The sequence below is a fragment of the Pseudomonas sp. BLCC-B112 genome (assembly GCF_028550695.1).
Lineage (GTDB): Bacteria > Pseudomonadota > Gammaproteobacteria > Pseudomonadales > Pseudomonadaceae > Aquipseudomonas > Aquipseudomonas danubii.
The window spans coordinates 1-40951 of sequence record NZ_JAQQGK010000020.1 but is presented as its reverse complement, the minus strand read 5'-3'; the positions used below and the strand labels follow the sequence as shown (position 1 = coordinate 40951).

Sequence of the window (40951 nt, the reverse complement as noted above, 5' to 3'; positions counted from 1 at the left end):
CCCTTCAGGCGGGTGGGCAGCATATTGTCATCAGCTCGGGCGGGATCTTCAGCAGCGTGCCGATTGTGGTTGGGGGGGCGCCGTTGGCGGGTATCGCACCGCTGCAAGCACTGCAAGCCTTGGCAGGAACACCCCAAGCAATTATCGATAACCCGCTGTCCATCGTGCGCGCGAGCAAGCAACAAGCCGTGGATTTTTGCCCATTATGCGAAGCCTGTAGCGACGGGCTCTGCGCCAGAGGAGAGATGGCGTGAATACGCCCGAGCAATGGTTGCAAGAGCAGGCCCGGTTGGGCCGTTGCCTCTATCTGATGCTGGACTCCGATGGTCAGATGCCAGAGCGCAATGCCCTGGTAGCTGAATGGGGCGACGACCGCTGCCGCGCGGTTTATCTCGGTACCCCAGCGCATTCACTGGCCAGCGCTGGGCCCTACCTGTTTCACATTCAGCGGATAGACCATCCAATACTGATGGCCCTGCTCAAGGCGCCTGAAACTGATTGGGGCTGGCTGGCCAGTGGTTCGGGCACGGACCTGGAGACCCTGACCCAGCATTGGCGCGACCGACTGGTCACGGGCGAGCCGTCGAATCAAGTCCTTTACCGTTTTCATGACAATCGCGTGCTGGGGCGAGCCCTGACGTGTCTACCGCCCGAACATTTCCCCGGTTACCTTGGGCCTATCGCCAGCCTGTGCTACTGGCAGGTCGAGCAATGGCAGGTCAGCGACAACCCCGATCCTGGGGTTCACCCGCTGCCATCCGAGCCTGCGTGGCTCAACTTGGCCACTCCACAGGCTATCTACAACGCCGTGCAGTTCGACAACATCCGGCGCTATTTCATGCGTGAGTACACGGAGCCTTTGGTGGCGCTGGCCGAGCAGCAGAACATCGACGTCTGGTTGCGTACTCAGCTCGATTTGGCCCGCACCTGGGATTGGCGCGAGCCCGAAGCAATCTATTTTCTGCTGACTCAGAGCTTGTACGCGGCGGATTATGCGCCGCCTGAATCCTGGCGCCCCAAGCCCAGTGAAACCCCGGCGCAGCATTTCGCACGCCTCTACCAGGAAGCGTTGTATTGGCAGGGAGAACAGCCATTATGAAAACGCCCCTCCAACGGCTGTTACTTGGAGCTTGTCTGGCTTTGGCCAGCGGTTGCTCAGCCATGGGCTCCTCAGACAGTTTTACCTTGAGTGCCGACTTGCCCGCCGACTTTGCCTATGTCGCGACTGTGACCTATGTCCCTGCCTGGGGCCAGAATTGCACCTTGGGTAAAGGGGACAATATGACCCCGCAGTTCAACCGTGAGTGGCGCACTCAATACAAACCCGATGCGCAGATCGCCATACGCCGAATCAGCAAAGGCTGTGAATTGCTGCTGTATCGCATCGAGTTGGATATCAACGCGACTTACGGCAAGGATTGGGGGGACATCGGTGGTGATTCTGCGGCAATCGCAGTGCGTGAAAACTTGAGCAGTGCTGATAAAGGCACCTTCAACGCTGCCGGTGAAAGTGAAGTCCTGGGTCAGTGCCAGTGGTTGTTTCGGACGATTGGCCCTAAGCGCTACATCACGAAAATCCTCACCTGCAAAAGCACCGATACCCAAGGCAACGTGACCCGAGGGCAGCCCTTCGCGGCTTACACCCTGGACCAACTGCCGGGTAAAACCGTGCGTTTGAAGATCAAGTTGGCGGCTGAGGAAAGACCAGCAATTGGTGACACCTGGGTCAAGGTGCCGGGTGGTTGGAAGCGCTGCATGGGCGATAACTTTGAAGACCAATATGCCTTTTGCTACGGCAATTACACCGATTTCAGCACCTTCAGAATGCCCGATGGCCGTATTTGCAGCATTTACCCTGGCTGCAGTGAAAACAAGGAAGTGAGCCCATGACGTATCAGAAAACCTTGTATTGGCAAGGAGGTGCTCGGCAATGAATGCTCTCATTCACCGCCTGTTCCTCAGTGGCTATCTGATTTTGACAAGCGGCTGCTCAGCCACGGGCCAGTCAGACAGCTTTACCTTGAGTGCCGACTTGCCCGCAGACTTCACTTACGAAGCCACAGCTGCTTACGTTCCGGCTCCAGGCGAAACATGCAGTGTACCGGGTGGTAAAAACACCCGGATTGGCATCAACAGAAAATGGAAGAAAACCTACACGCGCGATTCCGAAATTCGGTTGCACAGAACCGTGAGCGGCTGCCCATTGGTGTTGCAGTACGTTGAGTTTTATATCAATGGGACTTATGGCAAGGATTGGGGGGATTTTGCCCGCGACTTTGGAAAGATCCTGGTGCGTGAATACTTGAGCAGTGCTGATAAAGGCACCTTCAACACTGCCGGTGAAAGTGAAATCCAGGGTCAGTGCCAGTGGTTGTTTCGGACGATGGGTGGTTTGCGTCGCATTGTAAAAATCCTCACCTGCAAAAGCACCGATGCCCAAGGCAACGTGACCCGAGGGCAGCCCTTCGCGGCTTACACCCTGGACCAACTGCCGGGTAAAACCGTGCGTTTGAAGATCAAGTTGGCGGCTGAGGAAAGACCAGCAATTGGTGACACCTGGGTCAAGGTGCCGGGTGGTTGGAAGCGCTGCATGGGCGATAACTTTGAAGACCAATATGCCTTTTGCTACGGCAATTACACCGATTTCAGCACCTTCAGAATGCCCGATGGCCGTATTTGCAGCATTTACCCTGGCTGCAGTGAAAACAAGGAAGTGAGCCCATGAGCTTCAAGTCTTTAACGCCCGGTGACGGCCCCTCAATGGAGGGGCGTATGTACACCTGCCCGTTGCGCGGCCAGGCGACCAGTTTTCAGTTGGTGGATGAATTCGGTGACGGTCAGCCTTATGCGGGACTGGCCTATGAGGTGACCGATTACGAAGATGTCACCTACACCGGCAGATTGGATGCAAACGGCGTGGGCAGTGTAGAGAATCACTACTGTGGGCCGGTGTTGCTTAAGCTGAATCAGGCGTATCAGGGGGCACAGAGGATCTATACGTTTTTACGCGAGAGGCCGCACTACCCCCTCCCCATCACCGAGCTACAAGTCCGTGCCGAGAGCACCCGGTTTTTCAACAAGGATGGGGCTCGTACTCGCAGCAACCCGGCACAAGCCAAGGCTGGCAGTTTTTATCAGGTCGAAGTGCGTGAGCTGGTGGAGCATGACGCGCACCTGCCACCTATGGTCGAGCGACACTTTCCCCCCAATCGGCATGTGTACTCGCTGTTTCGACAGCCGCCCCAGGCCACGGGTTTCCTCGATGGCGGGGCCGCGCAGGGCGACAGGTCGACCGACAATGCAATGGCTGACCTGGGGTTTGCCCCGCCGGCGCCCAAGGTGCAGGGCATCGCCTTGCTGCCCAACCGCCACCATGTGCTGGAGGTCCGCCCGCTGCGGGCCTTGCGGCCGATGCTGTCGACCGGCGCGCAGTTTTGCGCGCTCAACCTCTACCAACTGGCGCTGCTGGCGACCTTGAGTTACAGCGGGTTTGGTCAGGAGCCGCGCTTTCACCCGGTGGATAGCCCGCGAGTGAGTTTTCCGGGGCAACCCAGCAGCGGTAACTGGTTTGGCGCCGTGCTGCCGACCTTTGCCGAGTTGTGGCAGGTCGATGCCGACCAGCGCGGCGGCAAAGCCTATTACCCGCTGTATGAAGAGGTGCCTTACTCCAGGCGCCTGGAAATTGTCCCGTTCGACCCGCAGTTGTACCCCGAGGTCAATCATCCGAGCCTGGGCGACGCCCAGGAAAACCCGGCCAACATCCATTTCTTTGATGATGCCAATAAGCCTGAGGGGACGGACACCCAAGCCTACATCACCCATCACGAAGAGCTGATTCTGATCGCTGTGCGCGGCACGGCGGAAAAGGCCGATGCGTTGCGTGATATGGACGCCGAGCAAGTGCCTTTCGAGGAGGGCGAAGGCAAGGTGCATAACGGCTTTTATGGCGCGGCCAAGGCGCTTCGTGAGTTTGTTGTCCGCTATCTGGACAAGTTCTACAGCGGGCAAAAAATTGTGATCACCGGGCACAGCCTGGGCGGGGCCGTGGCGCTGATCCTCTCCGAGATGCTGCGGCGGAGTAAGCGCTACGAAGCGAATATTCTGCTCTACACCTATGGCAGCCCAAGGGTCGGCGATACCCGCTTTGTCAGCGGCGCCGAAGCCCTGGTGCACCACCGCTTCGTCAATCATAACGATCCGGTACCAAGTGTCCCCGCCACCTGGATGAGCACTTCCAAGCCCAAGGTGCTGGCGGCGCGTGGGGCGGTGACGGTATTCAATGCTCCGGTGGGCTTGACGTTGTTCATTACCGGGTTGATCAATTTTACCGGCGAGCCCTACGCCCACCACGGCACGTTGCGCCACTTCCTGCCGGTGGATTTTGGCGCAGGGCGCAAGTCAGCGATTCTCTGGGCGCCGGGTTGTTGCACCATTCTCGATCAGGGCTGTGCCAGGGTCTTGCAGGAAATCGATGGCCTGCCGGTGCGTGGCTCGCTCCTGCGGCAACTGCTGGATAACGCCGATCACAAGATGGTCGTCAGCTATATCCCTCACTGCTGGGCCACCCTGCGCCGTTGGCAGGAGTCACAGGTGTTCCAACGCCCCTTGGTGACCGAGCGGGAGCTCAGTCGGGTCGACGGGGCATTGGCCAGTATCACCCAGCAATTGCGTGATCTGGACCGCAGCCTGTGGGGACGGCCCGATGCCTACCTGCGTTCTCAACAAAGCGTGCTCGCTGTCGACCGGCTGCGCACTGAAATCAATGCACTGAGCATGACTCGCCAACGCCTGCGTGAGTTGAGCGTTACCAGGATCGACGAAAGTGATTTGTACGGTGCTTTCGCCGGTCAAACGCAATTGCTGGCCGAAGGCCTGCCGCGTTGGCTGGATCACCCGGAAAACACCGTGCAGGAGCAATTGGCGATGATGGCGCCGCCAATCGACGACTCTGAACAAGCGATAGCCGAGTTGCTGGGCGGCCATGTAGCGGGAGCACCCTACGATCTGGATATCGCTTCACTCATTTGAAGCCCATTGCAGCTCGTCGCAGGGCCTTGCCTAGCAAGGGTGGCGGGAAGCGGGTTCGCTAGCTTCCCCCGGGCCTATTTCTGCTCTTCGCCCTGCACCTGACCATCCCAGCCCCCCCCCAGCGCGGCGATCAATTGCACGCTGGCAATCAGCCGGCTCTGCAGCAGGCTGAGGACGCTGCGTTCGTTGCTCAGGGCAGTGGCCTGGCTGGTGACCACGTCCAGGTAGGCGATCAATCCGGCCTTGTACTGGTTCTCGGTCAGGCGCAGGGCCTCACGCGCCGAATCCAGGGCCTGCTGGCGCACCTGGGCTTCGTCTTCCAGAACCTTGAGCTGGATCATGTAGTTCTCCACCTCGCGGAAACCGTCGAGCACAGTCTGCCGGTACTTGGCCACGGTCTGGTCGTAGGCGGCTTCAGTGCGATCCACTTCCGCCGAGCGCTGGCCACCATCGAACAGGGTCATGGCCAGTTTTGGCCCCACTGACCAGAACCGGTTCGGCACGCTGATCCAGTCGGCGTAGGTACTGCTGCTGTAGCCTCCGGCCAGGCTCAGGGTCAGGTCCGGGTAATAGGCGGCCTTGGCCACGCCGATATTGGCGTTGGCCGCGATCACCGAACGCTCCGCCGAGGCGATGTCCGGACGCCGCTCCAGCAACTGCGAGGGCAGCGCCAGGGGCACCTGGGGCAGCGCCGGAATCTGCGAGGTTTCTGCCAGGTTGAACTGCGCCGGCGGCACGCCGATCAACACCGCGATGGCGTTCTCGAACTGCGCCCGCTGCCAGATCAGGTCGATCAGGTCGGCCTGGGTGCTTTTGAGCTGGGTCTGGGCCTGGGCCACCGCATCCTTGCCGGACACCCCGGCCTGATACTGGTTCTGGGTCATGGTCAGGGAGCGCTGGTAAGCCGCCACCGTGGCTTCCAACAAGCGCTTCTGCTCATCGATCACCCGCAGTTGCAGGTAGTTCTGCACCAGCTCCGACTGCTGGCTCAGGCGCATGGCCGCCAGATCGGCGAAGCTCGCCTCGGCACTGGCTTGATTGGCTTCCAGGCCGCGGCGCAGCTTGCCCCAGATGTCCGCCTCCCAGCTCACCCCCAATTGGGTGTTGTAGGTGTCACGAATGCCGCTGCTGGAACTGCTCAGCCCCGAGTTGCTGCTGCCGGTGCCCTGGCTGGCGCGGGTCTTGCCGGCGCTCAAGTCGACACTGGGAAAGAACGCCCCCCGGGAGCTGCGCACCAGGGCCTGGGCCTGACGGTATTGCGCTTCCGATTGGGCGACGCTCTGGTTGGAGTTGTTGAGCTTCTCGATCAGGCCATTGAGCTGGGTGTCGCCGTACAGCTCCCACCAGGCGCCACGGGCCAGGGCATCGCTGGGGTTGGCCTGACGCCAGCCCTGGGCCTCCTTGTACTGCACCGGTTCGGCCACCTGGGGCCGCTGATAGTCGGGACCGATGGCGCAGGCACTGAGCAGCGCCACGCACAGGCCCAGGCTCAAGGCCCGCGAACCCCGGGCCATGGCCAGGCGCTGGGCGGACAGCGGAGAAACAGGACGGGACGATTGGTCGGTCATAGCGGCGTTTCCAGAGCAGCATCGGTACGGACCCCACGCCAGTGGTTGAACTTGTGGCGCAGGCGATCGAGGTAGAGGTAGACCACCGGGGTGGTGTAAAGGGTCAGGATCTGGCTGAAGACCAGGCCGCCAATGATGGTCAGGCCCAGGGGCTGGCGCATTTCCGAGCCTTCGGCGTTGCCCAGCAACAAGGGCAAGGCACCCAGGATCGCCGCCAGGGTGGTCATCAGGATCGGCCGCAGGCGTTGCAGGCAGGCACTGCGGATCGATTGCAGCGGGTCCAGGCCCTGGTGGCGCTCCAGTTGCAGCGCCAGGTCGATCATCAGGATCGCGTTCTTCTTCACCACCCCGATCAGCAGGAACAGCCCCAGCAGCGAGATCAGGCTGAACTCGCCGCCCAGCACGTAGATCGAGAGCAAGGCGCCGACCCCGGCCGACGGCAGGGTGGAGAGGATGGTCAGCGGGTGAATGTAGCTTTCATAGAGCACCCCAAGCACCAGGTACACCGCCAGCAATGCCCCGAGAATCATGAACGGCTGGCTCTTCTGGGTGGCGGCGAAGGCGTCGGCGGTGCCGGCCATCTTGACGATCACGTCCTCGGGCATGCCCAGCTTGGCAATCGCCCGCTCGATAGCCGCGGTGCCCTGCTCCACCGTCACGCCTTCGGCCATGTCGAAGGAAATGCTCTCTGAGGCGAACTGCCCTTCGTGGCTGACCCGGTCGTCTTCCAGGCTGTTTTCATAGTGGGCGATGGTCGACAAGGGAATCCGCGCGCCCTCGCTGGTGATCACCTGCACCTGATTCAGGGTAATCGGGTCCCGGGCGTATTTCGGGTTGACCTCCATCACCACCTGATACTGGTTGAGGCTGTCGTAGATGGTGGAGATCTGCCGCTGGCTGTAGGCGTTGTTGAGCACGGCGGTGACCATGTCCATGTCCACCCCCAGGCGCTTGGCCTGGTCACGGTCGACGATCAGAGTCACTTGCTGGGCGCCGTGGCCTTCGCGGGCGTCGATGGCGGTCAGCTCAGGCAAGGCGCGCAGCGCGGTCACCACTTTCGGGTACCACTGGCGCAGCTCGCCCAGATCGCCGCTTTGCAGGATGTAGGAATACTGCGAGGTGGTCTGCTCGCGGCCGCCGCCGAACTGCAGGTCCTGATCGGCCATCAGCATCAGTTGCGCGCCGGGCACCTTGGGCATTTCCTTGCGCAAACGCTCGATGACCTTCTGCGCCGAGATGTCGCGCTCCTTGATCGGCTTGAGGCGCACCAGCATGAAGGCGTTGTTGGTGCCGTTGCTGCCGCCGATAAAGCCGGCCACGCTTTCCACCGCGGCGTCCTTGAGCACCGCGCGGCGGAAGATCTCCATCTTCGGCTGCATCACGCTGAAGGACAGGCCGTCGTCGCCGCGCACGAAGCCGATCAACTGGCCGGTGTCCTGCTGCGGCATGAAGGTCTTGGGCACCACCACGTACAGGGCCACGTTGACGCCAATGGTGACCAGCAGGCTGAGCAGGGTCAGGCGCTTGTGCCGCAGCACCCAGTCCAGGCTGGTGGCGTACTTGCCCACCATCCACTCGTTGCTGCGCCGGCTCCAGCGTTGCAAGGCGTTTTCCTGGCCCGGGGTGTGGGGCTTGAGCCAACGGGCGCAGAGCATCGGGGTCAGGGTCAGGGACACCACCAGGGACACCACGATGGCCGCTGCCAGGGTGATGGAGAACTCACGAAACAGGCTCTCGATGATCCCGCCCATGAACAGGATCGACAGGAACACCGCCACCAGCGACACGTTCATCGACAGCAGGGTGAAGCCCACCTCCTTGGCCCCCAGGTACGCCGCCTTCATCGGCGCGATACCTTCGTCGATGTGCCGGGAAATGTTCTCCAGGACCACGATGGCGTCGTCCACCACCAGCCCGGTGGCGAGGATCAGCGCCATCAGCGACAGGTTGTTCAGGGAGAACCCATACAGGTACATGATGGCGAACGTGCCCACCAGGGACACCGGCACCGCCAGGGTCGGGATCACCGACGCGCGGAAATTGCCAAGGAACAGGAACACCACCAGGATCACCAGGGCCACGGCGATCAACAGGGTCATCTCCGCCTCGTGCAGGGTGGCCTTGATCACCGGCGAACGATCCATGGCCAGGTTGAGCTTGACGCTGGCCGGCAGCACCGCCTGCAACGCCGGCAACTGGGCCTTGATCTCGTTCACCGTCTCGATGATGTTGGCCCCGGCCTGACGGTTGATCACCAGCAGCACCGCCGCATCGTCGTTGAAGAAACCGCTGTTATAGCGGTCTTCCACGCCGTCGCTGACCTTGGCCACGTCTTTCAGACGCAGGGCCGCACCGTCCTTGTAGTGGATGATCAGCGGCTCGTAGTCGCGGGCCTTTTCCAGCTGATCGTTGGCCTGGATCTGCCACAGCCGCTGCTCGTCCTCCACCGACCCCTTGGGCCGACGCTGGTTGGCGTTGGCAATGGCGTTGCGCACGTCGTCCAGGGCCACGCCGTACTGGTTGAGCAACTGCGGCTCCAGCTCGATGCGCACCGCCGGCAAGGAGCTGCCGCCGATCTGCACTTCGCCCACGCCCTGCACCTGGGACAAGCTCTGGGACAGGATGGTCGAGGCCAGGTCGTAGAGCTGGCCCTTCTCCAGCACATCGGAGGTCAGCGACAGCACCATGATCGGCGCCTGGGACGGGTTGACCTTCTTGTAGGTGGGCATGCTGCGCATGCCGCTGGGCAGCAGGTTGCGCGAGGCGTTGATGGCCGCCTGCACTTCCCGCGCCGCGCCGTTGATGTCGCGGTCCAGGTCGAACTGCAGGATCACCCGGGTCGAGCCCTGGCTGGAGCGGCTGCTCATGGTGTTGACCCCGGCAATCGCGCCGAACGAGCGCTCAAGCGGCGTGGCCACGGTGGACGCCATGACCTCGGGGCTGGCCCCGGGCAGGCTGGCCTGGACCACGATCACCGGGAAATCCATCTGCGGCAGCGGCGACACCGGCAGCAGGCCGAAGCTGACCCCGCCCAGCAGCATGATCGCCAACGACAGCAGCATGGTCGCCACCGGGCGTTTGATGAAAGGTCCGGACAGGTTCATGGCTGAACGCCCCGGGCTGGAGGCTGGCTACGCCCCTTCATGCCTCCACCTCTTGGGCGTCTTCACCTTTGCCGAAGCGCCGACCCAGGCGGTCGAAGTACAGGTAGATCACCGGCGTGGTGAACAGGGTCAGCACCTGGCTCACCAGCAGGCCGCCGACCATCACCAGGCCCAGGGGCTGGCGCAGCTCGGCACCCGAACCTGTGGCCAGCATCAGCGGCACGGCGCCGAACAGCGCCGCCAGGGTGGTCATCAGGATCGGCCGGAACCGCAGCAGCGCCGCCTGGTAGATCGCCTGTTCCGGGGCCATGCCCTGGTGGCGTTCGGCGTCGAGGGCGAAGTCGATCATCATGATCGCGTTCTTCTTGACGATGCCGATCAGCAGGATGATGCCGATGATCGCGATCATGCCCAGGTCATTGCCGCTGAGGATCAGCGCCAGCAAGGCCCCCACCGCCGCCGAAGGCAGGGTGGAGAGAATGGTGATCGGGTGGATGTAGCTCTCGTAGAGCACCCCCAGGACGATGTACATGGTCACCACCGCCGCCAGGATCAGCAGCAAGGTGCTCGACAGCGAAGCCTGGAAGGCCTCGGCGGCGCCCTGGAAGCGGGTCTGCACCCCCACTGGCATCCCAATGTCCTGCTGCACCTGTTCGATGACGTTAACCGCCTCCCCCAGGGCCACACCGGGCGCCAGGTTGAAGGACATCATCACCGCCGGGAACTGGCCGATATGGGCGATGGCCAGTTGCGCCTGGCGCTCCTCGACATGGGCCAGGCTCGACAGCCGCACTTGCCCGCCGTCGGTGGTCTTGACGTGGATCTGCTCCAGGGCCTGGGGGCCGATGCGCTCGCCAGCCTGGGCCTGGAGCACCACCCGGTACTGGCTGGCCTGGGTGTAGATGGTGGAAATCTGCCGCTGGCCGAAAGCGTCGTACAGGGCGTCGGTGATGTTGGCCACCGAAACCCCGACCCGGGACGCCGCATCGCGGTCGATCACCAGGTACACCTGCAGGCCCTTGTCCTGCAGGTCGCTGGCCACGTCGGTGAGTTCCGGGCGCTGGGCCAGGGCTTCGCTCAGGCGCCCGCTCCACAGGGCCAGCAGCTCGGCGTCCGGCGAAGACAGGCTGAACTGGTACTGGGTACGACTGACCCGGTCCTCGATGGTCAGATCCTGCACCGGCTGCATGAACAGGCGGATGCCCAGCAGTTTGTCCACCTCAGGCTGAATCCGTGCAATCACCTGGGCCGCGCTCAGGTCACGCTGGTTGTGGGGCTTGAGGTTGATCAGCAGACGGCCACTGTTGAGGGTCGCGTTGTCGCCGTCGACGCCGATGTAGGACGACAGGCTTTCCACGGCCGGGTCCTGCAGGATGATCTTCGCCAGGTCTTGCTGGCGTTGGCTCATGGCGGCGAAGGACACCGACTGCGGCGCCTCGGAAATGCCCTGGATGACCCCGGTGTCCTGCACCGGGAAGAAGCCCTTGGGCACCACCAGGTACAGGAACACGGTCAGGCCCAGGGTGCCGACGGCCACCATCAGGGTCAGGAACTGGTGCTTGAGCACCCATTGCAACTTGCGCCCGTAGCTTTCGATCAACCAGTCGATCCAGGCGCCGCTGGCGCGGTAGAAGCGCCCCTGCTCTTCAGGCTTGGGCTCACGCTTGAGCAACCGCGCGCACATCATCGGCGTCAGGGTCAGGGACACCACCAGGGAAATCAGGATCGCCACCGCCAGGGTGATGGCGAATTCGCGGAACAGCCGGCCCACCACATCCGCCATGAACAGCAGCGGGATCAACACCGCGATCAGCGACAGGGTCAGGGAGATCAGGGTGAAGCCGATCTGCTTGGCGCCCTTGAGCGCCGCCTGCATCGGGCTGTCGCCCTCCTCGATAAAGCGCGAGATGTTCTCCAGCATGACGATGGCATCGTCCACCACGAAACCGGTGGCGATGGTCAGGGCCATCAGGGTCAGGTTGTTCACCGAAAAACCGGCCAGGTACATCACGCCGAAGGTGCCGATCAGCGACAGCGGCACGGCAATCGAAGGAATGAGGGTGGCGCTGGCCCGACGCAGAAAGAGGAAGGTCACCATCACCACCAGGGCAATGGCGATGAACAGCTCGTGCTGCACATCCTTGACCGAGGCGCGGATGGTCTGGGTGCGGTCGGTGAGCACCGTGACGTCCAGGCCCGCCGGCAGGTTGTCGGTGATGCTCGGCAGCAGCGCCTTGATCCGGTCCACCACCTCGATCACGTTGGCCCCGGGCTGGCGCTGGATATTGAGCAGCACGGCCTGGTTTTCGTTGGCCCAGGCCGCCAGCCGCTCGTTCTCGGCGCCGTCGACGATCTCGGCGACATCCTTCAGGCGCAGCGGTGCGCCATTTTTGTAGGCCAGGATCAGCTCGGCGTAATCCTTGGGCGAGGTCAGCTGGTCGTTGGCATCGAGCATCGAGACCCGGGTCGGGCCGTCGAAGTTGCCCTTGGGCTGATTGACGTTGGACGCGGCAATCAGGGTGCGCACGTCCGCCAGGTTCAGGCCGTTGGCCGCCAAAGCCTCGGGGTTGACCTTGATCCGCACCGCCTGGCGCTGGCCCCCGGCGATGCTGACCATGCCGACGCCGCTGATCTGGGCGATCTTCTGTGCCATGCGGGTGTCGACCAAGTCATTGAGCTTGGGCAGCAGCATGGTCTTGGAGGTGATGGCCAGGGTCAGCACCGGGGTGTCCGCCGGGTTGACCTTGTTGTACACCGGCGGCGCCGGCAGGTCCTTGGGCAGCAAGTTGGTGGCAGCGTTGATGGCTGCCTGCACCTGTTGCTCGGCCACGTCCATATTGATGTCGAGGCTGAAACGCAGGGTCAGCACCGAGGCGCCACCGGAGCTGGTGGAGGCCATTTGGGTCAGGCCGGGCATCTGCCCGAACTGGCGCTCCAGGGGCGCGGTGACCGCGCTGGTCATCACGTCCGGGCTGGCCCCGGGGTACAGGGTCATGACCCGGATAGTCGGGTAGTCCACCTGGGGCAAGGCCGAGACCGGCAACAGGCGATAGGCGATCAGGCCGGCCAGGACAATGGCCAGCATGCTCAGGGTGGTGGCTACCGGACGCAGGATGAACAGTCGCGAGAAATTCATGCGCCGACCTTTTGCGCCTTGCCATCAGCCGGCTTGCCATCCGCGGCCGGTGCAGCGGCGGGCTTGCCCTGCAGGTGTTCGGTGGGGCTGGTGGGCACTTCACTGCTGTCGTTGACCACTTCCACCTCGCTGCCGTCCTTGAGGCGGTCGGTGCCTTCCATCACCACCCGGTCACCGGCCTTGAGGCCGTCCTTGATCACCGTCAGGTCGCCGTTGCTGTCGCTCACCTGCAGTTGGCGGATCTTCACCTTGTTATCACCATCCAGGGCGTAGACGAAGGTGCCGTTGGTGCCGAACTGGATCGCGGCCGAAGGTGCCAGCACCACATTCTTCAGGGTGTCGGCCAGCAGCCGCACATTGACGAACTGATTGGGAAACAGGCCCTGGTCGCGGTTATCGAAGCGCGCCTTGAACTTCAGGGTGCCGGTGGTGGTGTCGATCTGGTTGTCCAGGCTCTGCAGCATGCCGCTGGCCTGCAATTTCACATCGCCCCGGTCCCAGGCTTCCACCGGCAGCTTGGCGCCGCTGTGGTAGCGCTTGAGCACGGTGTCCAGGCTGTTCTCCGGCAGGGTGAAGGCCACGCTGATGGGCTGGGTCTGGGTGATGATCACCAGTGCCGAGGTGTCGTTGGCCGACACCAGGTTGCCCACGTCCAGCTGACGCAGGCCCACACGTCCGGCGATGGGCGCACGGATATTGGTGAATTCGAGGTTGAGCTTGGCGTCGTTGACCGCCGCCTGATTGGTCTTGACCGTACCCTGGTACTGGCCCACCAGCGCCGCAGCGGTGTCCAGGGTCTGTTTGGCGATGCTGTCCTGGGCGTACAGGCCGCGATAACGCTCAAGGTCGACCTGGGCGTTCTTCAGCTGGGCCTGGTTCTGCAGCAAGGTGCCTTCGGCCTGGAGCAAGGCGTTCTGGTACGGGCGCGGATCGATCTGCGCCAGCAAGTCGCCGGCCTTAACCATCTGCCCTTCCTCGAAGTTGACCTTGACCAGCTCCCCCGCTACCCGGCTACGCACATTGATGGTGTTGAGTGCCGTCACCGTGCCCAGGGCCTTGTAGTACAGCGGGAAGTCACCCTGAGTCACCGGCGCCACCCGCACCGGGATCGGCCCGCTGGCACCGCCGAAGCCAGGGCGCAGGCTGCCGCTGCGTCCGGTATGCCCGGCCGCGGCCTTCGCCTGAGCACCCTCTTTGGGGGCGCTGCCGGCGGGCCAGAATTTCCAGCACAGGCCGATCACCAGCAGCAGGACAAACAGGCCGAACAGCCAGCGACGAGAGTTGCGGGGAGCAGAGGATTGCATGGAGTGATCAACCATTGGGCGCGTGGGAGTCTTCTTTGGGGAAGGCTGAAAGATAAGCACTAGAGCGGTTTTAGCAAAGCGCCTTTACCGGCAATTTACCTTTGACTGACGTTTCAAGGTGCGGCGCTAAGCCACTGAAGCACAAATAAAAACGGCCTGGACAGAGCCAGGCCGTGAATAATTGTAAAACCTGTTACTTGAGCACGGCCAGGGCCGCGTCGTAGTTCGGCTCTTCGGCGATTTCCTTGACCAGCTCGCTGTGCAGCACGGTGTCGTTTTCATCCAGCACCACCACGGCGCGGGCGGTCAGGCCGGCCAGCGGGCCGTCGGCGATGGCTACGCCGTAGTTTTCGATGAACTCGCGACCGCGCAGGGTCGACAGGTTCTGCACGTTTTCCAGGCCTTCGGCGCCGCAGAAACGGGCCTGGGCGAACGGCAGGTCAGCGGAGATGCACAGCACCACGGTGTTGGCCAGCTCGTTGGCCTGGGCGTTGAACTTGCGTACCGAGGTGGCGCAGGTCGGGGTGTCGACGCTTGGGAAGATGTTCAGCACCTTGCGCTTGCCGGCGAGGCTGCTCAGGGAAACATCGGCCAGACCGGCGCCTACCAGGGAGAACGCAGGGGCTTTGGAACCCACTTGCGGCAGTTGGCCGTTGACCTGAACCGGGTTGCCTTTGAGAGTGACTTGAGCCATGAACGGAGTCCTTTATTGAACAGTGATGATGGAACAGCAATGAGAAATTCTTGAGAGGCCGAAGTTAAGCATGAAACGGCGCGGGCACCTATTGCCGGGCGGATAAATTGTCCAACAAACCGCTTCAGCAACGCCCCGGCGAGCCGCGCAATGATCGCCGATCGTGGATCGGTAATCGGTAATCGGTAATCGTAAGAGCTGGCTTGCCAGCGAAGACGTCCGCAAGAGCACCGCAAGGCTCAAGGGCCCTTTCGCCGGCAAGCCGGCTCCTACAGGTGCGCCAGCAGCAGGTCCGCGACCGGGCCGCCGGAGGCCGGGTTCTGCCCGGTGATCACCCGCTGATCCTGTACGGCAAATGGTGCCCAGGGCGCGGCGGCCTTCTGGTACAGGGCACCGCGCTTGACCAGTTCGGTTTCCGTCAGGTACGGCACGTATTGGTCCAGCTCGGCCAGCTTTTCCTCCTCATTGGAGAACCCGGTGACCTGCTTGCCGGCAATCAGCAACGAACCGTCCCCCAGCTTGATGTTCAGCAAGCCCACCGCACCATGGCAGACCGAACTGACATAACCACCCTGCTCGTAGATGTCACGGCTCAGGGCCTGCAACTCGGGGTTGTCGGGGAAATCCCAAACCACGCCATGCCCGCCGGCGTAATAGATAGCCAGGTAATCCTTGGAGCGGACCTGCTCCGGCTTCAGGGTCGCGCCCAGGCGGCTCATGAAAGCGCTGTCCTGGTACCACTGCCAGTCGGTGTCGTCCGCCATGGCCAGGCTGTGGGGATCGATGGGCACATAGCCGCCCTTGGGGCTGACGTAATCCACCTCGAACCCTGCCGCCTCGACCTTTTTCACAAAGTGCACCGCCTCCCCCAGCCACAGGCCGGTGGCACGGTTCAAGGTCGGGTACTTGGCCACGCTGGTCAGGACCACTAGAATTTTCTTGCTCACGGCATGCTCCTTGGCTATCCACACAGAGAATCACGAAGACGGCTCGACGCTCAGCAAGCGCACCATGTTGCGGTGCCGGGCATCGAAAATCCGCGCCATGTAGGCATTGACCACCAACCGTTCCAAAGGTGCACCGCCGATGGCCCGATAGGTCACCCGGTCGGTGTACAGGGTCCCCCCTTCGGCGGCCTCCACCCGATGCTCATGGCGAAAGGCTCGCAACGGCCCCTTGAGCATTTCATCGACAAAATGCCGCTCGCCCACCTCACGTATAACCACCGTCCATGTCGCCGGAATGACACCCCACATCCAGTGCCTGAAGCTGAACTGGCGCCCGGCGCTGATCCGCAGATCGTTCAGATCGATGCCCCCCAAGGGCGTGACGGGCTCGGGAAAGATCTTCGGAAAGTTGGCCCCCCTCAAGACAGAAATCCAGGACCTGAGCCGGGCTGCAACCTGCCAGAAAAGTCGTGCGTTCAACTACGGGCATACCTGAAAGCTCCTTCCTCAACCAGAATACATATCACATACAGGATTAGGATAATCCTATAACTAGTTGTTTTTATTGGCTTTATTATTCTACAAACAACATTAACTTAACCTTATAGATAATAAGGCAATAGTCATAAATCACTTGAGGTTGTCCATTCCCTCCGAGCAGCCCCATACAACTCGGAGCACAGCTTCCGCGCATGGCAAATCAGCGCAGACCCGATCCCTGCCGCCCCCTACGGCCAACGCTGAGCCGTCCTGGCCTTCCTGCTTTTCAATAGACGGATTCGAGTCGGGGACTTTTATCCGGGAAACCGGTAGGGTGCGCAATTTCCTCCATCCATTACTGGATGTTGCTGCCGGTTGCACGGAGTTTTACCGCCCAATGAGTTGCTGGACCCTACTCGGCCTGCCCGCCACCGCAGATACCCGGACCATCAAGCGCCACTACGCCAGGCTGCTCAAGCAGACCCGTCCGGATGAAGACCCGCAAGGTTTCCAACGCTTGCGCGACGCCTATGAAGAGGCACTGGCCCATAAGGATTGGGAGCAACAGAACGAGCCCCTGGAGACGCTCGAGACCTGGGCAGACAACGCGCCGGCAACCTTGGCGCTGTCACCGGTGCAGCGGGTGGCCATGTTGCTCAAGGAGCTGCCTGTCGATCAGCTCGACCAGCGCTATCAGCAGGCCCAGGAGCAGGCGTGTGCCTATGAGTTCGAACTGGCCCTGCTGCGCTATTGCGTCGAACACCCGGCGCAAGCCGACGCGGTGTTGCGCTGGGGGTTCGAGCGTCTGCGCTGGATGAGTGCCTGGCAACGCCTGGATCTGCCGGAGTATCTGGTGCAGGAGTTGCAGCAGCAGCTCTATCAGCGAGTACAAGAGCCACTGGCCGCAGCCCTGGAGGCCAAGGATGAAGCGGCGTTCCTGAAGGCCTACGCCCAGCGTTCAGCCCACGCCTGGCTGCTGCACCTGCAACACCGACAATGGTTCAACCAATGGCTGGCACAGACACTGGCCAACAGTCCTTATTGGTCGGTGGCGGTGTTCCAGGCGGTCTGTGCCGGCCAAGGCTGGCACACCAATAGTGCAGACAACTGCCCGGAACAGCTCTGGCCGCGGCTGTTGAAACGCCATCAGGCACCGCTGTACCTGGCCCACCAGCAACAACTGGCGAGCGAACCGCCGAGCACCCCGGAACACCGTGCGGCACGCTTGTTACTCGCGCCCCTGAGCTTCAGTCAGCGCCGCGCCTGGGCCCGACACCTGGGCAACCTGGACTGGCAGGCCTGCCACAAGCTGGCCGCAAGCCTGGCGGCAGACTACCCGCAAGTCGCCGCCGGCATGCCCGCCAGCAACCCCTACTTCTGGCGGGACTGGGAACACGCGATCAACAGCTGGCCGATGCTCCTGGGCGTGGTCCTGGCCTGCCTGACCGGCGCCGTGAGCCAGTACAGCGGGCAAGACGCCAGCCCCTGGGAGATTGTCGGCGTCACGCTGGTCTGGGCTCTGTGCTTCTGCGCCGCAGGCGAAGGGCTGCAGCGACTTTGGCGCCCCCTGAGCCAACGCCTGTTCCAGTGGGACGAGCGCCTCAGCCAACACCTGCCTCGGCACCAGACGCCCTATCACGACGTGCAGCTGATCCGCGACCTGCTGCCCGCGGCGCTGCTGGGCGCACTGCTGGGCGTGGTGGTCCACCCAGTAGCCACTATCACTTATCTCGGGGTACTGCTGCTGGTGGCCCTGGCCCGTCAGCGCCAGATCGACCCGCTGAACGCCTGGCAACGCATCAACCCCTGGCCGCGTCGCCTGCTGCTGGGCACAGGACTGGTGCTGCTGGTGGCCGTCATCGCCACCCTCAAGTGGTTCGACGAGCGCTACACCGCCGGGCGTTATCAAGGCCTGCAGCCCTGGACCGAACGGCTGTGCGCGCGCATGCCGGCCGATACCCCCGAGTGCGCAGCACCGGCCACCCAGGAGCAGTGGTACCCCAAGGAGGAGCGGCCATGAGCCAACGCCCCTTGTTGCTTTTCGGTTGCACGCTGATTTTCGGCTTGTTTGCGCTCCTGGCTGCCGGAGCCCCGATCGCCCGCTTCGAACTGTGGCTGGCCAGCCTGGACAGCCCCGCCAGCGCCCAGGCCGCGGCCAGGGCGCCGCTGATCGACTGCGTCAACCAATACGATGTGCCTTGGCGCCTGGGCTACTACACCTACGGCACTCAAGCGGCCTGGCGCGCGGCGTTCACCGACCTGCTGAACAATGCCAAGGACTTCGCAGACGGCGCGAAGACCGACATGGATACCCTGCCCGCCCGTGACTGCGAACCGCGCATGCTCTATCGGCTGCGCCACCTGCAACCCGACGCCCCGCTGATCGGCCTGGCCGAGCGCTACATCGACGCACTGCACCAGGCCAACCTGGCCCGTCGCGCTCATTCCAGCGCCGTACCCGGTGCTTACATGCCGGCCGAGGAAGACGCGGCCACTGTTGCCCTGCTCAAGCCCAAGTTCGACCACTACCTGCAAGCCTCCGCCGACCTGCGCGCTGCCCTGGCGAGCGCAGACATCGGCGCCCGACGCGAGCAACAGCGGCTGCTTGAGCAACGCCTGGGGCAGGACATCCACTGGCACCTGCTGGACTACATGATCCAGGCGCGACTCACGGAGGAGCAGATCAGCCAGGGCATGCGCGAGAAAACCCTGACCCCGGCGCAACTGGCACAGGCCAGCCAGGACCTGCAACGGACCTGGGATGCCGGGCAGCCCTTGCGCAACCGACCACAGAGCAGCCGCACGCAACCGGCCTATTACCTGTGGAGCCAGATCACGCGGCCGGCGCAGCGCTATCAGCAAGCCTTGCTCGCCCTGCAGCAGGACTGGCAGAAACAGGCTGAGCCACAGCATCTGAGCGAGGACTATCACGCCATCATGCGGGCCTACGACTCGCTGCTCAGCTACTACAACAAGCAGGCCCAGATGGACTATTGAAGCGGCAGCGGCGCTGTTGGCCGCCGCCGGACAGCCAGGCCCTAACGCCCCTTGAACTTGGCGAAAGACTGGTGGAAGTCCGCCGCCCAACCGTCGATGACGTTCTTCACGTCATCGGCCTTCATCACTTGCGTGTCGTTTTCCAGGGGCTTGCCAGTGCCCTTGCGCACCACCTGGGCAATGACCTTGCCGCTGCTGCCATCGAGAAACACTGCCTCGGTGCCCAGCGTGGTTTGCTGGTCGCGAATTCCGCTGGCGGTGCTGACCGCCGCGGCCACCAGGGCCACAGGAATGATTTCATAAGGCTTAAGGCCTTCGGTTTTACTGCTGACCGCCGTGATTGCCGCCCGCACCACTAGCACCCCCAGCCCGGGGCCTTGAGCCAGGGGCAGGCTGCGCGCCGCCTCACGCCTGAGGGCCTGGTCGTAGTACTGATTGATGCCGTCGAGGGTGCTCTGGGGAATCTTCGCCGTGGCTTGTGGCTGCGGATAGAACTGGGTGGGTTCGATGTAGATCGCCCGGTACCGGTCGGTATCCAGCTTGGGATCGATCCAGCGCATCACCTCCACCCCGGAGGACGACTTGGCCTCCTTGAGTCGGCTGTAATCCTGGAGAAACCCGGAGTATTCGTCGGGCTGGGTCACGTTGCTGGAGCAGCCGACCATGGCCAAAGAGGCAAGGCACGCCGTGCCGATCATCAATGCAAGTTTCATGGGTAACTCCTGTAGGTGAAACAGCCAGAAACTGGCCAGGGGAGTTACAGGTATAGCCAAAAGTTTGTCGCTGGGCAGGGTGTTTTTTAAGATGGAAAGGCCCCAGGGGCCCCGACAAAAGCCATCTTCGGGGCCCCTTCGCCGGCAAGCCGGCTCCTACGGAAAAGGTGCCGGCGGTTACCGGCGGCGGAACAGCGGCCGGGGTTCGATCACTGAACGGCCATAGAGCACGCTCATGCCCACCAGTCCCTTGAGAGCGTCCAGGGCGCATTTGTCTTCGCGCACGGCAAAGCTGTCGAAGCCGCACTGGCGCATATGGCTCAGTTGATCGCGCAGCACGTCGCCAATGGCCCGCAACTCGCCCATCCAGCCCAGGCGGGTACGCAGCAGGTAGGCCTGGCTGTAGCCCCGGCCATCACGAAAGCTCGGGAAGTCCACGGCAATCAGCGGGATCAGCTTGAGCCAGGGCTTGAGGCTTTCCACTTCGTCATCCGGGCCGATCCATACGCCGTCCCGGGCCGGGTGATGCTCGATGCGACGCATCAGCCACAGAGCCAGGGGCAGGATCAGCGGCCCGTCGGGCAGCGTATCGTCAACCCCGCGCACCAGGCTCCAGGCATCGTCCTCGACCAATTGGGCTTCGCCCTCGCACAGCCGCAGCAGATTGTTCATGCCAGCGCCTCCAGGGCCTTGGGATAGACCCGCTCCTTGAACGGCTCCAGGCCGATGCGCTGCAGGGTCTCGACGAAGGGTTCGTCGCTTTCGCGGTAGCGCACGAAGGTGGCGATGATGCGCTCGATCACTTCGGGGATTTCCTCGGCGCTGAAGGACGGCCCGATCACCTTGCCCAGGGCGCTGTCACGGCCCTTGGCGCCACCCAGGGTGACCTGGAACCACTCGCTGCCGTTCTTGTCGACCCCGAGGATGCCGATATTGCCGATGTGGTGGTGGCCGCAGGCGTTCATGCAGCCGGAGATGTTCAGGCTGATGTCCCCCAGGTCATGGAGGTAGTCCAGGTCCTCGAAGCGCTGCTGGATGGCCAGGGTAATCGGCAGCGACCGGGCGTTGGCCAGGGCGCAGAAGTCGCCGCCCGGGCAGGCGATGATATCGGTCAGCAAGCCCGCGTTGGCGGTGCCCAGGCCATGCTCAGAGGCACACTGCCAAAGCTCGAACAGCTGCGACTTGGGCACATCCGGCAAGACGATGTTCTGTTCATGGGCAATGCGGATCTCGCCGAAGCCGAAACGCTCGGACCAGTCGGCCACCGCCTCCATCTGCTGACCGGTGACGTCCCCCGGCGGCGAGCTTGGCCCCGGTTTGGTGGACAGCACCACGCAGGTGTAACCCGGCACCTTGTGCGGGTGCACATTGCGCGCCACCCAGCGGGCGAAGGCCGGCGACTCGGCCAGGTGGCTGCCGTACTCCAGATCGGTGTCCGCCAGGCGCTCGTAGATTGGCGGCACGAAGGCGCTGGCGACCCGCTGGTACTCTTCGTCGGTGAGCTGCGCCGGACCGTCCTTGAGGTGCTGCCACTCCTCCTCCACTTCCTTGGCGAAGGCCTCGATGCCCAGGGCCTTGACCAGGATCTTGATCCGCGCCTTGTACTTGTTGTCACGCCGGCCATAGCGGTTGTAGACCCGCAGCACCGCCTCGACGTAGGACAGCAGGTGCTGCCAGGGCAGCCCGTCACGAATCTGCAGGCCAAGGATCGGCGTGCGCCCCAGGCCTCCGCCGACGATCACGCGCAAAAGCATTTCGCCGCTGCGGGCACGATAAAGATACAGGCCGATGTCATGCATCATGATGGCCGCGCGGTCCTGCCTGGCCGAGCAGATGGCGATCTTGAACTTGCGCGGCAGGAACAGGAATTCCGGGTTGATGGTGGACCACTGGCGCAGGATCTCCGCCAGGGGGCGCGGGTCCAGGTACTCATCGGCGGCGACCCCGGCAAAGGCCTCGGTGGTGATGTTGCGTACGCAGTTGCCGGAGGTCTGGATGGCGTGCATCTCCACCTCGGCCAGGCGCTGCAGGATGTCCGGCACCTGGGCCAGCTCGATCCAGTTGAACTGCAGGTTCTGCCGGGTGGTGAAGTGACCGTAGCCGCGGTCGAAATCCCGGGCGATGCTGGCCAGGGTGCGCATCTGCCGGGCACTCAGGGTGCCGTAGGGAATCGCCACCCGCAGCATGTAGGCGTGCTTCTGCATATACAGGCCGTTCTGCAGGCGCAGGGGCAGGAACTCCTCCTCACTCAGTTGGCCGCCCATGAAGCGCTCGACCTGATCACGAAACTGCGCCACCCGCTCAAAGACCAGGGCCCGGTCATAGTCGTCGTACTGATACATGTGCCTACCTCATCCTCATCGGTGCTGGTCGTGCTCGAAACGGCGCGTATTGTGAGGGGGCGACTATGCGCGTACGGCGCAGAACGTTACAGATTCAGGTAAAAACTAAAAAACCATATCAGCCGCCACCATAGCGCCGTGGACATGAGATAAATCTGATCCGTATTAATGCAGTTTTTCTGAGCCTGTTTTGTTTCCCCGCTGATTCCTACAGTGCACCCCGTGCCAGACCGGGTGGCCTGGCAAGACTTTGCAAACGTGGAAGCATTGACCATGAACTCAGCAACAATCGGACAGGCTTACAACTACAAGGTGGTTCGCCAATTCGTCGTCGCAACCGTGGTATGGGGCGTGATCGGCATGGCCATGGGGGTGTGGATCGCCTCGCAACTGGTGTGGCCGGAGATGAACCTCGATCTGCCCTGGAGCACCTTCGGCCGCCTGCGGCCGCTGCACACCAGCCTGGTGATCTTCGGCTTTGCCGGCAGCGCCCAGTTCGCCGCCAGCTACTACGCCGTACAGCGTACCTGCCAGGTACGGCTGTACTCCGACACCCTGGCCGCCTTCACTTTCTGGGGCTGGCAGTCGGTGATCGTGATCATGCTGATCACCCTGCCCCTGGGCTACACCACCACCAAGGAATACGCCGAGATCGAATTCGCCGGCGCGGTGTGGATGGCAGTGGTCTGGGTGGCCTATGCCATCGTCTTCTTCACCACCGTGGTGCGGCGCAAGAGCCAGCACATCTATGTCGGCAACTGGTTCTTCGGCGCCTTCATCCTGGTGATCGCCATGCTTCATGTGGTTAACCACCTGTCGATCCCGGTGGACTGGTTCAAGTCCTACCCGGTGTATTCCGGAGCCACCGACGCCATGGTCCAGTGGTGGTACGGGCACAACGCCGTGGGCTTCTTCCTGACCACCGGCTTTCTCGGGATGATGTACTACTTCGTGCCCAAGCAAGTCGGACGCCCGGTGTATTCCTATCGCCTGTCCATCGTGCACTTCTGGGCGCTGATCACCCTGTACATCTGGGCTGGCCCGCACCACTTGCACTACACCGCCCTGCCGGACTGGGCCCAGTCCCTGGGCATGGCCATGTCGCTGATCCTCCTGGCCCCGAGCTGGGGCGGCATGATCAACGGCATGATGACCCTCTCGGGCGCCTGGCATAAGTTGCGCACCGACCCGATCCTGCGCTTTCTGGTGCTGTCCCTGGCGTTCTACGGCATGTCGACCTTCGAAGGCCCGATGATGGCGATCAAGACCGTCAACGCCCTGTCCCACTACACCGACTGGACCATCGGCCATGTGCACGCCGGGGCCCTGGGCTGGGTGGCAATGATCACCTTCGGTGCGATCTACCACATGGTGCCCAAGGTCTTCGGCCGCGAGCAGATGTACAGCGTGCCGCTGATCAACCTGCACTTCTGGCTGGCCACCATCGGCACCGTGCTCTACATCGCTTCAATGTGGGTCAACGGCATCACCCAGGGCCTGATGTGGCGTGCGGTCAACGAAGACGGCACCCTCACCTACTCCTTCGTCGAGGCCCTGGTGGCCAGCCATCCGGGGTTCGTGGTGCGTTTTGCCGGTGGTGTGTTCTTCCTCAGCGGCATGCTGCTGATGGCCTACAACACCTGGCGCACCGTACGCGTGGCCGATGAAGAACTGGCCCTGAGCGACGCGCAGATCGCCTGAGCCAGGCATTGCCCGCCGGTCCCAGTGACCGGCGGCTTTTTTAGGGAGCCGGATGAGCGATGGATATTCTGTTCAATCTGCTGGGGGTGGCGTTTCTCTACCTCAGCATCGAGTACTGCCTGCGCCACCAGAGCGCCAAGAGCCTGGATGACGCCAGCCTGATTCCCTTTGCCGACGACCCCGACGTGGCGCATCGCGTGGAATTGGCCACTGGCAAGAAGATCAACGCCGTGGCGCCGGAAGAGCCCAAGCCGGGGTGGATCAACCTGGACATGTAACGCACTCCGTAGGAGCCGGCTTGCCGGCAAAGAGGCCCGCAAGACTTGTACATGGCCGGAGGCCGCTTTCGCCGGCGAGCCAGCGCCTGCATCAGGCGCGCTCGCGGGGGATCAGGCTCTGCAATTGGGCCGCCAGGAAGTTGCCGTCGAAAACGAAGGTGTCGGGGTCCTTGAGGCCGTTGGTCTTGCGCCATTGCCAGGCGCCGCTGGCCTCGCCCACCAGGGAAACACTGCCCAGGCGCGCCGCCGTCAGGCCGATCACCGCCAGGGAAATCTGCCCATTGGGCCCCATCACATCCGGGACGAACTCCACTGGTTTGCCAGCGATGACGATGGTCAGCTTCTCGCTGTAGAAGCTGGAGCTTTCCAACGGCAATGCCGGGCTGAAGGCCACATAAGGCTCGCGGTGCAGCTCCAGCAGATCCGGCAGCAGCACCGGTGCCAGCCACTGTTCAATCTGCCCGAACAGCTCATGAATACGCCGGGCCCAAACCACCGACTGGCTGTCGAACAGCTGCTTCTTGTGGGCTTCGCTGGCGGCGTAGTGGCGGAGCATCTCGCCCAGTTGCTGGATATCGTCCATTGCGGTGTGTCCCTGGCATCGACCTTTGGGAACAGCAGGTCGCCGGTATTGATCATGGCAGATGCCGGTCCCGGGCGTTGGGGTGTTTACCCCAGGGCCAGCCCATTCCTCTAGCCGCTGGCACCGGCCTTGCCCCGGCATGTCGCTGCGGGCCGTTTACTGCCCGCGGCTGGGATACCGGACAGGTACAGGGAGGCACGATTGAAAACGCAGCCGGTACTGGCGCGGGGTCAGGCCGAGGCTTTTGCGCAAGGCGCTGCCCAGGTGCGATTGGTGGGCAAAGCCGCTGTCGTGGGCAATGGCCGCCAGGGGCAGGTCCGTATGCTCCAGCAGGCGCCGGGCCGCTTGCAGCCGCACCTCGGTGACCCAGGCATGGGGCGTCAGGCCGACGGCGCGGCGAAAGTCCCGCAGCAGGCGCAGTTCGTTGTGACCGTAAGTGAGTGCCAATTGCGCCAGGGACAAGGGCTGGGCGTACTGGTCGGCCATCTGCTCCAGCACCTGCCCCAGCCGTGGTAACGGCGCCGTGGGAATGTGGCGGGAATGGGACAGACCGACAAAGGCCAGGGCACAGTGCTCCAGGGCCAACTCATCGATGACAGGCGCCAACAGCAGGCGCCGGGCCTCACGCCCCAGGGCCAGGGCCTCGGCATGCCCCGGACGCTGCAGGCGGCGCTCGCCGGGGATCAGCGGCGTCTGCTCCTGCCAGCGCGCCAGCAGGTATTCACCGCCACGGGCAGATTCGGAGAACACCTCAACGCCCTTGGGCGTCAAGGCCAGGGTGCCGGGCCAGGTGTCGAAATCCTCGCGCCGATCGGAGTCGATGGCATGCACCCCGCGCTGGCGTTCCAGGGTCACGCCCAGGGTCTGCCACTGCGCCGGATCGCGCGCGCTGTAGGCGGCTGCGGGCAACAGTTGCAGAAGCAGCCGACCGCCCAGCAGACGGTGTTCGAGGACCTCGGGCATGTGAAATTTCCTGATAGATCGCCAGCTCAGGCGAGACGAAACTGAAGCTCACTCACCCACACCACAGAGGAGTTGCCCATGCGCACCATCGGCCTGATCGGCGGCATGAGCTGGGAGTCCAGCGCCGAATACTACCGCCTGATCAATCAGCAGGTTCGCGATCAATTGGGGCCGCTGCGCTCGGCGCGGTTGCTAATGTACAGCGTCGACTTCGGGCCTGTCGAACAGGCCCAGCACGCCGGGCGCTGGGATGAAGCGGCGCGGATTCTGATAGACGCCGCCCAGCGATTGCAGGACGGCGGCGCCGAGTGCCTGGTGCTCTGTACCAACACCATGCACAAGGTGGCCGAGCAGATTCAGGCGGCCACTGCCGTGCCCTTCCTGCATATCGCCGACCCCACGGCCCAGGCCGCTCTCGCGGCCGGCACCCTGAACGTCGGGCTGCTGGGCACCGCCTTCACCATGGAGCAGGAGTTCCTCAAGAGCCGCCTGAGCCAACAAGGACTGAATGTACTGGTGCCCGATGCGCAGGAGCGCCAGGCGGTGCACCGGATCATCTATGAGGAATTGTGCGTGGGGGTCATCAGCGACGCGTCGCGCCGGGTGTACCAGCAGGTGATCGAATCACTCAGGGCCCGCGGCGCCCAGGCCATCATCCTCGGCTGCACGGAAATCGGCCTGCTGCTCAAGCCAGAGCACAGCCCCCTGCCCCTGCTCGACACCACCGAATTACATGCCCGGGCGGCGGTGGATTTTGCTTTGCTGGAGTGAACCTCAAGGCCCGCAGGGCCTTGCTTGGCGATCGCCTGCCGAACTTCGGGCGGCCTCAAGATCCCCGCGTCTCCTGCGGAGCCGTTCGCAGCCTGCGGCAGCGGCTACAAAATGGCTCGGCACTGACCTGTAGCCGCTGCCGAGCCCTGGCGAGGCTGCGAAAAGGCCCGCAGGGCCTTGCTTGGCGATCACCTGCCGAACCTCGGGCGGACTCAAGATCCCTGCGTCTCCTGCTGAGCCGATCGCAGCCTGCGGCAGCGGCTACACAAACTCGGCCTCAACGACGCAGACGGGCCATGCTCAGCACGTCGACGTATTGCCCGCCACGGATGGCGTAGTCCCGCAGCTGGCCTTCGGTTTCAAAGCCGAACTTCTGGTACAGGCCGATGGCCGCCTGGTTGTCGGCATACACCGTGAGTTCGACCCGGCGCAGGTTCATCCAGTTATCCGCCACCTCCAGCACCGCCGCCAGCAGACGGCTGCCGACGCCCTGGCGCTGCCAGGCCGGGGACACCCCCATGGCCACGTCCGCGCAATGGGCGCGGCGCACCCGCGCCACCTGCTGCAGGCTGCAACTGCCGATCACCGCGCCCTGGTGCAGGGCCACCAGGGCCACCAGCCCTTCATTGTCCTGCCCCAGCCCCACGCGCTTGCGCCACAACTCGCGGGACTGATAAGGCAGTTGCAGAGTCTGAGCGGCCACGCTGGGTTCGCTGTACAACGCGGTCAGGCCGTCGATATGGGCTTCGGTGCAACGCTCGATAACGATAGTGGGATTGGCGTTAGGCATGGCCGGTCTTCCTTGAAGTGGAAATGGCCATCGAGTGTAAGGGCATGAGTGCGACGCTGGCGAGGCACTCAAGCGCAGAGCGGCACAGGCCTCAGAAACCATTGCCCTGCAGCTCGGGCGACTGACTGTGCTGGCGACGCAGATCCTCGGCGTAGCGTGCAGGTGAAAGCCATTGCAAAACCAAGCGTTGCAAGGCATCTGGCAATGCCAGGTAGCGAAACACCCCCGGGTTCAAGGTTTCTAGCGGGGCCAGGTGCAATGCCGACAGATAGAAGCGCACATCACGCAGGCACTCGTAAGGACGCAGGCCGCCAATGCGCATGACCGACTTATCCTTGCCCGTTCCGAACGCTGCATTGATGCAGCGCTTGAGGATCGCCGCCTCGATCTCCCCCTCGGCACTGGCGGCGCTCAAGGCAGCTTGCAGAAGCTCGCTCAGGCGCTGCAACGGATTGCACAGGTACTCAAGCGGGTGTTCACAGTGAGCGAGGATGTAGCGGTTGTATTGGTGGATCATGATGAGCGCCACATCCGTGCCCATCGGGCTCAGGGTGCGCGTACAACGGCCGAATTGGGTTTCATAGGCAATCCGGTGACGGATGTCCCGTTGATCGACACAGTCATCGAGAATCGCCTCCAGCTTGTCCGTGGCATGGGGCTGGAACCCTGGGTCGTACTTGTATTTGAAGGCATAGACGAAGGCAAGGAGCTCCATCGCCAGCCACCCCAGGTGATGCTGGGCGTGATAGGTATCCAACAGCATCTTGAGCGCCTTGATCTGCTGTTGAGCCGCCACTGCAAGCAGTTGCTCACGCTGCGGCCCTTCGGTTTGTGCAGCCTCGACCAGGGGCCTGAGGGCCAACGCGGCCTTTGCGAACGCCTCCTCACCCAGAAGCCGCTGAATCAGGGTCAAGGAAGAAGAAAAGATTGCGTTGAGCAGGAACAGCGACAACGGCATGTCCTGGAACAGTGCCAGCCAGTGCTCCCGGTCTGCCCCGTATCTCCTAACCAACACCTGAACACTGTTTTCGACCCGTTGCAGCCGGCGCCCGACATCAAGGTCACTCTTGATCTGCTCCAGCAAGACATAGGCATGGAACTGCCCGGCATTGTGCTCGATCAGGCTGCGAGTCGCCTTTGAGCGCCCTACTTGCCTGGCGTGTTGCGACAGAAAGTCACCGGGTTCCACATGCTTGATCCGGGCTTTGAAAAGGCTCACCAGGGTGCCGAACTGCAAGCTCGGCAAGCGTCCGCCAACCCTGGCATCACGCCTGGCCTGCCGATAAAGGTTGCGGTGTACTTCGTGCAACTCATCCGGCAGCACCGGCCGGGGCTCCGGCAACGACCAGCGACCAGCGGCATGCAGCACCTTGGCACCTTCGAGCAACTGCTCCAGTTGCTGGATGACGGCCTGGGCTTTCTTCAGCGGTCGACCCAATGCCAACTCCAACGCCTTCAAGGGCGCGTCGACCGAAGTTCTAGCGGGAAACGAATCATGACGAATCAGGCGCCCCAAGCATCGCAGGAACTGCAAGACAGCCACCAGCGCCCTTTGCTGGGGAATCTTCAAGCCCTGCGCGACCTGTAGCAGAGACGCTTCCAGGCTCGCCAGAATGGCCTCCCGGGTCGCCACCGGGTCGCCGAACAGCCGGTCCCCATAGCACTCATGGCAACGTGCCAGATAGCGCAATGGGATCGATGCCTGCTCGTTCTCCAGCGCGTCCTCAAACATCTGCTCAAGCTGTGGCCACACGATCAGCCAGAAATACAAGTGCGCAGCACCTACGTCCTTGTCGGGAAACAGGGCCACAACCCCCAGGTGCTTGTGAATCTCCCGCACATTGCCCAACACCGGGGTCAGCAGCGGATCATCGGTCCCGCCCGTGATTCGCCGTGTCACTACGTCAAGCATTGCCGCCTCGCGCTTCTGGCGCTGCTCCAGGCTTTGGCCCTGCCGTGGCAAGGGCTCCTTCGACCTTTTGAACACTGCACGCTCGTAAAACAGCTCGATGACTTCGTGAAACTTGGGAATCCTGTTAATCAAACCGCGCCCACCCTCCGTTGTTCTGCGCCCATCCTGAGAGGTTCGTCGTGGCGCTACAACATTTTCCCGTCATCCCCTCGTTGAATTGCACAAATCGGGGCGCGGCCATCAATTAACGTGTCGGGCCTCCGAGGTCAGTCACAAACCGCCTCGGTGGACCCCATCCACTGAACAAGCAATGCACAAGGAACCACCCGATGTCCTACAAAGATGACAACGACGCATTTGAGCTCAAACAACGGCAAATCGACGCCATGGAACAAGCACTGCTTGTGGCCCGTGGCATTCCCCGGGCTGAAGCAGCCGAGATCGTGGCAGAGCGCAAGCGCCTGCAAGACGCCTACGCCGGTGACCCTGGCGTCAACCCGGTGCCAGGCGTATGGATCAACCCAGAGGGCGAGGACCTTGAGGGTGACGTGCCGGCAAACCGGCAGGAGGCCATCAAAGCCAACGCTATCGCCAAAGACCTGCTCGGCGACGAGTTCAGCACCGACACCCAGTGGAACATCGCCCACTTCCCCGACAAGAACACCAGCACCGCCGACATGCCAGACGACTGGGAGGATCTCATGCCCCCCGAAACCAAGGCATGAGCCTGAGTGCCCGGTCCGGACAGCGCCAGGCGTTCGGACCGGGCCACTCCCACGGGGCGGCGCGCCTCAAACAAACCAATCCTCACGCTCGCTGAAGGTGTTGAGGATCAGCTCCACCAGTTGCTGCACCTGTTCCTCATGCTGCACCTGGGCATTCACCGCCAGCCAGGCCCGGCGCTGCATGGGCTCGCTGAACAACCCCGGCAAGGCAGTCAGGCCGCGGTCGAAATGGCTGATGTACTGAGGCAGCAAGCCGATGCAGGCGCTGCAGCGGATCATCTCCAGCATCAGTTCATAGACATGGACGTGCACCACCCCTGCCAGGCGTTGTTCCACCAGGCTGTTCCAGGGCCGGAACGGCTCTACCTGACAGTCGTGCTGCCACTGCACCAGCATGTAGTCGGCCAGGTCGTCGAGGCTGTCGGGACGGGCCGCCACCCGCGAGTAGCGCTTGGCGATGTGTGGCAGGTAGTCGATGCGCGCCAGGGGCAGCGGCTCGCGGGTGGCGAAACTGGGCCCCGGCAGCGGTGAGTCTTCGGCCGCCAGCCACAGCACCAGATCGGCGCTCAGGGCTTGCAGGGACAGGTCGCTGTCAATGGAGATGATCTCCAGGCGGGCGCTGGCATTGCGCCGCAGCAAGGCGATCAGGTCGCGACCGAGAATGTCGTGGAGGATGGTTTGCGCCACGGCAACCCGAATCAACGGCTGCTCGATCACCGGCAGCCGCCGCTGGTGGGCCAGGGCAATCAGTTGTGCCTGCAGTTGCAGGCCCTCGCGGCTCAGGCTCAAGGCACTCCCCTGATAACAGAACAGTGAACGGCGCAGGTGCTCTTCCAGCAAGGCCAGTTGCTTGCGCAACAGCGTGGCCTTGATGTTCAGGCTGCGGGCTGCCTGCATGAAGCAACCGCAGCGGGCACTGACCAGGAAATACTGGGCGACCTCAGGATCGACCCCGGCGGCCAGGGCCAGCCAGGCTTCCCGGGGTTCCTGGGGCGCAACGTAGGGTGCGACACCCTGGTGTGGAGCGGGTTCGAGAAATGACATTGGTGACTCCCTGTCTTGTTGAGTGTTGCTTCCTTGGCGGGCGGCGGGGACCGTGAGATCGCCTTCGCTGGCAAGCCGGCGCCTACAGCTTGTCCTCCAGTACCTGATTGAGCACCGCGCCATCGATGCTCAGGGTCGCGGTGTTGAGCATGCCTTCCAGGTAGGCCTTGGCGATCTGCTCCTGGCGCTGGGCGCGCAGGGCCTGGGTCAGGCGATCACGCAACTCGTCCAGGCTGGCAGTGCGCGCCGGTTGCTGTTCGGTGAGCTTGAGCACATGGAAACCCGCCGAGCTCTGCACCACCTCGGAGACGCCACCGACCTTGAGCCGGGCCACGGCGCTGCGCACTTCCGGCACCAGTTGCTGCAAAGGTTGCAATCCCGCGTCGCCACCGCGCTGGGCGCTGCCCGAGTCCTGAGAATACTGCTCCGCCAAGGCGGCAAACTCACCCGGCGCGGCCTGGGCCTTGCGGCTCAGTTCCTGCGCTTGGCGGCGTACCTGCTCGACAGCCTGCGGGTCGGCGACGGCGAGGAAGATCTGGCTGACCCGGTACAGCGGCGGGGTCAGCCACGCCGACTTGCCGCTGTCATAGACCTGCTGCAGTTCGGCGGCGCTGGGGTAGTCCGCCGGGACCTGGCTGACCGACTGCAGATAGTCGCGAAACACGATCTGCTCGGTGGCGGCGCGGGTCTGCTGCTCCACCTCCGGGCGCTGGCGCCAGCCCTGGGCATCGGCCTGTTCCAGCACGGCCTTTTCCGCCAAGCGCGAACGTATCCAGGCTTCCAGGGCCGGGCGGTTGCCGCGCAATTGCCCCCGGGACTCCTCGGGCAGGCTGGCGAACAGCGCCTTGAGTTCCTCGGCTGCCACCTGCTGGTTGCCCAGGCGCGCCACGGTCGGTGTTGTCGCCAGTGACTGTTGCAGCACAGCCGGTGCCGGCTGCTGCGCCGCCACCGGGTCGTTGCCCGGGCGCAGGGCCAGCCCCAGCGCCAGGCCGAGCAAGGTCAGTGCCCCGGCACCGACCACCAGGGTCGGCTTTTTCACAGGCTGGCCACCTCTTCCTGGGGTTGGCTTTGCGGCGCCTGGGGCTGCTCGGCCTGGGCCTGCAACTGGGCCGCCTGCTGGCTGTATTCGCGCAGGTAAACGATGAACTCCTGCAACAGCCGATCCCACAACTCCAGCTGGCTGCGCAGGTGAGTTTCGCCGACCCCGGCCACCACCACGTCCATCTCCATCACCAGGAATTCGCCCTGCAGCGACAACCGGGCAAAGCGCCGCGAAGCGTTCCACAATTGCGCCAGCCCCGCCGGCAGCTCACCCTGCACCCGCAAGGCGCAGCTGTAGGTGAAGTCCACATAGTGCCCGGCCTCGCTGCCCGGGTTGCCGAAACGCACGGCGTAGCCGATGCCCTGGCTGGCGCTGAGCAACTGCACGATGCCGTTCTGTTCGGTCTGGTTGACCCGGTAGCCGGCGCCTTGCAGCAGGTCGGTGAGGCTGTCGGTGGTGACGCTGGTAATCAAAGTCATGGTCATCTCTTCCCTGGTGATCAGTGGGCGCTCGCCGCCTGCGGGGCGTCGAACTGGGTCTGGTAAAGCTCGTCGCCAAAGCCCTGGGCCAGTTCCTCGAACTTGACCCGGGCGCTGCCGGCGAAGGGCTGACGGATTTTCACCAGCTCAGCCACATCGATTTTTTCGTAGGCCGCCAGGATCTGTTTGGCGACGCCGTACATCTGTTGATTCTTGACCGCACATTGCTGCACTTGTGTGTCACGTTCGCTCAATTGCGCCTGCAATTTCGCCCGCTCGGCCTCCTTGCCCCGGGCCAGCACCAGCAGATCCTCATAGGCTTTCTTGAACTTGCCCAACTGCTCGCTGCTGGCCGCCGCCTGGGCTTGGGCCTGGCTTTGCAGGTTCTGCTGCTGGCCGGCCAGTTGCTCGGCCACGCCGCGGGTCTTGGCCAGCTCGGCGCTCAGTTGCTTGACCTCGGCCTGGGCTTGCTTGGCCGCGTTCTCGGCGGCGATCCGCGCCGCCGCGGCCTGGGCCTGCTCGCTTTGCAGGGCCTGCAACTGCTGGGTGGTGCTGCGCAACTGGGTGCGCAGGCGTTCTTCCATGCCTTCGGCGCTAGCGCTGGCGCTGGCCAGCACGCCCCAGGCCACTAACAGGCTGACCGCCCCTGCCCTCGCTCGGCTGTTCATAACCTTCCTCCTGATGCTTAGAAGCGCGTGTTGAGTTCAAGCTGCATGACGTCGACTTCATAACGCGGCCCGTAGACTTCCGAGGCGCTCATGTAGCGGGCCGTGGCGTAGATGTTCTTGTCGATGCCGTAATTGCCGCCGACGAAATAGCCCTTGGCGTTGGTGCCCCCCAGGTGGAACGAGGAATCGTTGAAACCGTCGGGCAAGGCATCGGGCTGGATGTACTTGTAGCCAGCCAACAGGTTCCAATCGCCGGACTTCTTCATCTCCAGGGCGTTGCCCAGGGTGAACTGCACCAGCAGCGCGTTGCCGCCGCTTTCGAACTGGCCGTTGCGGTTGATGTTGTTGACGATCTCGCCCTCGCTACGCTTGAGCATCTCGCCCTTGTCGTAGGCCAGGTTGCGGATGAAGTTGGTCTGGCTGCGCAGGCGCAGGTCGTCCGGCAATTCGGTGTCCCAGGCCAGGTTCAGGTCGAGCACGTCGAACTTGGAGGCCAGGCCGACGAACTGCGGCTGCGGGGTCAGGCCCGGGGTGGCCGGGTTGGGGGTGATGTCGCGCAGCAGGAACACGCTGTTGCCCTTCTGCATGAAGGCCACGCGCGAGCCGTCGGTGTCGCAGCCCGGAGCCCCGGCCCAGGGCGCGCAGGGACTGGAGCGCTGGCCTTCGATGTCGTCGAAGCGGTAGTAGGCCAAGGCGCCTTTGAGGCTGTTGCTGCGGTTGATCTTCCAGTTGGCGCCGATCTGCCCGCCGAACAGCCACTTGGTGTCGCTCTCGTTCTTGTCGAAGCCGTTGCTGGTGGCGGTGTCGTTGGTGTACTCCACCGGGAAGGCGCCCAGGGTGCCGAACAGGCCCCAGTCGCTGCCCAGCTTGTGGTTGAAGATCGCCGCCACACCGTCGAAGTTCAGGTCGTTGGAATACAGCATGTCGGTGGAATAGAACGGGTTGGCGATCCGCCCGCCGGTCAGGGTCAGGTCCTGGCTGGCCTTCCAGGTCAGGTAGCCCTGGTCGAGCCAGATATCCTTCTTGCCGAAGCCGCCGCCCAGGGTCTGGGTGGTGGACACCGGGTTGTTGTCCGAGCCGGTGCCGATGCGGATGCCGGCGGTCCATTCCGGCGAGATCACCGCCTTCATCCCCAGGCGCGCCCGCAGGCGGAACAGGTTGTCGCGGTCCTCACGGCTGTTGAGCAGCGGCGGCAGCTTGCTGTTGGTGTCCTTGTTGACGTCGTAGGGGCCGTTGTCGTTGAGCTTGGCGTAGTCGACAAGCTCGTTGCTGTTGTTGTCGGCAAAGAACCGCGACTCCTGGCGCAGGCGGATGTCACCGTCAAAGCTGATGCGCGAGACCCAGTCCGGAAAGGTGTTGGGCTGGGCCCAGTTTTCCTGCTTGGCGGTGGCCATGACCTCGGCCTTGACCTGATCGCGGATCTGCTCGCGGACGATGGCCGGTACGTATTGCACCCGCACATCACCGGGCGCCGCAGCGGGGCCGGTAGCGGCCACAGCGGTGGCGGCGCGGGCCTGCTGGGCCTCTTTCTCGGCCTGGGCAATCAGCCCGTCGGCCTGCTCCTGCTTCAATACCCCCTGCTGCACCAACAGACGGATCAGGTTGATCGTGGCGTTCTCCGAAGGCGCGGCGGCAGCCGCGGCCTGTCCGGCCAGGGTCAGGGCGACCATGCCGAGCGCCAGGGTCAATCGATTCACGGTGGAAATCATCTGCACACAACTCCTGTAGAAACTGCAAATAGGGGTTCGCTCATTCCGGACGCCGGCCCTTGAGGGACAGGCGCACCGGCAAGGTCAGGGAGGCCGGCATGCGCTCTTTCAGGCGCGGCGTGGCCCGCAGTGCCGCCAGCACCTGCTGGTCGGTCTCGGGATTGCCGCTGGAGCCGGCCAGTTCGGCGCGGGTCACTTGCCCGTCGGCGCCGAGCCACAGGTCCACCTGCAGCGCATAAGCCTTCTTGCGCAGCTCCGGGTCCTCGCGCAGCGCACGCTGGAAGGTCGCCGCCAGGTACTGCTTGTAGGTGCCGGTGCCCAGCCCGCCACCACCGGCGCCGGCCATGCCGCCGCCCTTGCCGGCGCCGACGTTGAAGCCGTCGTTGCCGGACTGGGCGTCGCCGTCGATCTGCATCGGGTTGGCCAGGTCGTCCGCCGGCGATGGCGGTGCTTCTTCCTCCGGCTTGACCTCCTCGGGGGTGGGCGTGGGTTCGGGTTCCGGGATCTTTTCTTCCACCGGCTCCGGCTCCTTGGGTTTTTCCGGCGGCGGTGGCGGCGTTTCCGGAGGCGGCGGCAACGGGATGATGGTTGGCACTTTGGGCGCCTCCCGGCGCACCCCGGCCATGTCATTGGCCCACTGCCACAAAAACCAGGCGGCCACGGCCCCCAGCAGCAATCCGGCGCCCCACTTCAGCAGCTGCACGGCTCGCGGTTTGTTCTGCACCGGAGGCAGTTCGATGGGTTGTTGTGCAGTCATGGCTCAGCCCTGGCTCGGTTTGCCGGTGACCAGGCCGACCTGGGACAACTCCAGGCGGCGCAGCAGGTCGAGGACTTCGATGACCTTCTGGTACTGCACCGTGGCATCGCCACGGACGATGATCGGGAAGTCCGGGTTCTGCGCCTTCTCGATGCGCAGGCGCTCTTCCAGCTCGCCCAGGGTCACCGGGTAGGCATCGAGGAACACCTGACCGCCGTCGTTCACCGAAATGGCCTTGGTCTTGGCCTCGGACAGCGACACCGAGGCGCTGGCCTTGGGCAGGTGGATCTGGATGCCCGAGACCTGGGCGGTGGCGGTGAGGATGAACATCACCAGCACCACCATCAGCACGTCCACCAGGGGCGTGATGTTGATGCTGTCGACGGCGGCATCGTCTTCGTCGTCATGGGAGGCGTTCACGGAAGCCATGGCAGTTCTCCTCAGGCCGGAACCGACGCGTTGCTGTGACTGACCCGCCAGTGGGCGTTCTCGCTGTGCTGGCTCTCGCCATGCAGCTCCGCCAACCGGGTGATGAACTCGTCGACGAACACCCGCATGTCGGCGCCGACTTCCTTGTTGCGGGTGATCAGGCGGTTGTAGCCAAACAGCGCCGGAATCGCGACGAACAGGCCCATGGCGGTGGCCAGCAAGGCCGCGGCCATGCCCGGGGCGATGGCGTTGATGTTGACGTCACCGGCCATGGCGGTGCCGAGGAACACCACCATGATCCCCAGCACCGTGCCCAACAGGCCGATGTAGGGGCCGCCGGCAATGGCGTTGGACAGGGTCGAGAGCTTGGAACTCAGCTGCTGGTTTTCCCGGGTACGCACCCCGTCCATGGAGCAGCGGATAGCCTCGATGGTCGCCGCCGACACCGAGGAGGTATCGGCGCCCTGCTCGCGGCGGGTGCGGATCTCTTTCACCGCCACCAGGTACAGGCGCCACAGCGAGGAGTGCTCCAGGCGGCTGGCCAGGACCTGGTCGTCGGCGAACATCTCCAGGCGCGTACCGACCTTGGCGAACTGCTCGCGAAACAGCGCATTGGCGGCGCTGACCCGGCCGACCATGCGGTTCTTGCGCAGCATGATCACCCAGGACTGGATCATCATCCCCACCAGCACCAGGATGATCACCCAGGCATCCACCGGCACCGCCTTGAGCAGGAAGCCCAGGCTGCCGAAACCAAAACCCGACTGTTCTTCATCGACGCCATAAGCCACCAGCTTCGACTCCGCGCCCTGGGCGCTGGCATCGGCCAGGATCAGTGCCGCCGGACGCGCCACCTTGGACAGCCGCAGCTCGTCCAGGGCCCCGGTGAATGGCAGGAAGTGGCTGGCCTCGGCCCCGGCAGCCGGCGGCAGGTCGGCACCGATGGCCAACGGCGAATTGAAGGTGGGAATAGCCTGGGCCAGGCTCGCGGTTTCGCGGCCGTTGACGTACAGCGCGAGTCGGCTGCCCTCGCCGCTCAGGGCCAGGTGCTGCCACTGCCCCGGGTTCAGCGGCTGGGTGGAGGCGGCGCGCTGGCCGTCCACTTCGACGAAGGGCAGGCCCTGGTTGATGCCGATCAGCAAGCTGCCGGCGCCTTCGCGGCGGGCCAGTAGCAATTGTTCGCCGCTGGCCTGATCCAGGCGTACCCAGGCGCTGAAGGTGAAGGCGCCGCCGGCGTTGTGCTGCAGCGACGGGCTGGCCGGCAGTAACAGCGGCTGGCCGCTGAACTGCAAGGCCCGGCCGATGACCCCGTCAATCGCCGCGCCGGTGGCGTTCTGCGCGGTGTTGCCGTAGGCCGTGGTGTCTTTGGCCGGAGTGCCGTTGCTGCCGTCGAAGTGGTAGATCGCGGTGTAGCTGGGGTCAAAGGTCAGCTGGCCATTGGCGGTGCTCGGGGCCTTCTGGTTGCCGTAGTACATCCAGATGTCCTGGCGCTGGCCGCCTTCGACCTTGGGCACATCGACCCAGATCAGCGCCATGCCCATCAGCGGGTCGAAGCTTTCAATCTGGTGGTTGAGCAGGGTCTTGTCATCGGCGGCGACAAAGCGCAGGTCGGCGCCGTCTTCCTTGACCCCGTCGAAGGTGAAGTTGCCGGTGTGCAGGCGCACCAGCAACGCGGTGCGGCCCAGGGCCTCGTTGATGGCGGCGCCTTGCGGGGTGGTGTCCACGCTGATCTGCTTGCGGTAATGCCAGTCGTCCTGCCACCAGGCATGGGCCGTGGCCGGGAGCACGAAGCCCAGGCAGATCAACAGGCTCAGGAATAAGCGTTGCATGTGAAGGGTCTCCGTAAAGTCAGAACGTCGCTTGCACACTGAAGTGCAGGCGCGGGTCGTATTTCTGGGTGTTGGGGCCGTCTTTGAGCGGGTAGCCCCAGTCGAGGCTGCCGGACAGCCACTTGCTCAAACTGGCGCGGGTGCCGAGGCCAACGCTGGCCAGGCTGTATTGGTCTTCCTGCTCGGGCAGCGGCTCGTGCAGGGACAGGTGCGCGCCTTCGGCAAAGGCGTAGAAGCGCCACTCCTGCACGTAGCTGCCGAGGAACTTGGCCAGGGATGGCGTGCGCAGCTCCTGGGAGAACAGGTAGCCCTCATCCCCGGTGCGCTCGGCGGCCAGATAGCCGCGCACCGAGGTGGCGCCGCCGGCGGAATACTGCTCGTTGGACACCAGGGGCCCCGAGGCCAGCTGGAAGGCGGTCTTGGACGCCGACTGCCAGTCGTTGGCGAAGGTGTAGGTGAAATTCAGGTCGCCCTTGAGCACCGAGAAACTGGCACTGGCCTCATCGCGCTTGTAGTGAAACTCCTCGGCGTCGCTGCCGTAGCCGAAGAAGCGCCGGGTGCCGACGATCAGGTTCAGGCCCAGGCCCAGCTGGGACTTTTCGCTGTAGCGGTAGCCGTTGTAGCCAAAGGTCACCGGGGCGTACTTCAACGGAATCTGGTCGCTGCTGCGGCCAAAGCGCATCTCTTCCTCGAAGTCCTTGAAGTCCACGCCCACCGACAGCGAGTTGGCCCAGTTGCCGGCCGCGGGCAAGGTGTAGATCGCCGACACCCCGTAGGAATGGCCCTTGCCCAGCACGTTGCTGCCACCGATGGTGGCGATGTTGCTGTCGGACTGGTAACCGGAGAACTGCAAGGCCCAGCGATCGCTCAAAGGCGCGCTGTAGGAACCGGACCAGACCTTGGCGTTGTCGGTGTCCTGGGGCGCGGTGAAATAGGTCAGGGAAATGCTGTGGCCCAGCTGCCAGAGGTTGTCGTAGCCGACATTGACCACCGTGCGCAGCTTCTCGGTGTCGGCGCTGTAGTCGTTGTTCAGGCCGACGCTGGCGTGCCAGGGGTTCTGGTCTTCCACTTGCAGGTCCACATCCATGGTCCCCGGGCGCTGGCCTTCACGCACCAGCGGCATGACCTGGCGCCCAGCGCCACGATTGAGCCCGGCCAGCTGGCTTTGCACCGTGGCAAAATCCGGCACCTGGCCTTCTTGCAGCGCCGGCACCTGATCGCGGATCTCCACTGGCGAGTAATGCTTGGCCCCCACCACCCGCACCCGACCGACCTTGGTTTCACTGACCTGCAGATAAACGATGCCGTCCTCGACCTTCTGCTCCGGCAGCTCGACGAACACCGACTGGTAGCCGCGCTCCTGATAGACCTTCTGCAGCGCATCCCGGGCGCCTTCGATATCGGCCAGGGCTTTTTGCGGGCCGAGGAACGGGTACACCGCCTCCTCGATGGCCCGGGCATCGAGCACCGTATTGCCGCGCACGAAGTATTCATTGACGTCCACCAAGCGCGCCGCCGTGGCTTCGACCGCAACCGGCTCACCCTCCTCGGCCTGCACCGCTGGCGCCAGCGCCAGCAACGTCAACCAGCCGCACAACGGCCACCAGCGCCCGCCACTGCCGGGTCGCCCTGATTTGCCCAAATGCTCCACACCGCCCCCTAGAAGTCTGAAAATTGGCGCGCGTACGCGCATTGCCGTCGCCGTCTGCACAGCGTTTGGCCGCTTCAATTGCTGCTGATCGAGGTGTTTTCGTGGCGCGCCAGCCAGGTGTGCAACAGCGCAAAATTCAGCGAGAACTCGGGCATTTGCAGCAGAGCGCCGCAAAACACTTCACCGATGATTTTCTGGATCAACTGCACCGCCCGCGGGTTGTTCAACAGCGTGGCGATGTCGCGACTCAGGACACTGAAGCTCCAGACCTTCTGGTTCAGATCCAGACCGACGAACCAACGGAACAACAGGTTGTAACTGAGCTGTTCATACAGCTGCTGCTCGCTGGGCACCGAATACAGCAACTGCAGCAACAGAATGTGCATCACCGTACGCGGCGCGATCAGCATGCCGGGCTCGGCATTGAGGCCCTGGAGCAGATCGCGGTGCTGATCCAGCAACTCATCGATCTGCGGACGCAGCAGCACCAGCGAATGCCCCGGCGGGATATAGCTGGCCACCTCCTTCAAGGCGCCCTGCCAATCATCCTGGGACACGATCCAGACCCACGGCGCGCCGTAGCGATAGACCGACACCGGCTTCTTGCGCGCCGCCTCGACGATCTTCGACAGCCGTTGATCCAGCTCCTGCATGCCCACTTTCGAGTAGCGTTCCATAGTCCCCATAGCCTCACTCCCGGCGTCCCGCCTCGGCTTAAAAAAGTGGCCTGGCGGCCCCCTCAAGCGCGTTACATACCCAAGACGTGCGTGGCCATGTGCTACCGAACTTTTGTCATAAAAGCTTCATTCACGAGGGAAGCGCGCGAACGTTGTAGGAGCCGGCTTGCCGGCGAAGACAGCCGGCCGGACAACGCTGACCTGTCTTTATTCCGCGCACGACCAGACCGCCCTCTTCGCCGGCAAGCCGGCTCCTACGAGAGGGAATTGTTGAGCTGAAGAAGGCTTAAAAATGCGCCGCCGGACGGGCGCGCCGTTTGCCGTGGCTTTGGCTTTGGCTTTTGATCTTGATCTTCAAGCCCCTTCCCAGCCGGCCGAACGCAGGCGTTGCGTAGGGGGCAGCTCGGCAAGGATGCCGAGCTAGCCGCCACCCGGCCATGGATGGCCGGTTGGCGGCGGCCCCCGGAGCAATGCCGGAGAGAGGGAACCCCGAGCCTTAGCGAGGGGCCCATGGAGGGGCAAGCCCTTTTGGTTACTTTTACGGCGATTGGTAAAAGTGACTCGCTGTAAGAGCCATCCCTTTCAAGGTCTTGAGTAAAATCCGCTAAAACTCATTCAGGAAGATCCGAA

General features: G+C 63.5%; 33 protein-coding genes and 2 pseudogenes. 11 read left to right on the top strand and 24 right to left on the bottom strand.

What is annotated here, in order from left to right; all coding sequences use genetic code 11:
• From PQT43_RS30760 to PQT43_RS30740, 5 genes and pseudogenes are all read left to right on the top strand, one after another.
• Positions 1-254, top strand: a pseudogene (locus PQT43_RS30760) (type VI secretion system tip protein VgrG); the annotation flags it as partial.
• Positions 251-1099, top strand: coding sequence for a DUF4123 domain-containing protein (locus PQT43_RS30755; protein ID WP_267268274.1), 849 nt, complete (start codon positions 251-253; stop codon positions 1097-1099). The pseudogene PQT43_RS30760 and the gene PQT43_RS30755, both read left to right, overlap by 4 nt.
• Positions 1096-1890 carry a hypothetical protein gene (locus PQT43_RS30750; RefSeq protein ID WP_267268275.1) on the top strand — a complete coding sequence of 265 codons (795 nt, stop codon included), beginning with the start codon at positions 1096-1098 and terminating at the stop codon, positions 1888-1890. Before PQT43_RS30755 ends, PQT43_RS30750 begins: the two co-directional genes overlap by 4 nt.
• Before the next feature lie 40 nt (positions 1891-1930).
• Positions 1931-2725, top strand: a complete 795-nt coding sequence (locus PQT43_RS30745) for a hypothetical protein (protein WP_267268276.1) — start codon at positions 1931-1933, stop codon at positions 2723-2725.
• Positions 2722-5028, top strand: a complete 2307-nt coding sequence (locus PQT43_RS30740; RefSeq protein WP_272755540.1) for a lipase family protein — start codon at positions 2722-2724, stop codon at positions 5026-5028. Before PQT43_RS30745 ends, PQT43_RS30740 begins: the two co-directional genes overlap by 4 nt.
• Positions 5029-5102: 74 nt before the next feature.
• On the opposite strand, the gene PQT43_RS30735 is transcribed toward PQT43_RS30740, so the two are convergent.
• The 7 genes and pseudogenes from PQT43_RS30735 to PQT43_RS30705 form a co-directional block, all read right to left on the bottom strand.
• Positions 5103-6596, bottom strand: a complete 1494-nt coding sequence (locus PQT43_RS30735; protein WP_102879181.1) for an efflux transporter outer membrane subunit — start codon at positions 6594-6596, stop codon at positions 5103-5105.
• Positions 6593-9700 carry an efflux RND transporter permease subunit gene (locus PQT43_RS30730; RefSeq protein WP_102879180.1) on the bottom strand — a complete coding sequence of 1036 codons (3108 nt, stop codon included), beginning with the start codon at positions 9698-9700 and terminating at the stop codon, positions 6593-6595. The genes PQT43_RS30735 and PQT43_RS30730 overlap by 4 nt, the downstream gene beginning before the upstream one ends.
• Positions 9701-9737: 37 nt before the next feature.
• Positions 9738-12836, bottom strand: a complete 3099-nt coding sequence (locus PQT43_RS30725) for an MdtB/MuxB family multidrug efflux RND transporter permease subunit (RefSeq protein WP_102863427.1) — start codon at positions 12834-12836, stop codon at positions 9738-9740.
• Entirely contained in the window at positions 12833-14155 is a 1323-nt protein-coding gene (locus PQT43_RS30720) for an MdtA/MuxA family multidrug efflux RND transporter periplasmic adaptor subunit (RefSeq protein ID WP_267268278.1), read from the bottom strand. The genes PQT43_RS30725 and PQT43_RS30720 overlap by 4 nt, the downstream gene beginning before the upstream one ends.
• A 178-nt stretch (positions 14156-14333) precedes the next feature.
• Positions 14334-14834, bottom strand: coding sequence for a thiol peroxidase (gene tpx / locus PQT43_RS30715; protein WP_102863425.1), 501 nt, complete (start codon positions 14832-14834; stop codon positions 14334-14336).
• A 269-nt stretch (positions 14835-15103) separates the two neighbouring features.
• Positions 15104-15781, bottom strand: coding sequence for a type 1 glutamine amidotransferase domain-containing protein (locus tag PQT43_RS30710; protein ID WP_267268279.1), 678 nt, complete (start codon positions 15779-15781; stop codon positions 15104-15106).
• A gap of 30 nt (positions 15782-15811) precedes the next feature.
• Positions 15812-16271 (bottom strand): annotated as a pseudogene (locus PQT43_RS30705) (SRPBCC family protein).
• Between the two features lie 387 nt (positions 16272-16658).
• Here PQT43_RS30705 and PQT43_RS30700 point away from each other — a divergent pair.
• Together PQT43_RS30700 and PQT43_RS30695 are read left to right on the top strand one after the other, a co-directional pair.
• Positions 16659-18281 (top strand): J domain-containing protein, encoded by a 1623-nt coding sequence (locus PQT43_RS30700; protein WP_272755537.1) that lies wholly within the window; start codon positions 16659-16661, stop codon positions 18279-18281.
• Positions 18278-19258 (top strand): DUF3829 domain-containing protein, encoded by a 981-nt coding sequence (locus tag PQT43_RS30695; RefSeq protein ID WP_272755536.1) that lies wholly within the window; start codon positions 18278-18280, stop codon positions 19256-19258. Before PQT43_RS30700 ends, PQT43_RS30695 begins: the two co-directional genes overlap by 4 nt.
• 41 nt (positions 19259-19299) lie before the next feature.
• On the opposite strand, the gene PQT43_RS30690 is transcribed toward PQT43_RS30695, so the two are convergent.
• The 3 genes from PQT43_RS30690 to PQT43_RS30680 form a co-directional block, all read right to left on the bottom strand.
• Positions 19300-19971 (bottom strand): DUF3313 domain-containing protein, encoded by a 672-nt coding sequence (locus PQT43_RS30690; RefSeq protein WP_272755534.1) that lies wholly within the window; start codon positions 19969-19971, stop codon positions 19300-19302.
• A 177-nt stretch (positions 19972-20148) separates the two neighbouring features.
• The gene (locus PQT43_RS30685; RefSeq protein WP_102879172.1) at positions 20149-20643 is read right to left on the bottom strand and encodes a DUF934 domain-containing protein; all 495 of its coding nucleotides are present in this window, start codon (positions 20641-20643) and stop codon (positions 20149-20151) included.
• Positions 20640-22313: a nitrite/sulfite reductase gene (locus tag PQT43_RS30680; RefSeq protein WP_272755532.1), complete on the bottom strand. Its 1674-nt coding sequence runs from the start codon at positions 22311-22313 to the stop codon at positions 20640-20642. Before PQT43_RS30680 ends, PQT43_RS30685 begins: the two co-directional genes overlap by 4 nt.
• Before the next feature lie 273 nt (positions 22314-22586).
• Here PQT43_RS30680 and ccoN point away from each other — a divergent pair, with 273 nt between their 5' ends.
• Both ccoN and PQT43_RS30670 read left to right on the top strand, forming a co-directional pair.
• The gene (ccoN, locus tag PQT43_RS30675) at positions 22587-24014 is read left to right on the top strand and encodes a cytochrome-c oxidase, cbb3-type subunit I (RefSeq protein ID WP_102863417.1); all 1428 of its coding nucleotides are present in this window, start codon (positions 22587-22589) and stop codon (positions 24012-24014) included.
• Between the two features lie 59 nt (positions 24015-24073).
• The gene (locus tag PQT43_RS30670) at positions 24074-24292 is read left to right on the top strand and encodes a cbb3-type cytochrome c oxidase subunit 3 (RefSeq protein WP_110596855.1); all 219 of its coding nucleotides are present in this window, start codon (positions 24074-24076) and stop codon (positions 24290-24292) included.
• A 91-nt stretch (positions 24293-24383) separates the two neighbouring features.
• Here PQT43_RS30670 and PQT43_RS30665 read toward each other — a convergent pair whose 3' ends face one another.
• Together PQT43_RS30665 and PQT43_RS30660 are read right to left on the bottom strand one after the other, a co-directional pair.
• Entirely contained in the window at positions 24384-24875 is a 492-nt protein-coding gene (locus PQT43_RS30665) for a hypothetical protein (protein ID WP_102879170.1), read from the bottom strand.
• A gap of 156 nt (positions 24876-25031) precedes the next feature.
• The gene (locus tag PQT43_RS30660; protein ID WP_272755530.1) at positions 25032-25838 is read right to left on the bottom strand and encodes a helix-turn-helix domain-containing protein; all 807 of its coding nucleotides are present in this window, start codon (positions 25836-25838) and stop codon (positions 25032-25034) included.
• A 78-nt stretch (positions 25839-25916) separates the two neighbouring features.
• Here PQT43_RS30660 and PQT43_RS30655 point away from each other — a divergent pair, with 78 nt between their 5' ends.
• Complete coding sequence (locus PQT43_RS30655) at positions 25917-26609, top strand: aspartate/glutamate racemase family protein (protein ID WP_102879168.1); 693 nt, start codon at positions 25917-25919, stop codon at positions 26607-26609.
• 277 nt (positions 26610-26886) lie between these two features.
• On the opposite strand, the gene PQT43_RS30650 is transcribed toward PQT43_RS30655, so the two are convergent.
• Both PQT43_RS30650 and PQT43_RS30645 read right to left on the bottom strand, forming a co-directional pair.
• Positions 26887-27399, bottom strand: coding sequence for a GNAT family N-acetyltransferase (locus PQT43_RS30650; RefSeq protein ID WP_213666480.1), 513 nt, complete (start codon positions 27397-27399; stop codon positions 26887-26889).
• 91 nt (positions 27400-27490) lie between these two features.
• A complete protein-coding gene (locus PQT43_RS30645) occupies positions 27491-29386 on the bottom strand; it encodes a hypothetical protein (RefSeq protein WP_146232978.1) in 1896 nt (631 codons plus the stop codon).
• Positions 29387-29640: 254 nt separating this feature from the next.
• Here PQT43_RS30645 and PQT43_RS30640 point away from each other — a divergent pair, with 254 nt between their 5' ends.
• A complete protein-coding gene (locus tag PQT43_RS30640) occupies positions 29641-30036 on the top strand; it encodes a hypothetical protein (RefSeq protein WP_123390602.1) in 396 nt (131 codons plus the stop codon).
• Between the two features lie 66 nt (positions 30037-30102).
• On the opposite strand, the gene PQT43_RS30635 is transcribed toward PQT43_RS30640, so the two are convergent.
• From PQT43_RS30635 to PQT43_RS30590, 10 genes are all read right to left on the bottom strand, one after another.
• Complete coding sequence (locus PQT43_RS30635) at positions 30103-31080, bottom strand: LysR family transcriptional regulator (protein WP_102879164.1); 978 nt, start codon at positions 31078-31080, stop codon at positions 30103-30105.
• 82 nt (positions 31081-31162) lie between these two features.
• Complete coding sequence (locus tag PQT43_RS30630) at positions 31163-32119, bottom strand: peptidylprolyl isomerase (RefSeq protein ID WP_272755529.1); 957 nt, start codon at positions 32117-32119, stop codon at positions 31163-31165.
• Positions 32116-32601, bottom strand: a complete 486-nt coding sequence (locus PQT43_RS30625; RefSeq protein WP_213666477.1) for a YbjN domain-containing protein — start codon at positions 32599-32601, stop codon at positions 32116-32118. Before PQT43_RS30625 ends, PQT43_RS30630 begins: the two co-directional genes overlap by 4 nt.
• 20 nt (positions 32602-32621) lie before the next feature.
• The gene (locus PQT43_RS30620; protein WP_102879161.1) at positions 32622-33269 is read right to left on the bottom strand and encodes a DNA repair protein; all 648 of its coding nucleotides are present in this window, start codon (positions 33267-33269) and stop codon (positions 32622-32624) included.
• A 17-nt stretch (positions 33270-33286) separates the two neighbouring features.
• A complete protein-coding gene (locus PQT43_RS30615) occupies positions 33287-34978 on the bottom strand; it encodes a putative porin (protein ID WP_272755528.1) in 1692 nt (563 codons plus the stop codon).
• Positions 34979-35018: 40 nt separating this feature from the next.
• Complete coding sequence (locus tag PQT43_RS30610) at positions 35019-35735, bottom strand: energy transducer TonB family protein (RefSeq protein WP_102879159.1); 717 nt, start codon at positions 35733-35735, stop codon at positions 35019-35021.
• Between the two features lie 3 nt (positions 35736-35738).
• A complete protein-coding gene (locus tag PQT43_RS30605; protein WP_011061113.1) occupies positions 35739-36164 on the bottom strand; it encodes an ExbD/TolR family protein in 426 nt (141 codons plus the stop codon).
• Positions 36165-36175: 11 nt separating this feature from the next.
• Positions 36176-37993: a DUF2341 domain-containing protein gene (locus tag PQT43_RS30600; RefSeq protein WP_110596863.1), complete on the bottom strand. Its 1818-nt coding sequence runs from the start codon at positions 37991-37993 to the stop codon at positions 36176-36178.
• Positions 37994-38012: 19 nt separating this feature from the next.
• Complete coding sequence (locus PQT43_RS30595; protein ID WP_272755525.1) at positions 38013-39686, bottom strand: ShlB/FhaC/HecB family hemolysin secretion/activation protein; 1674 nt, start codon at positions 39684-39686, stop codon at positions 38013-38015.
• Positions 39687-39718: 32 nt separating this feature from the next.
• Entirely contained in the window at positions 39719-40321 is a 603-nt protein-coding gene (locus tag PQT43_RS30590) for a transposase (protein ID WP_019093945.1), read from the bottom strand.
• Positions 40322-40951: the final 630 nt, after the last annotated feature.

Excerpts from the sequence above, each read along its gene's own strand:
- PQT43_RS30750 (WP_267268275.1), top strand. The coding sequence starts at position 1,096 with ATGAAAACGCCCCTCCAACGGCTGTTACTTGGAGCTTGTCTGGCTTTG.
- PQT43_RS30745 (WP_267268276.1), top strand. The coding sequence starts at position 1,931 with ATGAATGCTCTCATTCACCGCCTGTTCCTCAGTGGCTATCTGATTTTG.
- PQT43_RS30740 (WP_272755540.1), top strand. The coding sequence starts at position 2,722 with ATGAGCTTCAAGTCTTTAACGCCCGGTGACGGCCCCTCAATGGAGGGG.
- PQT43_RS30735 (WP_102879181.1), bottom strand. The coding sequence starts at position 6,596 with ATGACCGACCAATCGTCCCGTCCTGTTTCTCCGCTGTCCGCCCAGCGC.
- PQT43_RS30730 (WP_102879180.1), bottom strand. The coding sequence starts at position 9,700 with ATGAACCTGTCCGGACCTTTCATCAAACGCCCGGTGGCGACCATGCTG.
- PQT43_RS30725 (WP_102863427.1), bottom strand. The coding sequence starts at position 12,836 with ATGAATTTCTCGCGACTGTTCATCCTGCGTCCGGTAGCCACCACCCTG.
- PQT43_RS30720 (WP_267268278.1), bottom strand. The coding sequence starts at position 14,155 with ATGGTTGATCACTCCATGCAATCCTCTGCTCCCCGCAACTCTCGTCGC.
- tpx (WP_102863425.1), bottom strand. The coding sequence starts at position 14,834 with ATGGCTCAAGTCACTCTCAAAGGCAACCCGGTTCAGGTCAACGGCCAA.
- PQT43_RS30700 (WP_272755537.1), top strand. The coding sequence starts at position 16,659 with ATGAGTTGCTGGACCCTACTCGGCCTGCCCGCCACCGCAGATACCCGG.
- PQT43_RS30695 (WP_272755536.1), top strand. The coding sequence starts at position 18,278 with ATGAGCCAACGCCCCTTGTTGCTTTTCGGTTGCACGCTGATTTTCGGC.
- PQT43_RS30690 (WP_272755534.1), bottom strand. The coding sequence starts at position 19,971 with ATGAAACTTGCATTGATGATCGGCACGGCGTGCCTTGCCTCTTTGGCC.
- PQT43_RS30685 (WP_102879172.1), bottom strand. The coding sequence starts at position 20,643 with ATGAACAATCTGCTGCGGCTGTGCGAGGGCGAAGCCCAATTGGTCGAG.
- PQT43_RS30680 (WP_272755532.1), bottom strand. The coding sequence starts at position 22,313 with ATGTATCAGTACGACGACTATGACCGGGCCCTGGTCTTTGAGCGGGTG.
- ccoN (WP_102863417.1), top strand. The coding sequence starts at position 22,587 with ATGAACTCAGCAACAATCGGACAGGCTTACAACTACAAGGTGGTTCGC.
- PQT43_RS30670 (WP_110596855.1), top strand. The coding sequence starts at position 24,074 with ATGGATATTCTGTTCAATCTGCTGGGGGTGGCGTTTCTCTACCTCAGC.
- PQT43_RS30665 (WP_102879170.1), bottom strand. The coding sequence starts at position 24,875 with ATGGACGATATCCAGCAACTGGGCGAGATGCTCCGCCACTACGCCGCC.
- PQT43_RS30660 (WP_272755530.1), bottom strand. The coding sequence starts at position 25,838 with ATGCCCGAGGTCCTCGAACACCGTCTGCTGGGCGGTCGGCTGCTTCTG.
- PQT43_RS30655 (WP_102879168.1), top strand. The coding sequence starts at position 25,917 with ATGCGCACCATCGGCCTGATCGGCGGCATGAGCTGGGAGTCCAGCGCC.
- PQT43_RS30650 (WP_213666480.1), bottom strand. The coding sequence starts at position 27,399 with ATGCCTAACGCCAATCCCACTATCGTTATCGAGCGTTGCACCGAAGCC.
- PQT43_RS30640 (WP_123390602.1), top strand. The coding sequence starts at position 29,641 with ATGTCCTACAAAGATGACAACGACGCATTTGAGCTCAAACAACGGCAA.
- PQT43_RS30635 (WP_102879164.1), bottom strand. The coding sequence starts at position 31,080 with ATGTCATTTCTCGAACCCGCTCCACACCAGGGTGTCGCACCCTACGTT.
- PQT43_RS30625 (WP_213666477.1), bottom strand. The coding sequence starts at position 32,601 with ATGACTTTGATTACCAGCGTCACCACCGACAGCCTCACCGACCTGCTG.
- PQT43_RS30620 (WP_102879161.1), bottom strand. The coding sequence starts at position 33,269 with ATGAACAGCCGAGCGAGGGCAGGGGCGGTCAGCCTGTTAGTGGCCTGG.
- PQT43_RS30615 (WP_272755528.1), bottom strand. The coding sequence starts at position 34,978 with ATGATTTCCACCGTGAATCGATTGACCCTGGCGCTCGGCATGGTCGCC.
- PQT43_RS30610 (WP_102879159.1), bottom strand. The coding sequence starts at position 35,735 with ATGACTGCACAACAACCCATCGAACTGCCTCCGGTGCAGAACAAACCG.
- PQT43_RS30605 (WP_011061113.1), bottom strand. The coding sequence starts at position 36,164 with ATGGCTTCCGTGAACGCCTCCCATGACGACGAAGACGATGCCGCCGTC.
- PQT43_RS30600 (WP_110596863.1), bottom strand. The coding sequence starts at position 37,993 with ATGCAACGCTTATTCCTGAGCCTGTTGATCTGCCTGGGCTTCGTGCTC.
- PQT43_RS30595 (WP_272755525.1), bottom strand. The coding sequence starts at position 39,686 with ATGCGCGTACGCGCGCCAATTTTCAGACTTCTAGGGGGCGGTGTGGAG.
- PQT43_RS30590 (WP_019093945.1), bottom strand. The coding sequence starts at position 40,321 with ATGGAACGCTACTCGAAAGTGGGCATGCAGGAGCTGGATCAACGGCTG.